44 protein-coding genes and 2 pseudogenes (1 of these 46 running past the window's edge) are annotated in these 56,840 nt (G+C 72.7%); 17 read left to right on the forward strand and 29 right to left on the reverse strand.

The window, feature by feature from the left end; genetic code table 11:
- Window positions 1–674 carry the 3' portion of an SDR family oxidoreductase gene (locus ACYUD3_RS09035; protein WP_470966427.1) on the forward strand. Its footprint begins 4,867 nt before the window's first position, so only the last 674 of its 5,541 coding nucleotides appear in the window; its start codon lies beyond the left edge, outside the window; its stop codon occupies window positions 672–674.
- A 134-nt stretch (window positions 675–808) separates the two neighbouring features.
- On the opposite strand, the gene ACYUD3_RS09040 is transcribed toward ACYUD3_RS09035, so the two are convergent.
- The gene (locus ACYUD3_RS09040) at window positions 809–1,633 is read right to left on the reverse strand and encodes an SDR family oxidoreductase (protein WP_470966429.1); all 825 of its coding nucleotides are present in this window, start codon (window positions 1,631–1,633) and stop codon (window positions 809–811) included.
- A 103-nt stretch (window positions 1,634–1,736) separates the two neighbouring features.
- Window positions 1,737–3,929 (reverse strand): MMPL family transporter, encoded by a 2,193-nt coding sequence (locus ACYUD3_RS09045; RefSeq protein WP_470966432.1) that lies wholly within the window; start codon window positions 3,927–3,929, stop codon window positions 1,737–1,739.
- 137 nt (window positions 3,930–4,066) lie between these two features.
- Between ACYUD3_RS09045 and ACYUD3_RS09050 the strand changes: the two genes are divergently transcribed.
- A complete protein-coding gene (locus ACYUD3_RS09050; protein WP_470966434.1) occupies window positions 4,067–4,924 on the forward strand; it encodes an acyl-CoA thioesterase in 858 nt (285 codons plus the stop codon).
- A gap of 3 nt (window positions 4,925–4,927) precedes the next feature.
- Here the strand turns inward: ACYUD3_RS09050 and ACYUD3_RS09055 are convergent, their stop codons facing one another.
- The 3 genes from ACYUD3_RS09055 to ACYUD3_RS09065 are packed head-to-tail and all read right to left on the reverse strand — an operon-like array spanning window position 4,928 to window position 11,002.
- On the reverse strand, window positions 4,928–5,692 hold the full coding sequence (locus ACYUD3_RS09055; RefSeq protein WP_470966436.1) for a 3-oxoacyl-ACP reductase family protein: 765 nt from the start codon (window positions 5,690–5,692) through the stop codon (window positions 4,928–4,930).
- Between the two features lie 16 nt (window positions 5,693–5,708).
- Window positions 5,709–7,157: a coproporphyrinogen-III oxidase family protein gene (locus ACYUD3_RS09060; RefSeq protein WP_470966439.1), complete on the reverse strand. Its 1,449-nt coding sequence runs from the start codon at window positions 7,155–7,157 to the stop codon at window positions 5,709–5,711.
- A 29-nt stretch (window positions 7,158–7,186) separates the two neighbouring features.
- Window positions 7,187–11,002 carry a type I polyketide synthase gene (locus ACYUD3_RS09065; RefSeq protein WP_470966441.1) on the reverse strand — a complete coding sequence of 1,272 codons (3,816 nt, stop codon included), beginning with the start codon at window positions 11,000–11,002 and terminating at the stop codon, window positions 7,187–7,189.
- A gap of 490 nt (window positions 11,003–11,492) precedes the next feature.
- Here ACYUD3_RS09065 and ACYUD3_RS09070 point away from each other — a divergent pair, with 490 nt between their 5' ends.
- Window positions 11,493–14,630, forward strand: a complete 3,138-nt coding sequence (locus ACYUD3_RS09070) for an amidohydrolase family protein (protein WP_470966444.1) — start codon at window positions 11,493–11,495, stop codon at window positions 14,628–14,630.
- A 4-nt stretch (window positions 14,631–14,634) separates the two neighbouring features.
- Here ACYUD3_RS09070 and ACYUD3_RS09075 read toward each other — a convergent pair whose 3' ends face one another.
- The 9 genes from ACYUD3_RS09075 to ACYUD3_RS09115 all read right to left on the reverse strand — a co-directional run bounded on the left by ACYUD3_RS09075 (window position 14,635) and on the right by ACYUD3_RS09115 (window position 23,116).
- Complete coding sequence (locus ACYUD3_RS09075; RefSeq protein ID WP_470966446.1) at window positions 14,635–15,051, reverse strand: hypothetical protein; 417 nt, start codon at window positions 15,049–15,051, stop codon at window positions 14,635–14,637.
- Between the two features lie 158 nt (window positions 15,052–15,209).
- Complete coding sequence (locus ACYUD3_RS09080) at window positions 15,210–15,761, reverse strand: Uma2 family endonuclease (protein ID WP_470966449.1); 552 nt, start codon at window positions 15,759–15,761, stop codon at window positions 15,210–15,212.
- A 103-nt stretch (window positions 15,762–15,864) separates the two neighbouring features.
- Window positions 15,865–16,542, reverse strand: coding sequence for a 4-carboxy-4-hydroxy-2-oxoadipate aldolase/oxaloacetate decarboxylase (locus ACYUD3_RS09085; protein WP_470966451.1), 678 nt, complete (start codon window positions 16,540–16,542; stop codon window positions 15,865–15,867).
- Entirely contained in the window at window positions 16,539–17,750 is a 1,212-nt protein-coding gene (locus ACYUD3_RS09090; RefSeq protein WP_470966453.1) for an aspartate transaminase, read from the reverse strand. The genes ACYUD3_RS09085 and ACYUD3_RS09090 overlap by 4 nt, the downstream gene beginning before the upstream one ends.
- 5 nt (window positions 17,751–17,755) lie before the next feature.
- Window positions 17,756–18,499 (reverse strand): SDR family oxidoreductase, encoded by a 744-nt coding sequence (locus tag ACYUD3_RS09095; RefSeq protein WP_470966456.1) that lies wholly within the window; start codon window positions 18,497–18,499, stop codon window positions 17,756–17,758.
- A gap of 25 nt (window positions 18,500–18,524) precedes the next feature.
- Window positions 18,525–19,835 (reverse strand): MFS transporter, encoded by a 1,311-nt coding sequence (locus ACYUD3_RS09100; protein WP_470966458.1) that lies wholly within the window; start codon window positions 19,833–19,835, stop codon window positions 18,525–18,527.
- Between the two features lie 140 nt (window positions 19,836–19,975).
- A complete protein-coding gene (locus ACYUD3_RS09105; protein WP_470966461.1) occupies window positions 19,976–20,971 on the reverse strand; it encodes a 5-oxoprolinase subunit C family protein in 996 nt (331 codons plus the stop codon).
- A complete protein-coding gene (locus ACYUD3_RS09110; protein ID WP_470966463.1) occupies window positions 20,964–22,343 on the reverse strand; it encodes a 5-oxoprolinase subunit B family protein in 1,380 nt (459 codons plus the stop codon). Before ACYUD3_RS09110 ends, ACYUD3_RS09105 begins: the two co-directional genes overlap by 8 nt.
- A complete protein-coding gene (locus ACYUD3_RS09115; RefSeq protein WP_470966466.1) occupies window positions 22,340–23,116 on the reverse strand; it encodes a LamB/YcsF family protein in 777 nt (258 codons plus the stop codon). Before ACYUD3_RS09115 ends, ACYUD3_RS09110 begins: the two co-directional genes overlap by 4 nt.
- Before the next feature lie 209 nt (window positions 23,117–23,325).
- Here ACYUD3_RS09115 and nac point away from each other — a divergent pair, with 209 nt between their 5' ends.
- The gene (gene nac / locus ACYUD3_RS09120) at window positions 23,326–24,252 is read left to right on the forward strand and encodes a nitrogen assimilation transcriptional regulator NAC (protein WP_470966468.1); all 927 of its coding nucleotides are present in this window, start codon (window positions 23,326–23,328) and stop codon (window positions 24,250–24,252) included.
- Between the two features lie 42 nt (window positions 24,253–24,294).
- Here the strand turns inward: nac and ACYUD3_RS09125 are convergent, their stop codons facing one another.
- Together ACYUD3_RS09125 and ACYUD3_RS09130 are read right to left on the reverse strand one after the other, a co-directional pair.
- Window positions 24,295–25,065, reverse strand: a complete 771-nt coding sequence (locus ACYUD3_RS09125) for an NADPH-dependent F420 reductase (protein WP_470966471.1) — start codon at window positions 25,063–25,065, stop codon at window positions 24,295–24,297.
- Window positions 25,066–25,397: 332 nt separating this feature from the next.
- Complete coding sequence (locus tag ACYUD3_RS09130) at window positions 25,398–26,513, reverse strand: FAD-dependent oxidoreductase (protein WP_470966474.1); 1,116 nt, start codon at window positions 26,511–26,513, stop codon at window positions 25,398–25,400.
- A gap of 223 nt (window positions 26,514–26,736) precedes the next feature.
- Here ACYUD3_RS09130 and glnT point away from each other — a divergent pair, with 223 nt between their 5' ends.
- The 6 genes from glnT (at window position 26,737) to ACYUD3_RS09160 (ending at window position 32,711) form a co-directional block, all read left to right on the forward strand.
- Window positions 26,737–28,044: a type III glutamate--ammonia ligase gene (gene glnT, locus ACYUD3_RS09135; RefSeq protein ID WP_470966476.1), complete on the forward strand. Its 1,308-nt coding sequence runs from the start codon at window positions 26,737–26,739 to the stop codon at window positions 28,042–28,044.
- A gap of 11 nt (window positions 28,045–28,055) precedes the next feature.
- The gene (locus ACYUD3_RS09140) at window positions 28,056–28,913 is read left to right on the forward strand and encodes a class II glutamine amidotransferase (RefSeq protein WP_470966479.1); all 858 of its coding nucleotides are present in this window, start codon (window positions 28,056–28,058) and stop codon (window positions 28,911–28,913) included.
- Complete coding sequence (locus ACYUD3_RS09145) at window positions 28,901–29,575, forward strand: glutamate synthase (RefSeq protein WP_470966482.1); 675 nt, start codon at window positions 28,901–28,903, stop codon at window positions 29,573–29,575. Before ACYUD3_RS09140 ends, ACYUD3_RS09145 begins: the two co-directional genes overlap by 13 nt.
- Before the next feature lie 14 nt (window positions 29,576–29,589).
- Complete coding sequence (locus ACYUD3_RS09150; RefSeq protein WP_470966484.1) at window positions 29,590–30,909, forward strand: FMN-binding glutamate synthase family protein; 1,320 nt, start codon at window positions 29,590–29,592, stop codon at window positions 30,907–30,909.
- The gene (locus tag ACYUD3_RS09155) at window positions 30,906–31,976 is read left to right on the forward strand and encodes an FAD-dependent oxidoreductase (protein ID WP_470966487.1); all 1,071 of its coding nucleotides are present in this window, start codon (window positions 30,906–30,908) and stop codon (window positions 31,974–31,976) included. Before ACYUD3_RS09150 ends, ACYUD3_RS09155 begins: the two co-directional genes overlap by 4 nt.
- 69 nt (window positions 31,977–32,045) lie before the next feature.
- Window positions 32,046–32,711, forward strand: coding sequence for a helix-turn-helix domain-containing protein (locus ACYUD3_RS09160; RefSeq protein ID WP_470966489.1), 666 nt, complete (start codon window positions 32,046–32,048; stop codon window positions 32,709–32,711).
- Here ACYUD3_RS09160 and ACYUD3_RS09165 read toward each other — a convergent pair.
- The 3 genes and pseudogenes from ACYUD3_RS09165 to ACYUD3_RS09175 form a co-directional block, all read right to left on the reverse strand.
- Complete coding sequence (locus ACYUD3_RS09165; protein WP_470966492.1) at window positions 32,665–34,068, reverse strand: MFS transporter; 1,404 nt, start codon at window positions 34,066–34,068, stop codon at window positions 32,665–32,667. The genes ACYUD3_RS09160 and ACYUD3_RS09165 overlap by 47 nt on opposite strands.
- Window positions 34,069–34,276: 208 nt before the next feature.
- Window positions 34,277–34,711: pseudogene (locus ACYUD3_RS09170) on the reverse strand (MarR family winged helix-turn-helix transcriptional regulator); the annotation flags it as partial.
- Window positions 34,712–34,760: 49 nt separating this feature from the next.
- Window positions 34,761–35,546, reverse strand: a complete 786-nt coding sequence (locus tag ACYUD3_RS09175; protein ID WP_470966494.1) for a TIM barrel protein — start codon at window positions 35,544–35,546, stop codon at window positions 34,761–34,763.
- A gap of 174 nt (window positions 35,547–35,720) precedes the next feature.
- On the opposite strand from ACYUD3_RS09175, the gene ACYUD3_RS09180 reads away from it, so the two are divergent.
- Window positions 35,721–36,965: a LacI family DNA-binding transcriptional regulator gene (locus ACYUD3_RS09180; protein WP_470966497.1), complete on the forward strand. Its 1,245-nt coding sequence runs from the start codon at window positions 35,721–35,723 to the stop codon at window positions 36,963–36,965.
- Here ACYUD3_RS09180 and ACYUD3_RS09185 read toward each other — a convergent pair.
- Window positions 36,931–37,329, reverse strand: a complete 399-nt coding sequence (locus tag ACYUD3_RS09185; RefSeq protein ID WP_470966500.1) for a VOC family protein — start codon at window positions 37,327–37,329, stop codon at window positions 36,931–36,933. The two genes, ACYUD3_RS09180 and ACYUD3_RS09185, sit on opposite strands and share 35 nt — an antisense overlap.
- Window positions 37,330–37,422: 93 nt before the next feature.
- Here ACYUD3_RS09185 and ACYUD3_RS09190 point away from each other — a divergent pair, with 93 nt between their 5' ends.
- The gene (locus ACYUD3_RS09190; RefSeq protein WP_470966502.1) at window positions 37,423–38,412 is read left to right on the forward strand and encodes a helix-turn-helix transcriptional regulator; all 990 of its coding nucleotides are present in this window, start codon (window positions 37,423–37,425) and stop codon (window positions 38,410–38,412) included.
- A 7-nt stretch (window positions 38,413–38,419) separates the two neighbouring features.
- On the opposite strand, the gene ACYUD3_RS09195 is transcribed toward ACYUD3_RS09190, so the two are convergent.
- Genes ACYUD3_RS09195 through ACYUD3_RS09205 form a run of 3 tightly spaced genes read right to left on the reverse strand, consistent with a single transcriptional unit; the run spans window position 38,420 to window position 44,038 of the window.
- The gene (locus ACYUD3_RS09195; RefSeq protein ID WP_470966504.1) at window positions 38,420–38,785 is read right to left on the reverse strand and encodes a hypothetical protein; all 366 of its coding nucleotides are present in this window, start codon (window positions 38,783–38,785) and stop codon (window positions 38,420–38,422) included.
- A 52-nt stretch (window positions 38,786–38,837) separates the two neighbouring features.
- On the reverse strand, window positions 38,838–40,232 hold the full coding sequence (locus ACYUD3_RS09200; RefSeq protein WP_470966506.1) for a M1 family metallopeptidase: 1,395 nt from the start codon (window positions 40,230–40,232) through the stop codon (window positions 38,838–38,840).
- A complete protein-coding gene (locus tag ACYUD3_RS09205; RefSeq protein ID WP_470966508.1) occupies window positions 40,229–44,038 on the reverse strand; it encodes a Pls/PosA family non-ribosomal peptide synthetase in 3,810 nt (1,269 codons plus the stop codon). The genes ACYUD3_RS09200 and ACYUD3_RS09205 overlap by 4 nt, the downstream gene beginning before the upstream one ends.
- A 315-nt stretch (window positions 44,039–44,353) precedes the next feature.
- On the opposite strand from ACYUD3_RS09205, the gene ACYUD3_RS09210 reads away from it, so the two are divergent.
- Entirely contained in the window at window positions 44,354–45,559 is a 1,206-nt protein-coding gene (locus ACYUD3_RS09210) for a cytochrome P450 family protein (protein WP_470966511.1), read from the forward strand.
- Here the strand turns inward: ACYUD3_RS09210 and ACYUD3_RS09215 are convergent.
- Window positions 45,556–46,512: a LysR family transcriptional regulator gene (locus ACYUD3_RS09215; protein WP_470966514.1), complete on the reverse strand. Its 957-nt coding sequence runs from the start codon at window positions 46,510–46,512 to the stop codon at window positions 45,556–45,558. The genes ACYUD3_RS09210 and ACYUD3_RS09215 overlap by 4 nt on opposite strands.
- Window positions 46,513–46,631: 119 nt before the next feature.
- Between ACYUD3_RS09215 and ACYUD3_RS09220 the strand changes: the two genes are divergently transcribed.
- Window positions 46,632–48,971: an FdhF/YdeP family oxidoreductase gene (locus ACYUD3_RS09220; protein ID WP_470967413.1), complete on the forward strand. Its 2,340-nt coding sequence runs from the start codon at window positions 46,632–46,634 to the stop codon at window positions 48,969–48,971.
- A 10-nt stretch (window positions 48,972–48,981) separates the two neighbouring features.
- Here ACYUD3_RS09220 and ACYUD3_RS09225 read toward each other — a convergent pair whose 3' ends face one another.
- The 3 genes from ACYUD3_RS09225 to ACYUD3_RS09235 all read right to left on the reverse strand — a co-directional run bounded on the left by ACYUD3_RS09225 (window position 48,982) and on the right by ACYUD3_RS09235 (window position 51,820).
- Window positions 48,982–49,611 carry a hypothetical protein gene (locus ACYUD3_RS09225; protein ID WP_470966516.1) on the reverse strand — a complete coding sequence of 210 codons (630 nt, stop codon included), beginning with the start codon at window positions 49,609–49,611 and terminating at the stop codon, window positions 48,982–48,984.
- A gap of 89 nt (window positions 49,612–49,700) precedes the next feature.
- On the reverse strand, window positions 49,701–50,354 hold the full coding sequence (locus tag ACYUD3_RS09230) for a response regulator (protein WP_470966518.1): 654 nt from the start codon (window positions 50,352–50,354) through the stop codon (window positions 49,701–49,703).
- A gap of 2 nt (window positions 50,355–50,356) precedes the next feature.
- Window positions 50,357–51,820 (reverse strand): sensor histidine kinase, encoded by a 1,464-nt coding sequence (locus ACYUD3_RS09235; RefSeq protein ID WP_470966521.1) that lies wholly within the window; start codon window positions 51,818–51,820, stop codon window positions 50,357–50,359.
- 191 nt (window positions 51,821–52,011) lie between these two features.
- Here ACYUD3_RS09235 and ACYUD3_RS09240 point away from each other — a divergent pair, with 191 nt between their 5' ends.
- Both ACYUD3_RS09240 and ACYUD3_RS09245 read left to right on the forward strand, forming a co-directional pair.
- Window positions 52,012–52,548, forward strand: a complete 537-nt coding sequence (locus ACYUD3_RS09240; protein ID WP_470966523.1) for a class I SAM-dependent methyltransferase — start codon at window positions 52,012–52,014, stop codon at window positions 52,546–52,548.
- Between the two features lie 170 nt (window positions 52,549–52,718).
- Window positions 52,719–53,765, forward strand: a pseudogene (locus ACYUD3_RS09245) (arabinofuranosidase catalytic domain-containing protein); the annotation flags it as partial.
- A 206-nt stretch (window positions 53,766–53,971) separates the two neighbouring features.
- Here the strand turns inward: ACYUD3_RS09245 and ACYUD3_RS09250 are convergent.
- Complete coding sequence (locus ACYUD3_RS09250; RefSeq protein WP_470966526.1) at window positions 53,972–54,844, reverse strand: LysR family transcriptional regulator; 873 nt, start codon at window positions 54,842–54,844, stop codon at window positions 53,972–53,974.
- Between the two features lie 87 nt (window positions 54,845–54,931).
- Here ACYUD3_RS09250 and ACYUD3_RS09255 point away from each other — a divergent pair, with 87 nt between their 5' ends.
- Window positions 54,932–55,768, forward strand: a complete 837-nt coding sequence (locus tag ACYUD3_RS09255) for a PhzF family phenazine biosynthesis isomerase (RefSeq protein ID WP_470966528.1) — start codon at window positions 54,932–54,934, stop codon at window positions 55,766–55,768.
- Here the strand turns inward: ACYUD3_RS09255 and ACYUD3_RS09260 are convergent.
- Complete coding sequence (locus ACYUD3_RS09260; protein ID WP_470966531.1) at window positions 55,761–56,678, reverse strand: nitrilase-related carbon-nitrogen hydrolase; 918 nt, start codon at window positions 56,676–56,678, stop codon at window positions 55,761–55,763. The genes ACYUD3_RS09255 and ACYUD3_RS09260 overlap by 8 nt on opposite strands.
- Window positions 56,679–56,840: the final 162 nt, after the last annotated feature.

Raw genomic sequence — 56,840 nt, forward strand, 5'->3', positions numbered from 1 at the left:
CGCCCGGGGAGGTGCCCGATGCCGTGACCGGCGTCCGCTTCCACCGTTTCATCCGCGTCCGCCCCGGGGGCCCCGTACGCCACCGCGTCCGGGCGACGCTGACCGCGCCGGGCCGGGTGCGGGTGGTCGTCACGTCCGACACGTACGCGAAGGACGGCAGCGTCCTGGCGCGGGATTCGCTGCACACGACGGCGGACGTCCACCTGTCGGCGCACCCGGAGCCGCCGCCGCTCCCGCCCGATCTCCCCTCGGAACCGGCCCTGGACCCCTACTTCGCCCCGACGAGCCCCATCCCCCTGACCGGCGCGTTCGTCAACACCACCGACCACACCGTCACCCCGGCGGGAGGCCGCAGCCGCTGGCTCCCCCGCACTCCCCCCGACCCCGAGTTCTACGGCCGCATGCACCTCCCGGCCCTCCTCATCGACGCCCTCGCCCGCACCCACGCCCTACGCCCACCCGGCACCCGCACCGCCCCGGTAAGCGCCCCGACAGCCCTGACCCGCCTGTCGATCCACCGCCAAGGCACCGACCTCACCCACCCAAAGGGCCTCCTCCTCACCGAACACCGCCCCACCGGCGTCTACACCGCCACGACGGCAGCGGGGGAGGTAGTGCTGTCGTTCGAGGGGCTGGAGGTGTACGAGGTGGGGACGGTCGACCTCGGCGCCTGACTCTTCCACCGCGGGCGGCTGCACGGGTCTACGGGGAGGCCGTCGAGCTGCCCGCCCCCGTCCACCGGCCACGAACGCCCGCCGCGCGCCCTCCAGACCTACGTCCCCGACCACGCGGCACCCCTCAGCCCCCCCTAACCGAACACCCCCCGGTTCTCCTCCGCCCACTCCCGATACGTCCGCCCCGACCCCCCGGTGAGCCGGGACACCGTGTCATGCACCTCCAGCAGCCCCTCGTTCACATCCCCGCCCGTCAGATCGAGCACGGCATCGGCGGTCGCGCCCCCGAGGAGGGGCGCCAACTCCCGGTACGCCTCCGCCCGTTCGATCTCCACGAACTCCAACTCCCGCCCCAGAGCCGCCCCGAGAGCTTCGGTCTGCTGTCGGGGGGTGATCCGTTCCGGGCCGGTCAGGGGGTACGTCCGTCCCTGGTGTCCCGGCCCGGTCAGCACCGCCCGCGCCACCGAGGCGATGTCGGCGGGGTGGATCGTCGGGAGCCCGATGTCGGCGTAGGGCGCGCGTACGACGCCCCGTTCGCGGATCGATCCCGACCACCACAGGGTGTTGGAGGCGAACTGGGTCGGCCTCAGCACCGTCCACTCCAGGCCGCTGTCCTTGACGAGTTCCTCGGCCGCCGCGCTGCTCACCGCGCCGGGGAGGTGCGGATGGGTCGCGACGGTGATCGTGGACACCAGGACGACCTGCTGGACGCCCGCCTCCCGGGCCGCCGCCAGCACCTCCGCCGTCATGCCCCCGCCGGACAGCAGGAACAGCGAACGCACGCCCGCCAGCGCGGACTTGACCGACTCCACCCGCGCGAGATCACCTTCCACGGCGTCGACTCCCGCCGGGAACGAGGCCCGCCCCAGATCCCGCGTCAGCGCCCGCACCGCTCCGCCGTCCAGCTGCCGCAACAGCGCCCGCCCGATGTTCCCGGTCGCACCGGTCACAAGGATCACGCGGATCCCCCCTTCTGCTCGCCGATCGCTCACGCGGTCACGCTAGAACCTCAACCCCTCTTGAGATCAAGTCCGCCACTCCCGGCGGCGCGCCGCACCCGGATCACGGCCGAGCCGCCCCCTCCCCTTGAGAAACCCCCTCCCCTCCAGACCCCCCCTCCCGCAACCCCACCCTCTCGTGCACCCTCCGCAACACCCCCGGCGCCCACCAATTCGCCCGCCCCGCAAGCCTCATGAACGACGGCACCAGCACCGCCCGCACCAGCGTCGCATCAAGCAGCACCGCCAAAGCAAGCCCAACTCCCAGCAGTTTCAGCAGAGTCACCCCGGAGATCGCGAACACGAACAGCACGACCGCCACCAACAGCGCCGCCGCGGTGATGATCCGCCCCGTCCGCTGCAACCCGTACGCCACCGACTCCCGATTGTCCCCGGTCAGCAGATACCGCTCCCGGATGCGCGACAACAGGAACACCTCGTAGTCCATGGACAGCCCGAAGGCCACGCAGAACGTGAGGATGGGGATCGTCGCGTCGAGCGTGCCGGTGTGCGGCGGGCTGCCCACGAGGAACGACAGATGCCCCTCCTGGAAGACGAACACCATCGCCCCGAACGTGGCGGTGAGACTGAGGGTGTTGAGGGCCAGCGCCTTGACCGGCATGAGGACGCTCCCGGTGAACAGGAACAGCAGGACCAGCGACGCCCCGACGACGATCCCGATGGCGGCCGGCGTCGCCCGCCCGATGGCCGCCGTGCTGTCCTTGACCTCGGCCGCCTGCCCGCCCACCGACACCCGCACCCCCTCCGGCGACGCGACCGCCCGCAGCCGCGACACCAGCCGGGTCCCCGCCCCGGAGTCCTGCTCGACCCCGGAGACGACCTGGAACAGCGCACGGTCACCGTTCACGAGCGCAGGGGAACCCGCCGCGACCCGGACCCCGTCCACGTAAGTCCCGCTCGCCGCCGTCACTTTGCTCACCCCGGCCACCTCCGACAGCGCGAGCGCGTACGGCCCGGCCCGGCCCCCCTCGGCCACCACCGGCAGCGTCCGCAGCACATCGTCGTCGAACCGTTCCCTCAACAGCTGTGTGGCGCGGTGGACTTGGGAGTCGGCGGGCAGGGAGCGGTCGTCGAACAGGCCCGGGCTGACCCGGCTGAACGGGGACGCGAGAACCGCCAGCAGCAGGACGACCCCGCCGCCGTAGAGGAGGGGCCGGCGCATCACGGCCGTCGCGAAACGGTACCAACGGCCCTCCTCCAAGGCCGACTTGCCGCTCCCCCGCAGCCGGGCGAACACGTCGTACCGGTTGACCCGGTGCCCCAGGACCGCCAGCAGCGCGGGCAGGACGAAGACCGCGCCGGCCGCCGCGGAGAGGACGACCACGATGCCGCCGTAGGCGAAGGAGCGCAGGAAGAACTGGGGGAAGACGAGGAGGGCGACCAGGGACAGGGCGACGGTGAGGCCGGAGAAGGCGACGGTCCGGCCGGCCGTGCGGACCGTGGGGCCCAGCGCCTCGCGGACGCTCACGCCCTCGCGCAACTCCTCCCGAAAACGGGCCAGGATGAAGAGGCTGTAGTCGATACCGAGCCCAAGTCCCAGCGCTGTGGTCGAGTTCATCGAGTACACCGACACCGAGACCACGCCCGCGAGGGCGTTGAGGACGGCCCGGCTCACCAGGATCGACAGCAGGCCGATGACCAGCGGGAGGGTCGCGGCGACCGCCCCGCCGAAGATCAGCAGGAGCAGGACGAGGGTGACGGGCGTGGAGATCGCCTCGGCCAACAGCAGGTCGTGCGTGGTGCGTTGGCCGACCTCCACCTGTACCTGCGCGGGTCCGGCGGCCATCACCGTCAGCCCGTCCGCGTGCGCCCGCAGCGCGGGGACCAGCTTCTGCGCCGTCCGCGCCTGCTGGTCCTCGCCGCCGCGCAGCGAGAGCGTGATCAGCCCCCAACGGCCGTCCCGGGAGCGGAGGTTGGGCGGGTGCCCGGCGGTCCAGTACGAGGTCGCGGCCAGCACCCCCGGCGAGCCGGCCGCCCGCCGGGTCAGCGCGACGCCTTGCGAACTCAGCGTGTCGACCGGTCCCGCGCCGCTCACCACCAGGACCAAGTCGCCCCCGGCGGCCGGGAAATGCTCGGCGACCAGACGTGCCGCGCGCGACGACTCCGAGCCCGGGTCGGCGAACCCGCCGTGCATGAGCCGGTGTTCCACGCCGAGACCGCCGAGTGCGGCCAGGACGAGGACGACGGCGCTCGCCCACAGCACGGCGACCCGTCGTCTGTACAGGACCTCGGGCATGACGGGACCTCCCGGTCCTGCGGTGCGGTCGGGCGCACGGCCATGATGCACCCGCCCCGCGCCGCCGCGGACCTGTTCGATTGAGCGCGGGCCCCGGGGCGGCGATACTGGCCGTCCCTGAGCGGAGTGGTGGCTGCATGGACCTGCTGAAGCTGCTGGACCTCGACGCCCTGGCCGACGACCGCTTCCTGGGCGCCCCACCGCCCGAGCCGTCGTCCCCCGTGTACGGCGGCCACCTCGCCGCCCAGGCGCTGGCCGCCGCCGGGCGCAGCGTCCGCGCCGAGCTGTTCCCGCACTCCGCGCACTGTTTCTTCGTCCGGCCCGCGCGGCCGGGCGCGCCCTTCACCTATGAGGTGGACCGGGTGCGGGACAGCGCCGCCTTCGCGACCCGGCGGGTGCGGGCGCTCCAGGACGGGCGCGAGGTGTTCGCGCTGACCGCGTCCTTCCACCGCGCCGAGCCGGGGCTCGACCATCAGGACCCGATGCCGGACGTGCCGGGCCCGCAGGGGCTCGCGGGGTACGAGGAGCGGTTGAGCGAGGCGTTCGGCGCGGTGGTCGAGCCGCTGGGCAAGCCGTACGAGCTGCGGTTCGCGGGGCCGCTCAGCTTCGAGGTGGCGAAGGACCGCTCGCTCGCGTCGGCGCGGACGGCGGTGTGGGTCCGAGTCAAGGCCGAACTCCCCCGGGCCGAAGCCGAACTCCCCGAGAACGCACGGCTGTTGCACGCCTGCCTGCTCATATACGTATGTGACGTCACGATGCTGGACACCGTCCTGGTCCGGCACGGTGTGTCCTGGTTCGACGCGAGCGGCTGGAGCGTCGACTACACGGTGTGGCTGCATCGTCCCTTCCGTGCGGACGACTGGCTGCTGTGCGCCCTGGAGACGCCGGCGGCCTCCGAGGGGCGGGGGCTGGTCCTGGGCCAAGTCTTCACCAGCGGTGGTGAGTTGGTGGCGAGCCTGGCCCAGGAGGGGCTGATCAGAATCCGCAGGGCATAGGGCTCACAGCACCAGCCCCCCGGAGATCTCGATGGTCTGCCCCGTGATGTACCGCGCCCGCTCGGACGCGAGGAAACAGACCAGATGCGCGACATCCTCGGCGGTGCCGAACTCATGCCCCGGAATGAGGGACTTGAGGAACTCGGCCCGCTCCGGCGAGATCGCGTCCGTCATGTCCGTCTCGACGAGCCCCGGGGCGACGGCGTTGACGGTGACGCCCCGGGAGCCGACCTCCTTGGCGAGCGCCTTGGTGAAGCCGACGATCCCGGCTTTGGCGGCCGAGTAGGCGGTCTGGCCGGGGGTCCCGTGCAGCCCCGCCGAGGAGGTGATGTTGACGATGGCGCCGCCGCGCTGCTTGACCAGCGGGAGCAGCAGGGGTCTGGTCACCGTGTACATGCTGTCGAGGTCGGTGCCGATGACGTCGCGCCACTGCTCGTGCGTCATACGGGCGAAGAGGGTGTCGCGGGTGATGCCGGCGTTGTTGACGAGCACGTCGAACCGGCCGAGCCGGCCTAGCGCCGCGGTGGCGAACCGCCGCGCCTCGGCCGGGTCGGCGACGTCGACGTACAGCGGCGTACAAGTCCGCCCGGGATGCGCCGAGTTCAGCTCGTCGGCGAGATCGCGGGCGCGTTTCTCCTCGCTGCGGTAGCCGAGGACGACGTCCGCGCCCTGGGCGACAGCCAGCCGTACGACGGCCGCGCCGATGCCCCGGGAGCCGCCGGTGACGATCATCCCGCGGCCCGCCAAAGGCAGGCCCCCGGAATCCACGCCCCCAAGGCCCTCCTCAGCCACTGCCCACCCCTGGCGTCGGCAGCGCCACCCCCCGCCGTGCGTCCTTCTTGCGCCGCGCCGCCTCCTCCCGCAGCTCCCGGTAGCGCTCCTCGGCGAGCAGCGCGGAGAACATGGGGGCGTAGAAGGCGCCGTCGCCCACGAGTTGTATGCGTTCGGGGGTGAGGTCGGCGTAGCCGCGTGCGGCGAGGGCGTCCCAGATGGTCGCGTACTTCTCGTACACGTCGAGGCCGAACGCGGCCCGGTACTGGGCGAGGTCGACCTGGGTGCTGATGAGGCTGCGGAAGAGCAGCATCGTCAGCCAGTCGTCGGGGGTGTGCCGGTAGCCGCGTTCGACGGGGAAGCGGCCGGCGTCGACGTCCGCCTTGTACTGGGCGAGGTTGCGCTGGTTGATGAACGACCAGGAACGGCCGGGCGCGAGGGCGGGGTTGCCGAAGAAGGTGATGGCCGCGTAGCCGAGGCCGAGGGTGTCCATGTGCTCGAAGCGCGGGACGTAGCCCTCGCGGAAGTCGCGGGTCACCGGGTCGCCGGGGCGGCGGAAGTTGTACGTGGACAACTGCTCGTAGCCGCGGTCGAGGAGGAAGTCCCGGCCGGCCCGGTACATCTCCAAGTTGGCGAGGGTGCTGGGGAGTTCGTGGAAGCGGTTGAGGGCGAAGTCGGTGGGGCCGCCGACGTTGAGTTCGTAGTGGGTGATGTCGTAGACGTCCCAGGAGACGAGGGTCTCCAGGTCCTCCAGCATGGTGTCGACGGTCTGCTGGGGCCAGCCGAAGATGATGTCGACGTTGGCGGCGAGGCCCAACTCCCTTGCCCACTCCAGGCTTTGGATGACGTGTTTGGTGGTCTGCTTGCGTCCGCTGAGGCTGTTGAGGTGTTCGTTGACCTGCTGGACGCCCATGCTGATGCGGTTCATCCCGGAGTCGCGGATGGCCTCCATCTTCTCCCGGGTGAACAGTTGCGGGATGCCTTCGAGGGTGAGGTCGGCCTGCGGGGAGATCTCGCTGAAGAGGCCGCGGGCCATGTCCATCAGGCGGTGGTAGACGGGCGCCTTGTACAGGTTGGAGGTGCCGCCGCCGAAGTAGGCCCCGGCGAGGACGGCGCCCTCCATCTGCTCGCGGTACATCTCGGCTTCGCGTTCGACGTAGCCGTAGTAGTTCTCCAGCGCGGCGTTGCCCTGGAACTCCTCGACGGGGAACAGGCAGTAGCCGCATTTGCCGGGGTCGGTCTTGATGCAGTACGGGACGCCGACGTACAGGAAGACGGGTGACTTGCCGAATGTCGCGCTGAGTTGGCGGCGGTCCTCGCCGATCTCGTCGAGGGGGACGGTGCGTTCGTCCCAGAACCTCGGTGACGGAAAGCCGTGCTGGATCTTGTTGACCTGGCGTTCGGCCAGATGGCTGTCCAGGTAGTCGTTGACGTAGTCGGTGCTCAACACGGTCGTTGGCACTTCCCCTCTGGGGTCTGCCGGTCGGGGTCTCAGGCGGCCGGGTCGTCGGCCAGGATCACGCGCTGGAGGAGGTAGTCGGCGAGTTCCTCGATGCTCTGGTACTCCAGGGCCTCCATCGCCTTGAAGCGGAAGTCGAGCTTCTCCTGGATGCGGCGCTGGAGTTCGGTGATGGACAGCGAGTCCAGGCCGATCTCCAGCAGGGCCAGGGAGGGGTCGAGGCTGTGGACGTCGATCTCCAGCTCGGTCGACATCCGGCCCAGGGTCTCGGTGATCTCGTCCGCGAGCCAGCCGACGACGAGCCGCCGCTGTTCGGACGCGGCCTTGCCCGCGACGCGTTCGCGCAGTTCACGCCTGGTCTCGCCGGAGTCACGGGAGTCGGCGGGCGCGGGCACCCCGGTGGTGTCGGTGAGGGAGCCGACGCGGCGGAACTCGACGTCGGTGAGGTCGGCGAGGACGGTCCCGGTGTCGTCGAGCACCCGCAGCTGCGCGGTCAGCGCCGTCCCGGAGTCGTTGGGCCGCAGCCGGACGTGCCCCCACACCTGTCCGGGCAGCGGTCCGCGCAGCACCATCCGGCCGATGCCGACGGGTACGTACGTGCCGCGCCCGGCGCCGCCCTGTGCCGCCGCCGCGGTCAGGTGGAGGCAGCCGTCGAGCATGGTCGCCAACTGGTGTTCGTGGCCCACCCGTCGGGCGCCGTCGGGGGCGGCGGTGATCCGGCCGAGGGCCTGTCCGCCGCTGTCGTCGAGCCAGAGTTCGCGGACGGTGGAGAAGCTGGCGCCGTACTCCATGCCGTCCTCGCGCAGCAGCCCGTAGAGCCGCCCGGCGGTGAGGGTGTCCGTGAGGCCGGCGCGCAGTTCGTGCGGGGGGTTCCCGGAGCGGAGTTGCTGGTGGACGGGTCCGATGGTGCCCTGGCAGTTGCGGCCGTCGCCCTCTCCGACGGTGAACCGGTAGCGTCCGCCGTCCTCCTCCAGGCCGACGCGGACGCTGCTGGCCCGGGCGGGCGCGAGGATCAGCGGGCGGACGAAGGAGACGTCGGTCAGCTCGACCGGCTCCCCCGCGTTGCCGTTGACCGACGCGTAGGAGTTCAGGGCGAGTTCGAGGTATCCGGTGGCCGGGAAGACGGTCGAGCCGAGGATGCGGTGGTCCACCCAGGGGGTGACGGGCCGCACCTCATGCTGGTGGACGGTCCGGACGGGGGCGGCCTCGACCGGGGTCTCCGCCTCTTGGTCCACCCAGTAACGGTCTTTGCGGAAGGGGTAGTTGGGCGCCGAGGAGGTACGGCGACGGCGTGGCCCCCGGTACAGCGCGGGCAGGTCGATGCCGACGCCCTCCGTGAAGAGGGTCCCCGCCGCCGCGAGCAGGTTGCGCACGTCACGCCGGTCGCGCGCGAGCGTCGGGACCACGGCCGCGCCGGTCGCCTCCTGGAGGTGGGCGCGCAGGACGGGGTGGGGGCCGATCTCGACGACGACGGTGCGGCCCCGGTCGGCGACGGCGCGCAGGGCGTCGTACAACTGGACCGGTTTGCGGGCCTGTTGGGCGAAGTACTCGGGGCCCTCGGCGCCGGTGAGGAGGTCGGCGGTGACCGTGGAGATAACCGGGATCTTCGGGGCGTCGGGGCGCAACTGGGCCGCCGCCTTGGCGAGTTCGGGGAGGACGGGGTCCATCAGGGGGGAGTGGAAGGCGTGGGAGGTGTGGAGGCGGGTGGCGCGGACGCGGCTGTCCTGGGCGAGGCGGATCACCTCGTCCATCGCCTCGGCGCGCCCCGAGACCACCACCGCGCGCGGTCCGTTGACGGCCGCGATGGAGAGATCGGCCTCTTTGCCGCTGAGCCAGCCGCGCACCGTCTCCGCGTCGGTGCCGACCGCCAGCATCACGCCGTCGCGCGGGAGTTCGCCCATCAGCCGGCCGCGCAGCGCGGTGAACCGGACGGCGTCCTCCAGCGGCAGCAGCCCCCCGGCACAGGCGGCGACGAGCTCACCGACACTGTGCCCGGCCATCGCCTCGGGTACGACGCCCCAGGAGCGCAGGAGCTGTGCGATGCCGAACTCGACGGCGAACAGGGCTGGTTGGGCGTTCCTCGTGTCGTCCAGGGTCTCTGCGGACTCCTCTTCCAGGAGGAGACGGCGCAACGGGACCTCGTCGCCGAGGAGTTCGGCGCAGCGGTCGACGGCTGCGGCGAACACCGGTTCGTGGGCGTACAGTTCGCGGGCCATGCCCGGGTACTGGGAGCCCTGTCCCGCGAAGACGAACGCGACCTTGGCCGGTTTGGCGGGGTGGCCGCTGGTCGTGGACGGGGGGTTGCGGCGGGTCCGCCACAGCCTCAAGTCGCCTGCCATCTCTATGCCGTTGCGTCCGGTGACGGCGAGGCGGTGACGGTGGGCGGCGCGGCCCGCGGCGGCCGTATAGACGGCCTGGGGCAGGGTGGTGCGGTCGGTGCGGGCGAGGTGGTCGGCCCAGCGGTCCGCCAACTCATCCAGGCTTTCGGGGGACTTGGCGGAGAGGACGAGGAGTTCGGCGGGGCGCGGTGTCGCCTTGGCCGACGCGCCCTGCGGGGCCTCGCGCAGGATCGCGTGGGCGTTGGTGCCGCTGTAGCCGTAGGAGTTGACGGCGGCCAGGCGTGGCGTGTCCCCGCGCGGCCAGGGCAGGGGTTCGTCGGGGATCTCGACGGCGGCGCCGGTGAGGTCGATGCGCGGGTTGAGGCGGTCGAGGTGGATGCTGGGGTAGATGGTCTCGTGGTGCAGGGAGAGGGCGGCCTTGACCAGGCCGAGGAGTCCCGCGGCGGATTCGGTGTGGCCGAAGTTGCTCTTCGCCGACCCTACGTACAGGGGGTGTCCGGGGTCGCGGCGGCCGTACGCGTTGGCGATCGCCGTCATCTCGATGGGGTCGCCGACCGGGGTGCCGGTGCCGTGCGCCTCGACGTAGCCGACCTGGGCGGGGTCGGTGCCGGTGCGGGTGAGGGCGGCGCGCATGACCGCTTCCTGGGTGCGGCTGTCGGGGGTGGTGAGGGCGGGGGTGCGGCCGTCGTGGTTGATCGCGGTGCCGACGACGCTGGCGAGGATGGGGTCGCCGCGCTCGACCGCGAGGTCCTGCCGGCGCAGGAACGCGGCCACGCAGCCCTCGCTGCGGACGTAGCCGTCGGCCCCCGCGTCGAAGGCGCGGCACTGGCCGCTCGCCGAGAAGAGGCCCAACTTACAGAAGGCGATGTGGACTTGGGGGTTGAGGATGAGGTTGACGCCGGCCACGATCGCCTGGTCGCACTCGCCCAGGAGGATGGACTGGCGGGCCAGGTGCAGGGCGACCAGGGAGCCGGAGCAGGCGGTGTCGACGGTGAAGACGGGGCCCCTGAGGTCGAGGAAGTGGGCGATGCGGCCGGCGCTGATGCTCATGGCGTCGCTCATCGCGTCGTAGCCCGAAATGCCGTGCATCCCCAGGGCGTTGTGCTTGAGGATGAAGTAGCTGTTGCTGTTCATCAGCGCCAGGAAGACGCCGGTGTCGCTGCCCTTGAGGTCGTCGGCGCTCTGCCCCGCGTTCTCCAGGGCGTGCCAGACGGTCTGCAACAGCAGCCTCTGCTGCGGGTCCATACGGACGGCTTCGGCGTCGGAGATCCCGAAGAAGGCGGCGTCGAAGCGGTCGACGTCGTCGACGAAGCCGCCGTGCCGGGTGTAGGTCTTGCCCGGGGCCAGCGGATCGGGGTCGTAGTAGGCGTCCACGTCCCACCGGCTGCCGGGGATCTCCTCGACGCAGTCGCGGCCCTCCCGCAGCACGGTGTGTATGTCGTCCAACCCATGCACTCGTCCGGGGAGTGTGCATCCGACCCCCACTAAGGCGATGGGCTCAGCTTTCATGCCGATTGCTCCTTCGGCGAATTCTCGGGGGCAGGCCGGATGGGGCGCTCCCCCGACGCGGTGCACAGCCCAGGGCGCTCGGGGCGTGCCGGGCTTGGGTGCTGGAATCCTGCGCTACCCGGTCTATGCGCGGGGGGCGGACCGGGGCAAGGCGGTACTCGCATGACAGAACGGACCCACGAAATGTGCGCCGGGGGCGCGTGCAAACCAAAACGCGCCCCTTGTCACGGCCTGGCTCGGTTCCGGTTCCGCGCGGTCGCCGAACCCGCTCGGCGACGGGCGCTGGTCAACTTCGCGACGTCCGCGCCGAGTCCGGTGCGGGAGCACTCCGCTCGCGGCGGGACCATGGGGTACACCGCACGGCGTAGAAGGCCGTCGTGCAAGGTCCGCGTCGGAATTTTCCGGGCGCTGCCGTCGGGAAAGCGCCGCAGTGAACGGCTGGTCGTACTCAACTCGGTTCACAGGAAGGCGATGTGGGCACACCGGCGGCATGGAGCTCTCCCGTCGCACCCTGATGAGAACCGGAGCCGGACTCGCCGCGACGGGCGGGGGTGTGCTGCCCTCGCGGGCGTCCGCCGCGAGCGGTGTCCCCGTGACCGTCACCGAGGCGACCAACGCCTGCGCGGCGCTCGCGCCGGACGGCCGCTCGGTCGTCGTCGACCTGCTGCACCGGCTGTGGCGGCTGCCCGTGACCGGCGGCGAGGCGGTCGCGCTGACCGGCCCGCAGGACGAGGCCGCGCTGCCGGACTTCGCCCCGGACGGCCGCCGCATCGCCTACCAGGCCTACGACGGCGGCAACTTCCACGTCTGGCTGATGAACGCCGACGGCACCGGCCGCCGCCGGCTCACCTCGGGCCCCGCCGACCACCGCGAGCCGCGCTTCTCCCCCGACGGCACCCGCGTCGCGTGCAGCGCGGAGAGCGGCGGGCGGTACGCGATCCACGTCGTCGACGTCGGAAGCGGCCGGACGACCCTGTGGACGTCCGGCAACTCCCAGGAGGGCCAGCCCTGTTGGCGCCCCGACGGCTCCGCGCTCGTCTTCACCAGCGGGACGGCGGACGCGCACCGCAGCGTCGTCCAGGTGACGGCGGACGGGACGCGTACGACGCTCGCGGAGGTGACCGAGGGGCGGGTGGCCGGACCGTCGGTGGGGCCGGACGGGCGGCTGGCATACGTCCATCTCACGCCGCTGGCAACGGAGTTGGTGGTCGACGGGAGGGTCGTCTCCGACGCGGGCGAGGATGTGTTTCCGTTCGCGGCGCGGTGGGTGGGGCCTGATGAGGTGCTGTATACGGCGGACGGGGGGATACGGCGGCGGACGATCGCTGGTGGGGCTGCGCGGGAAATACCGTTCCACGCCCGCATCACCCTCCCCCGAGCAACCGAACGCCCCGCCCCCGCAAGGGACTTCGACGACACCGCCGCCCGTCCCGTACGCGGCATCCTCGCCCCCGCCCTCTCCCCCGACGGCTCCACCGTCGCCTTCGGCGCCCTCGGTGATCTCTGGCTGATGCGGCGCGGGCACGCCCCACGGGCGGTCGTGTCCGACGGCCACCGCAACACCGACCCCGCCTGGCTGCCCGACGCCACCGCGCTGATCCATGTCAGCGACCGGGGCGGGGAGATCGCGCTGTGGCGGTACGACATGGCCGGCGGCGCGCGGACCCGCCTCACCGACCCGGCGCTGGAGGCGGCGGCCCCCGCCGTCTCACCGGACGGCCGTACCGTCGCCTTCGTCTCCGCGGCCGCGACCCTCTACACCCTCGACCTCCCAACAGGCGCCGTCCGCAAGGTGATCGGCCCCCTGAACGCCCCCGGCCGGCCGACGTTCACCGCCGACGGCCGCAAGCTCGCCGCCGCCGTCCTCGTCCCGGTCACCCCCCGGTTCCGCGAGGGCCGCAATCAGATCCTCACCGTCGATCTCGGCAGCGGCGAGGCCCACTACGGCGAGCCGCTGCCCGGGGGTTCGCTGGCCAACCGGATCGACGCGGGGCCGGTGCACTCGCCGGACGGTTCCAGGACCGCGTACATCGCCAACGGCACCCTGCACACAAGCGAGTTGGACGCCCAAGGCCGGATCACCGGACCCGCGCGGCAGGTCAACTCCGAGACCGCCGACGCGCCCAGCTGGGGCGGGGGTGCGCTGCTGTACCTCTCCGACGGGGTCCTGCGGCTGGCATCGGAACGCCGGAGAGCAACAGCCGTACCCTTACAGCTCACTTGGCGCCCCGCGCGCCCCACGGGCCGTACGGTCATCCAGGCCGGCGCCCTCTGGGACGGCACCGGGCCTCAACTCCGGCGTGACGTCGACGTGTTGCTGGAGGGTGAGCGCATCGCGGCCGTCACCGCGCGCGGCGCGCGGGCCGTGCGGCCGGGGGACGAGGTGGTCGACGCGCGGGAGCTGACCGTGCTGCCCGGGCTGATCGCCGTGCACGAGCACGGGCCCTGGGCCCGGGGTGAACTCCTGCGGCTGTGGCTGTCGTTCGGGGTCACCGCGCTGCGCTCGCCCGGTACCGCGCACTACGCGGCGGTCGAGGCGAAGGAGGCGGTGGCGGCGGGGCGGCGGCCGGGGCCGCGGATCTTCGCGGCCGGTGATCTGGTCGACGGCTCGCGGGTGTACTACTCGTCCGCGCGTCCTGTCACCGACGAGGAGCAGTTGCGCCGGGAGGTGGCGAAGGCGCGGGCGCTGGGGCACGACATGCTCAAGTCGTATGTGCGGCTGCCGTATTCGCTCCAGCGGGCGGCCGTGCGGGCAGCGCATCGCGCGGGGCTGCGGTCGTCGTCGCACTACCTCGCGGGCCCGCTCGCGATGGGCGCCGACGGCGTGGAGCACCTGGGCGGGACGAGCCGGTACGGGACGCGGCCCAAGGAGACGCATCTGGGCCGCAGTTACCAGGACGTGACGGCGCTGCTGGCCGCGTCGGGGGTGTCGTTCACGCCGACGTTCGGGCTGAGCGGGCTGGGGCTCGCGGCCGTGCGGGCGGCGCTGTACCGGTACGCGGGGTGGGCGCTGGGCGACGCCCGGCTGACGGCGCTGCTGACGGCGGCGGAGTACGCGCAGCTGCGGGCCGGCGTCGAGTCGGCGCTGGCGGTGGAGCCGGCCGCCGAGCTGGCGTTCACGGCGCGGCACGGGGAGACGGTGCGGCGGCTGGTCGCGCTGGGGGCGCATGTGGCGGTGGGGACGGACAGTCCGCTGGTGCCGCCGGCGGTGTACTACCACCTGAACCTCCAGACGATGGTCCGCCACGGCGTCACCCCGTACCAGGCGCTGCGGTCGGCGACGGTGGAGGGCGCGCGCACCTTGGGCCTGTCGGACCGGCTGGGGACGGTGGAGGCGGGCAAGCTGGCGGATCTGGTGCTGGTGGAGGGGGATCCGACGGCCGACATCAAGGCTGCGGCGGCGGTGCGGCGGGTGGTGAGCGGCGGGGTGGTGCGGACGGTCGAGGAGCTGACCGGGGCCGGGGGCATGGCATCGGCCGGGGCCGGGGCCGGAGACATGACATCGGCTGGTGACATGACCGCGGCGACCGTGCCACGGAACACGGTCGCCGCGGAGGTGCCTCAGGGCCCGGCGCGGGCCGCTTTCTGGTGGCACCGGGAGGAGCACGCCGGGCACTCCTGCTGCTGAGCGGTCAGCGCACGCGGACCGTCACCACGTCCGACGCCCGCCACCACACGGGGTGGCGGTCGCGCAGGCTGCGCATCTCGTACGCGACCGCGCGGAACTGGATCGCGCCCCGGTACTTGGTCCGTACGCTCGCCGCCGCGCGCGACTCGCCGTACCCGCGCTCGACGGGCCTGCCGCAGGAGACCTGGCGCCAGGCGCGCTTGCCGGTGCGGTCCTGGACGCAGATCTTCAGGTAGGGCGCCGCGTCGTCGTCCCCGTGCGCGGTGACCTTGAAGGTCTTGCCGACGACGGCCGTGCGCGGCGCCGAGATCGACAGGTCCCCCTTGGCGTACGCGGGCACCGCCGCGAACACCAGCGAGCCCACCCCCAGCGCACCGGCCACCGCGACGGCCCGTACGCGTGCTCTTTTCGTCCTGGTCATGGACTTCCCCTTCTGTTCCTGATCCGACGGAACCACAAGAAACCCCCCTAAGGTGCCCCTTGTCCCGCCAATCATCCAGATGAGCTGTCCGCGTCAGGGGTTGCCCCCAGTGACCGGCCTTGACCTTTCTTACCCTTTCCTGACCGAGCGCCGCTCACTCACACGTCAGACGTGCCCGCCGCCTGAAGCAACGCGTCCAGATCGAGGGTGAAGACCCGTCCGTCAGCCAGCTCGATCGGAAGCTTCCCAGTGCCGTACTTCCGAATGTGTGCGGCGATATAGCCGGCTCCTTCAGGCTGTGTGTGGACGATGACCTCTCGGGCGTAGGGGTCCACCACCAGGTAGACAGGAATGCCGTAACGGCCGTACTTGGCGGTGCAGTCGTCATAGTCCTTGCGCGCGGAGGAGGTCGAGACCACCTCCGCGATCAACAGGACGTCCTCGAAGCTGTACCGCTTGCCCTGCATCTGCGCGTCCTCCCTGAGGATCGCGAGATCGGGGGCGGAAAATTCGTCGGCCGGGAAATCGAGATAAACGTCCGACGCGGTCTTCGCGTGGAGCCCGAGCGACACGATCGTGCCGTACTGCATCACCTTGATCGTGCTGGAATGCTCGAAGCTCTGCGGGGTCATGATCACCTTCCCGTCGGCACCGAAGAGGACCGCGTATCCTTCAGGAAACTCGGTGCGCATGATCGAATCGACGCTCATCAGTGGCTCCTTCCTGTCACTCCTCCCAGAATATAGCCGCCGGGCAGGCGAGCAGCATGGCTCGATCACAGATGGGACCCCATGTGATCAGGGACGATGCCGCTCACTCAGTATCGATCACCAGCCCCTTGGCCGCGAGCAGCGGACCCAGGCCGCAGATCTCGCCGACCGTGCTGCCCGCCCGGTACGCCTCGATGTAGCGGGCCTCCGTCTCGACCCGTTCGCGGGACAGTTCTGTCACCTCGGCTACGGATTCGCGGCGGACGACGACCACACCGTCGGCGTCCGCGCGGATCACGTCGCCGGGGTGGATCAGCTGGCCGCCGACCGTGACGGGCTCGCACATCGGGCCGACCGTCTCCTTGACCGTGCCCTTGACACAGACGCTGAGGGAGAAGACGGGGAAGCCGAGGGCGCGCAGGTCGGCCGTGTCGCGGACCCCGGTGTCGGTGACCAGGCCCGCCAGGCCCTTCGAGCGGCAGGCGTTGGCGAGGACGTCACCGAAGGAGCCGGCCTCGGTGTAGGCGCCGGCGGAGACGACGACGACGTCGCCGGGGCGGGCGTAGTGGATGGCGGTCTGGAGCATGAGGTTGTCACGCGGCGCGCACTGGACGGTGAAGGCGGGCCCGCAGGCGGACATGCCGTGGTCGACCGGCTTGATCGCGGAGTCCAGGGCGCCCAGCCTGCCCTGCGCCTCATGGATCGTCGCGGACGAGTAGACACCGAGGCGGTCCACCAACTCCTGTTCCGGACGGGGGAACTTGGTGCTGACGCGGATCATTTCGGCCCTTCGGTCAGGAGCGTGCAGGCGGCGGCGACACGCGCGCACGCCTCGGTGAGGGTGTCGGTGGAGGTGGCGAAGGAGATCCGGACGTAGCCGGGGGCGCCGTACGCGGAGCCGTGGATGACCGCGACCTGCCGGCTGTCCAGCAGATAGCGCGCGAAGTCCTCGTCGCCGCACAGCTGTTGGCCGTCCGGCGTGAACTTGCCCAGCACGCCTTGGCAGTTGACCAGGACGTAGAAGCCGCCGCTCGGCGGGGTGCAGCTCAACTCGCCGGTCTCGTTGAGGAGTTTGACGACCGTGTCGCGCCGGGCCCGGTACACCTCGACCATCTCCCGCACACACTCCTGCGGTCCCGTGAGCGCGGCGGCGGCCGCTGCCTGGCTCACCGAGGACGGGCAGGAGGAGAGCTGCGACTGGAGGGTGTTGACGGCGGCGACGAGGTCGGCGGGTCCCACTCCGTAGCCGATGCGCCAGCCGGTCATGGCGTACGTCTTGGAGACGCCGTTGGTGAGGAACACCCGGTCGGCGAGGCGGGGTTCGACGGCCGCGAGCGAGGGGTGCGTGCCGGCGTCGTACCAGATCTCGTCGTAGATCTCGTCGGTGAGGACGCCCACGTCCGGATGGTCGAGCAACACCTCGGCCAGTGACCGGAGTTCGGCTGTGGTGTAGGCCGCGCCCGTGGGGTTTCCCGGGGTGTTGAGGATCAGCCAGCGGGTGCGTTCGGTGAGGGCTTCGCGCAGGCGGGCCGGGGTCAGCTTGAAGCCGTCCGCCTCGGGGCAGTCGACGATCACGGGGGTGCCGTCGTTGGCGCGGACCATGTCCGGGTACGACACCCAGTACGGGGCCGGGATCACCACCTCGTCGCCCTCGTCCAAAGTCGCCGTCAGGGCGAGGAAGATGACCTGCTTGGCGCCGCCGCCGACCGTCAACTGAGCGTCGCCGTACTCCAGTCCGTGCCGCTCGCGCAGCCGGCCGGTGATCGCCGCGCGCAGGGCCGGGGTGCCGTTGACGGAGGTGTACTTAGTCTCGCCGGACTCGATCGCGCGGATCGCGGCGGCCTTCACGTGCGCGGGGGTGTCGAAGTCGGGTTCGCCGACCGTCAGGTCGTAGATGCGCAGTCCCTGGCTCCTGAGTTCGCGCACCCGTTGCGCCGCCGCGACGCTCGGCGAGGGGTTGACGCGGCGCACGCGCGCTGCCGTCCGCATGCCCATCAGCCTTCCCTGCGCTCGAAGTTGAGGCCGCCGGGGACCTGGAGGGTGGGGAGGATCTCGACATGGCCGATGTTGACGTGGCGGGGCGCGTCGACGGCGAACTCAATGGCGTCGGCGATGTCTTCGGGCTTCAGGGACTCGTACCCGTCGTAGTACTCGCGCTGCGCGGCCTCCATGTCGCCGAGGAGCCGGCCGAAGATCTCCGTCTCGACGCGGCCGGGGCAGATCTCGGTGACCCGCACGCGCCGCCCGTAGCCGTCGACGCGCAGCTGCCGCGAGAGCGTGTGCACGGCCGCCTTGGTGGCGTGGTAGATCGTGTTGCCGCCGAAGTTGTAGACGGCGGCGATGGAGCTGATGTTGACGATGTGGCCCCGGTCGCGCTCGACCATGCCGGGCATGAGGAGCCGTACGAGGTGCAGGACGGCCTGGATGTTGACGGCGACCTGCTCGTCGACGGCGAACTCGTCGGCGTTGAGGATGTTGCCGATCCGTGAGACGCCCGCGTTGTTGACGAGGACGTCGACCTCCAGCCCCTCCAGGACGGCCGTCAGCGCGTCGGTGTCGGTGATGTCGACGGGGTGCGGGGTGCAGCCGGTGGCGTCGGCGAGGGCTTCGAGGCGCCGGGCATCCCGGGCGAGCGCGTGGACGTGCAGGCCGCGCTTGGCGAGCCGTTCGACGGTGACCGCCCCGATGCCGGTGGAGGCTCCGGTGACGAGCGCCGTGCGGTAGTCGGAGATGGGCATGGTGCTCCTTGGACAGTGGGGGTTTTCAGGCGTCGCGCAGCGGCAGGTGCGCGCGGTCCTTGACACGGGAGACGGCGACGAGGGTGCCCAGCGCGGTGAGGACGGCGTAGTAGGCCGGCATGTGGACGTCACCGGTGCGGTCGATGAGGTAGGTCATGAGCAGCGGCGCCGTACCGCCGAACAGCGCGGCGGAGACGTTGTAGCCGAGCCCGTAGGCGGAGTAGCGGACCTTCGTCGGGAACAGCTCGACGAGCAGGATGTGGATCACCCCGGTGTGCCCGGCGAACACGACCGCCATCAGACACGCCCCGAGCACGGCGAGGAAGACGTTCCCGGTGCCGATCAGCAGATAGCAGGGGATGCCTACGACGGCCATGGTGAGCGCCGCGCCCGCGATGACCTTCTTGCGGCCGACCCGGTCGGAGAGCCGGCCCATGTAGGGGATGGCCAGGCAGATCGCGACCAGGCTTGAGGCGGTGACCAGGAGTCCCTGGACCTTGCTGAAGTCCAGCTCGCTGCTCATGAAGGTCGGCATGTAGGTGAACAGGACGTAGTAGCCGGAGCCGTTCATCAGCGGGATGAACAGGGCCAGCAGCATCGCGCGCCGGTGCTCGGCGGACGCGAACGCCTCCTTGAGCGGGTTGTGGGACAGGCCGCCCTCTTCTTTGAGCCGGGTGAAGTTGGGGGTGTCGCTGATCTGCTTCCGGATGTAGATACCGGTGATCCCGAGCGGCACGGCGAGCAGGAAGGGGATGCGCCAGCCCCAGGACTCCATGCGTTCGGCGCCGAGTCCGCTGGTCATCGCGGCGGCGATCAGCGTGCCGGTGAGCAGCGAGAGGAACGACGCGATCTGCGCGTAGCTGGTGTAGAGCCCGCGCTTGCCCTCGGGGGCGTGCTCGGCGAGGAAGCTCATCGCGCCGGACGCCTCGCCGCCGACGGAGAAGCCCTGCGCGACCCGCAGCAGGATCAGCAGCGCGGGCGCGGCGACACCGATCGCGGCGTACGTCGGCAGCATGCCGATCGCGGCGGTCGCGACGCTGATCAGCATGATGACGAAGACCAGCATCCGCTGGCGGCCGATGCGGTCGCCGAGGTGGCCGCAGATGATCCCGCCGAGCGGCCGGAAGAAGAACGAGACGGCGTAGCCGAGGAAGACGAGCTGTACGGCGTGGTCGGAGCCGGGGAAGAAGACGGTCGCGAGGGTGCCGGCCATGAAGCCGAAGATGCCGTTGTCGTACAGCTCGGCGAAGATGCCGACGCAGCCCGCGAGGGTGATCTTCCGGGCGGTTCTCGGATCGACGGTGTTGGGGACCGGTTGGGCGGCCACGGTGCTCATGGCGTCTCCTGACGTGCGCGAGGCGGGAGGCTCGGTGCGGGCGGGCCAGGGGGAGGGTGTGCGGGGGCGTCTACGGGGGTGTGGAGGGGCTTCGGCGGGCGTGTGGAGGGGCTTCCGCCCGGATCTGCGAGGTCCCGGGTCTACGGGTTCTCCGGGAGCTCCGGGCTCCCCGGCGGAATCCCGAGCGCGGTGAAGGCGGTGCGGACCCGGGTCGTGAGGGCGTCGATGGCCGTGCGGCGGGCGCGATGCGCGGCGACCGCCTCGGTGCGGGTGCGGCGGCGGAAGCGGACGGCCTGGCCGGGGCGGGCCTGGCCGAGGAGGTCGAGTCCGGTGGCGGTGACGACGGCGAGGACGGGGTAGCCGGCCGTGACGCCGCGCCCTCGGTGCAGCACGAGGAGTTCGTCCCCGGTGGGCACTTCGACGGCGCCGACGGGAACGCCGCGGGAGAGGACTTCGTTGGAGGAGGTACGGCGGGGCAGCGGGCCGTGCGGGGACAGCCGCAGGCCGATGTGGTTGCTGCGGGGCGTGATGGTGAAGGGGGTGTCGTACAGGCGGGAGGCGGTGGCGCCGAAGTCGGCCAGGTCGGGGCCGTCGGTGGTGTCGACGGTCCAGGTGGTGCCGGGAAGGTGCGCGGCAGGCGCGCGCAGGCGGAAGAGGGGGTGGTCGAGGGGCGGGCAGGACGTGCGGAGGGTGAGTACGTCGCCGGGGCGCAGGGTGCGGCCGAAGCCGAGGACGGTGTCGGGGGCGCAGCTGCCCTGGAGCCGGTCGGCCTCGAAGGAGCCGAGGATCGCGAGGTAGACGCGCAGGCCGAGGTGGATGCCGGTGACGCGGAGGGTCTCTCCGGCGCGCACGGACACCGGTTCCCACTGCGGGCGGGGCGCGCCGTCGACGGTGACGTGGGCGGGGGCTCCGGTGACGGCGACGAGGACGTCGCCGGACGCCGTGCACGCGAATTCGAGCGCCGTCAGCTCCAGCAGCGGGGCGCGCTCGGCGTTGCCGCACAGGACGTTGGCGACGCGGGCGGAGTGCTGGTCGAGGGCGCCGCTCGCGGGGAGCCCGTAACGGGAGCGGCCGGGCCGGCCGAGGTCTTGGACGGTGGTGAGGCCGGGGGTGCGGATGGTGAGGGTGTCAGCCATGGGGGGCCTTGGGGGCGGGGGTGAGGGCGGGGGCAGGGGGTGCGCCGGCCGGGCGGGCTTCGCTGTTCAGGTGAGCGGCGGTGTTCAGTCGGGCGGGGCTGCTCTCGTGGGCGATGCCGTTCACTCGGGCGGCGCTGCTCTCGTGGGCGGTGCTGCTCTCGTGGGCGGTGCCGTTCACTCGGTCCGAGCCGTCCGCGCAGAGCGTGCCGTCCGCCCGGTCCGCGCCGTCCGCCCAGGACATGCCGTCCGCCCGGTCCGCGCCGCTCGCCCAGGACACGCCGTCCACGCACTCCCCCAGCGACCGCCCCGCGTACTCGTCCCACTGGTCCGGTGTGATCGGGACGTAGCGGAAGGTGTCCCCGGGGCGGTAGGGCGTGAGGGGGTCGGCGTGGAGGTCGAGGACGCGTACCGGGGTGCGGCCGAGGAGGGGCCAGCCGCCGGGCGAGGGCATCGGGCAGATCACCGCCTGCCGGCCCGCGACGGCGACGGCGCCGGGCTCGACCCGGACGCGCGGCGAGGCCAGCCGGGGCACCGGCGCCGGGAACGGCGGCCCGTCCGTCATCGGCGCGCCGGCGGGGGCGCCGAGGCAGCGGACGGTGAGGTCGGTGCCGGAGTGGATCGCGATCACCTCCCCCTCGGTCAGCCCGAGTTGCGCGGCGACCTCGGGGAGGTCGGGGCCGAACTCGCCGCCGTAGACGACGGGGACGACGAACCGGCGGGCCGGTGGCGCGGGGTCGCCGCCGAGCCGGCCGGCCTCGCGCCGCAGGACGCTGCGGACGGTGGCGTGGTCGGTGACGGCACAGTCGAACTCGACGAGGAGGGCGTCGTAGGTGGGGACGAGCCCGTGCACACCGGGGAGCCGGACGGCGTCGAGGGCGGCGGCGAGGGTGTGGACGAACCGCCAGGCGGGGTCGGGGGCGAGGCCGAGGGGTTTGGCGACGAGGGCGGAGTCGCCGCAGTCGGAGAGGGTGAGGGTGAAGCCGGCCTCAGTGAGGGGAGCGTCGGCCTGGGCGTTGCCCGCCCCGGCGGCGGAGCCGTCCGTCACGGCGTCGCCGGCCCCAGAGGCGTCCGTCACGGCGTCGCCGGCCCCGGTGAGGGGAGCGTCGGCCTGGGCGTTGCCGGCCCCGGCGGCGGAGGCCTCCGTCACGGCGTCGCCGGCCCCAGAGGCGTCCGTCACGGCGTCGACGGCCCCGGTGAGGGGAGCGTCGGTCTGAGCGTTGCCGGCCCCGGCGGCGGAGGCCTCCGTCACGGCATTGCCAGTCCCGGCCCCGGAGCCGTCCGTCACGGCGTCGCCGACCCCGACTCCGGAGACGTCCCTCACGGCCCCGGCCCCGCAGGCATCCCCGCCCGCCCCGTTCGACTCGTACCTCATACGCCGCTCAGCACATCGTCGAGACACCCGAACTCCACGCCCGCCGCCAGCAGTTGCTCCCTGATCCGGCGGGCCAGGGACAGCGCCCCCGGGGTGTCGCCGTGCAGCAGGACCGTGTCGCAGGCGATCGGGACGTCGGTGCCGTCGACGCTCGCGATCACCCCCTCGGTGACCATCCGCAAGGTGCGCCGGGCGATCTCCTCCGGATCGTGGAGGACGGCCCCTGGTTCGCCGCGCGGGACGAGGGTGCCGTCGGCGCGGTAGGCGCGGTCGGCGATGCCCACGACGCCCACGCGCAGCCCGCGTTCCCGGGCGGCGTCGGCGAGTTCGCCGTCCTGGGCGAGGACGATGAGGGTGTCGTCGAGCGCGGCGACCGCGTCCGTGACGGCGCGGGCGTAGTCGGCGCGGACGGCGACGAGGTTGCCGAGCCTGCCGTGCGGGGCGACATGCCGGACCCGGGTGCCGTGGGCGGCGGCGAACGCCTGGAGCGCGCCGACCTGGTAGAGGACGTCGGTGCGGACCTCGTCCGGGGTGAGGTCCATCGCGCGGCGCCCGAAGCCGGCCAGGTCGGGGAAGCTGGGGTGGGCGCCGACGGCGACGCCCTGGGCGACGCAGGCGCGGACGGTGGCGTCCATGATGCGGGGGTCGCCGGCGTGGAAGCCGCAGGCGATGTTCGCGGAGGTCAGCAGCGCGAGGAGGGCTTCGTCGTCGCCCATGCGATAGGCGCCGAATCCCTCGCCGAGATCGGCCACGAGATCGACCGTACGGGTCATGACGCCTCCAAAAAGGGAAGGGGGGAACGACGACGCCTTGCGGGGAGCGGGGGGAATTCCCCACAACGTAGTGCGCGGCTCATCGGGCGACCAATACGCGTTCACTGTGGCGTTATCGCGGACCGTTATGACGGGCCTCACACCCGCCGGCGCCCGTGCTTCGGGGCGGCTCCCTACGATGAGGCTCCGCTCGACCGGAAGGCCCGCGTATGGACACCAGACGCCTGTACTCGTTCATCAAGATCGTCGACGCGGGCAGCATCACGCGCGCGGCGGACATCCTGCATATCGCGCAGCCCGCGCTGAGCCAGCAACTGTCGGCGCTGGAGGCGCAGTTCGGGCAGCAGCTGCTGATCCGCAGCAAGCGCGGGGTGGCGCCGACGGAGGCGGGGCGGGCGCTGTACCGGCACGCCCAGCTGATCCTGCGGCAGGTGGACCTCGCGCACGCCGCCGTGGACATCTCGGGCCGGGCGCCCGCCGGGAGCGTCTCGGTGGGGCTCGCGCCGTACAGCATGGGCGCGGCGCTCGCGCTGCCGCTGCTGCGCGGGGTGCGGGAGCGCTACCCGGAGATCCTGCTGCACATCAACGAGAACTTCGGCGGGGTGATCAGCGAGGCGATCATGACCGGCCGGATGGATCTGGCGCTGCTGTACGGGGGCGGTCCGCTGCGGGGCGTGCAGTTCGCGCCGGTGCGCTCGGAGGATCTGTTCCTGATCGGCGGGGAGGCGGCCGACGTCCGGCCCGGCGAGGACACGGGGGCGGGATCAGACGCCGTCCGCCTCGCCGACGTCGCGGGCGTCCCCCTCCTCCTCCCCAGCCGTATCCACACCGTCCGCCAGGTCGTGGACTCCGCTTTCCAGCAGCTCTCGCTCAGGCCGAACGTGGTGGGTGAGGTGGAGTCGGCGCTGACGCTCGTCAACGCGGTCGACGCGGGGCTCGGCGCGACCGTCCTGCCGTGGTCCGCCGCCCGCGCGATCCTCGACACCCGCGCCCTGTCCGCGCGCCGCATCACGGATCCGGTGATCCCGGTCAAGCTGTCCCTGGCGACGTCGGACAGCCAGCCCCTGTCCGAACCGGCGCTGGCCGTGCACGACGTGTTCCTGGAGCTGGTCACGGAGTTCGACGGATCGACCTGAAGCGCGCCGCCCAACTCCCTTGAAAGCGGCCGGAGTCGCCGCTCACTTCTTCCCGGTCACCGCCGCGAGGATGTTCTCCATGTCGACGCCGGCCGGACCCCGTACCGCCGTCGTGACCAGTTCGCGGATACGGGCGGCCGGGGCGGTGACGCCGTCCGCCCGGGTGAAGACCCACTCCATGATCTGCTCGGCCGCCAGCCCCTCCGGAGCGGTGCCCAGGTAGGGCAGGGTGTAGGCGGGGGTGCCGGGTTCGAAGCGCCAACTGTCCGCCAGTACACCGGTGTCGACGGTGTCCCAGCCGAGCGTGTCCATCAGCGCGGCCACCTCCGCCCGCGCGGCCGGGTCGTCGCCCGCGAGGGGCAGGGCGCTGCGGTCGGGGTCACCCTTCGGCCGGGCCAGCGTGAGGAGTTGGCGGAAGCCGATGTTGTTCATGATCTTGACGACCCGCGCTCCGGCCAGCTCCCGTTGCAGCAGGCCGCTGCTGGTCAGCTCCCCGGAGTCCAGCTCGGCGAACCGGCCGTCGCGCTCGGGGTAGTAGTTCATCGTGTCGATGACGGTCTTGCCCGCCAACTCCGCGACGGGCAGCGTGCGGTGGGCGCGGAAGGGGACGATCGCGGCGACGACGTCCCCGCTGCGGGCGGCCTCGGCGGGGGTGGCCGCCCTTGCGCGCGGGCCGAGTTCGGCGACGAGGCCGGCGAGGGCCTCGGGGCCGCGCGAGTTGCTGACGACCACGTCGATCCCGGCGGCCACCGCCAGCCGGGCGAACGTACCGCCGATCATTCCCGCACCGATGATGCCGAGGGTCTGGGGCATGGGGGGGCTCCGTTCGTAGAGGCGGCCGCGTAACCGGGGAGTGCCCCCGCATCCTCACACGGTAAGCGGGGACATGGTCCGCTTGTTTCGGCCAGATCGCGCCGGGGCCGACCGGACCCCCTAGGGCCTGTCCGGCGGATCAGGCTGGAGGAAATAGACGGTATCTGCCCAGCTCACGCGAGCGGGGTCTGGTGCGTGCAGCTGCAAGGCGGAGGAGGGCGTCGACGCGGAGCGTCGGCAACCGACGACAACGCCGCAGATGCGCGTGCCAGGGCCCGCGACCCCAGCAAGATCCGCCGGACAGGCCCTAGGCCGCCCAGCCCCCAGCCCTGTCACTCCTCGAACATCTCCAGCAGCCGCCGCGCCGTCGCCCCCTCCCCCGAGAGGAGTTCGCGCACCTCCATGCCCTCGTGCGCGACGTCGGCGCTGCGCGGGAACATGGTCTGCTCGTAGGCGGTGAGGGCGGCCTCGACGTCGTCCGGGTGGGCCGCGAGGGCGTGGGCGAGGTCGGCGGCGTCGAGCATCGCGAGGTTGGCGCCCTCGCCGTTGGGGGGTGTGAGGTGGGCGGCGTCGCCGAGGAGGGTGACGCCGGGGACGCGGTCCCAGCGGTGGGCGGGCGGCAGGGTGTACAGGGCGCGCAGCACGGGGACGGTGTCACTGTCGGTGATGAGGGCGGTCAACTCCGGTGCCCAGCCGTCGAATTCGGCGGCGACACGGGCGGCGGCAGCGGCCTGGTCGGTGAAGTCGAGCCGGGCGAACCACTCCTGAGGGCGCGTCAGGGAGATGTACCCGTGCACGGTGTCGCCGTACTCGCGGTGGATGAACATGTCCTGGCCGGAGCCGGGTACGACCGTCGAGCCCTGGCCGATCGCCTTCGCGGTCGCGGGGTGGCGGGTCTCGCTGTCGTGGAGGTAGACGTCGAGGTAGGAGGTGCCGGAGTACTCGGGCACGGCCGCCGAGAGCAGCGGGCGGACCTTGGACCAGGCGCCGTCGGCGCCGACCAGGACGTCGCTGGTCACGGTGGCGCCGTCGGCGAACGTCACCTCGTGCCGGCCGGCGCCGAGCGCGCGGACGCCGGTGACCTTGCGGCCCCAGCGGACGGTGCCCTCGGGGAGCGATTCGAGGAGGACGCGGCGCAGTTCGCCCCGGTGCACCTCGGGCCGGCCGCCCGTGCCGTCGTCGACCTTGTCCAGGAGGACGGTCCCGTCCGGTTCGAGGACCCGCATCGCCTCCCGTCCGGCCAGGATGACGGACCGGAACTCCTCCATCAACCCGGCGGCTTCCAGGGCGAGTTGGCCGTTGTAGTCATGGATGTCGAGCAGCCCGCCCTGCGCCCGGGAGTCGGGGGACGGCTCGGCCTCGTAGACGGTGGCGGCGATGCCGTGGACGTGCAGGACGCGGGCGAGGGTGAGGCCGCCGAGGCCGGCGCCGATGATCGTGACGTTCATGAGGGCTTCCCTTCGAGAGGTGAACGACTCCACCTTCGAGGACCTCGCCGACACCTCGCCGACAACGCGCCACCGGCGCCGACAGCACACCTACAGCCCGCCCGCACCCCCGGCCGGGCCGCCTTACGGAGAGCTTCCCGCGCCGAAATCCCCCCGAAACGCATGCCAGGTTCACTGATGGGCAACGATGATTCATGTCAGTGAACCCCTCTCGGGAGACCCCATGACGACCGATCTGGCCGAACTGGTCCGGGCCGACGGCATCGAGTTCGTCCTCGCCGTCTTCGTCGACCTGACCGGCAAGCCGTGCGCGAAGCTCGTCCCGGCCCAGGCCGTGGAGGAGCTGCGTGACGAGGGGGTGGGGTTCGCCGGGTACGCGGCCGGGGCCCTCGGCCAGCAGCCCGGCGACCCGGACGTGATCGCCCGCCCCGACGCCGCCTCGTACACCCCGATCCCCTTCGTCAAGCCGGGCCTGGCTCTCGTGCACTGCGATCCGCACGTGGAGGGGGCGCCCTGGCCGTACGCGCCGCGGGTGATCCTGCGCGGACTGCTGGAGCGGGCCGCCGCGCGCGGGCTCTCGCTGTCGGTGGGCGCGGAGGTGGAGTACTTCCTGGTCCGGCGCGACGAGCAGGGCACGCTGCACGTGGCCGACCCGCGCGACACGGCGGCCCAACCCTGTTACGACGCACGCGGGCTGACCCGGATGTACGACCACCTGACGGCCGTGTCGACGGCGATGAACAGCCTGGGCTGGGGCAACTACGCCAACGACCACGAGGACGGCAACGGGCAGTTCGAGCAGAACTTCAGGCACGCGGACGCCCTGACGACCGCCGACCGGGTCGTCACCCTGCGCTATCTGATCTCGGTGCTGGCCGAACAGCGGGGCATGACCGCGACGTTCATGCCGAAGCCGTTCACCGACCGCACCGGTACGGGCATGCACCTGCACATGTCGCTGTGGCGCGGCGCGGAGCCCGCCTTCCCGGACGCCGGTGACGCGCGCGGCCTGGGCCTGTCCCCGCTCGCGTACTCGTTCGTCGCCGGCCTCGTCGAACACGCCCGCGCCCTCCAGGCGGTGATCGCGCCGACGGTCAACTCCTACAAGCGCACGGGAGCCGTCTCCACCCGCTCGGGCGCCACCTGGTCGCCGCGCGTGGCGAGTTACGGCGGCAACGACCGCACGCACTTCGTCCGCGTCCCCGACGGCAACCGCGTCGAGCTGCGCGGCGGGGACGGCGCCGCCAACCCCTACCTCGCCGCTGCCGCCGCGCTGGCCGCCGGGCTCGACGGCATCGAACGCGGCCTGGACCCGGGCGAACCGGGCGCCGCCGGCAAGGGCCCGCAGCTGCCGCCGACGCTGCTGCACGCGGTGGACGCGCTCCAGGAGGACGACGTCATCAGCGGCGCCCTCGACGCGGCGGGCCCGGGCGTCAGCCAGTATTTCGCCGACCTGAAGCGCGCGGAGTTCTTCGACTGGCACGGCACGGTCGGCCCCTGGGAGCTGGACCGCTATCTGACCGCGTTCTGAAGGGACTTGAGATGTGCGGAATCGTAGGACTCCACCTGCGCGAGCCCTCTTTGGAGCCGAGGCTGGGCGAACTCCTGACGGCGATGCTGGGCCAAGTCACCGAACGCGGCCCGGACTCGGCGGGCGTGGCGGTCTACGGCGACCCGGTCTTGTCCCCGCCCGCCACAACTGCCGTGTCCTTGCTGGGCACTTCACCGGCCGAAGTCAAAGATGCCCTGCCGGACGCTTTCGTGTACGACGCCGACGCGACGACGGTCGTGCACGCCCCGCTCGCCGACGTGCGGGCCGCCCTCCCGCACGCCCGGGTGATCGGCTCCGGCGAGGGCTTCGCCGTCCTCAAGGGCACCGGAAACCCGGTGGAGTTGGCGGACCGCTTCGGGCTGGCCGGGATGACCGGCTGGCAAGGCGTCGGGCACACCCGGATGGCGACGGAGTCGGCGGTCACCCCGGAGGGCGCGCACCCTTTCTCCGTCGGTCCGGGCCAATGCCTCGTGCACAACGGCTCGTTCTCCAATCACGCGACGATCCGGCGTGAACTGCGCGCGCAGGGCGTGGAGTTCGACAGCGAGAACGACTCGGAGGTCGGCGCCCGCTTCATCGCGCACCAGCTGGAGCGGGGCGCGGACCTGGAGAAGGCGCTGCGGCTGCTGTGCGAACGCTTCGACGGTTTCTACACGTTGCTGGTGTCGACGGGTGACTCGTTCGCGGTGGTGCGGGACGCGATCGCGTGCAAGCCGGCGCTGGTCGCCGAGACGCCCGAGTGGGTGGCGATGGCCTCCGAGTACCGGGCGCTGGACGTCCTGCCGGGCATCGCGAACGCCCGCATCTTCGAACCCGAGCCGGAAGAGGTGTACATATGGCGACGCTGATCGACCTGTCCGAGACCCGGGTGCGGGAGCTGAACCAGGCACTGCACGCGCCGGACCCGGCCGCCTGGCGGGTGCTGAACCCGCGCGGCGCGCACGCGGTGGCCTGCGGGCTGTACGCCGCGCACACGGTCGACGTGGAGGGCCATGTCGGCTACTACTGCGCCGGGATGAACCAGCGGGCGACGGTCACCGTGCACGGCAACGCGGGCACGGGCGTGGCCGAGAACATGATGTCGGGGACGGTCCGGGTGCGCGGCAGCGCCTCCCAGTCGGCGGGGGCGACCGCGCACGGCGGGCTGCTGGTGATCGACGGCGACGCGTCCGCGCGCTGCGGGATCTCGATGAAGGGCGTGGACATCGTCGTCGGCGGGAACGTCGGCCACATGAGCGCGTTCATGGGCCAGGCGGGCCGGCTCGTGGTGTGCGGGGACGCGGGCGACGCGCTCGGCGACTCCCTCTACGAGGCGCGGCTGTATGTGCGCGGCACGGTCAAGTCCCTGGGCGCGGACTGCGTGGAGAAGGAGATGCGCCCCGAACACCTCGCGGAACTAGCCGAGTTGCTGAAGGCGGCCGAACGGGACGAGGACCCCGGGGAGTTCAGGCGATACGGCTCGGCCCGCGAGCTGTATCACTTCAAGACCGGCAACACGGCGTCGTACTGAGGGAGTTGCAGCACATGGAACCCGCGTCCCACGGACTGCGTGAGTCGGCGACCTTCGACCGTGCCACCATCCACGCCATCCAGCGCGCCGCCGAGACCGGTGTGTACGACATCCGGGGCTGGGGCGCCAAGCGTCAACTGCCCCATTTCGACGACCTGTTGTTTCTCGGCGCGTCCATGTCCCGCTATCCGCTGGAGGGTTACCGCGAGCGCTGTGACACGGACGTCGTGCTCGGCACCCGGCACGCGAAGCACCCGCTGCGGCTCGCGACCCCGGTGACGATCGCCGGGATGAGCTTCGGCGCGCTGTCGGCGCAGGCCAAGGAGGCGCTGGGCCGGGGCGCGAGCGAGGCCGGCACGTCCACGACGACCGGCGACGGCGGGATGACCCCGGAGGAGCGCGGCCACTCCAAGCACCTCGTGTACCAGTACCTCCCGTCCCGCTACGGCATGAACCCCGACGACCTGCGTGCCGCCGACGCCATCGAAGTGGTCCTCGGCCAGGGCGCCAAACCGGGCGGCGGCGGCATGTTGCTGGGGCAGAAGATCACCGAACGGGTCGCCGGGATGCGGACGTTGCCCGTCGGCGTCGACCAGCGCAGCGCCTGCCGCCACCCGGACTGGACGGGCCCCGACGACCTCGCCATCAAGATCCTCGAACTGCGCGAGATCACCGACTGGGAGAAGCCGGTCTATGTGAAGGTCGGCGCGACCCGGACGTACTACGACGTCAAGCTCGCCGTGCACGCGGGCGCGGACGTCGTCGTCGTGGACGGTATGCAGGGCGGCACGGCGGCCACGCAGGACGTGTTCATCGAGCACGTCGGCATCCCGACGCTGGCCGCGCTCCCCCAAGCGGTGCGCGCGCTGCGGGAGTTGGGGGTGCACCGGGAGGTCCAGCTGATCGTCTCCGGCGGTATCCGCTCGGGCGCCGACATGGCGAAGGCCCTCGCCCTGGGCGCGGACGCGGTCGCGATCGGCACGGCCGCGCTGATCGCCCTCGGCGACAACCACCCCAGGTACGACGCCGAGTACCGCCGACTCGGGTCGGCGGCAGGCTACTTCGACGACTACCAGGACGGCCGTGACCCGGCGGGCATCTCGACGCAGGACGAGGAACTGGCGGCCCGGCTCGACCCGGTCGCGGGCGGCCGGCGGCTCGCCAACTTCCTGCGGGTGATGACGATGGAGGCCCAGACCATCGCCCGCGCCTGCGGCAAGAGCCACGTCCACCACCTGGAGCCGGAGGACCTGGTCGCGCTGACCATCGAGTCCGCCGCGATGGCCCGCGTCCCGCTCGCCGGCACGGAGTGGATCCCCGGGGCGGGCCGGTGATCGCCGTCGTCGGCGCCGGCCTGATGGGCGCGGCCACCGCCTGGCAGCTGGCCCGGCGCGGCCACGAGGTGACCCTGATCGAGGCGTACGACATCGGTCACCGGCACGGCAGTTCGCACGGCAGCTCCCGCATCTTCCGCCGCGCGTACGCCGATCCGCTGTACGTCGGGCTGACCGGGCGGGCGTACGAGGAGTGGCGGGAGCTGGAGCGCGACAGCGGGACACCGCTGCTGCGGCTCACCGGGGGCCTGGACGTGGGTTCGGGCCGGGACCCGGAGCGGCTGGCGGGCCTGCTGGGGGCGGCCGGGGTCCCGTACGAGATCCTCAACTCGGCTGAGGCGCAGGGGCGTTGGCCGTTCATCCGGTTCTCCGGTCCGGTGCTGTATCACTCCGGGGCCGGGGTGGTGGACGCGGACGCGGCGGTCGCGGCCTGTGTGCGGCGGGCCCGGGAGCTGGGGGCGGCCGTGGTGACGGGGACGCGGGTGACGGGGGTCGCCGACGGGGTCGTACGGACCGGCGACGGGCGGGAGTTCGGTGCCGGGACCGTCGTGCTGGCGGCCGGGGCCTGGCTGCCCGATTTCCAACTGCCTTTCGAACTGCCCCCGTTGCGGGTCACGCAGCAGCAGGTCTTTCACTTCCGGCAGCGGGATCCGGGGGCGCGGTGGCCGGTGCTGGTGTCCAAGGACGCCGAGACGCAGGTGTTCGCGCTGCCTTCGGGGAGTGACGGCGGGGAGTTCCCTGCGGTGAAGGTGGCCGAGCACGACCGGGGGACGGTGACGACGGCCGGTGGGCGGACGGGGGTCGTGGACGCCGGTTCGCGGGAGCGGGTCGGCGCGTTGGTGGCGGAGCGGTTCCCGGGGCTCGATCCGGTGCCGGTGGCGGAGACGACGTGTCTTTACACCACGACGCCGGACGAGGACTTCGTCCTGGACCGGCGCGAGGGGGTGGTGATCGTGTCGCCGTGCTCGGGGCACGGGGCGAAGTTCGCGCCGCTGATCGGGGGGATGGCGGCGGATCTGGCGGTGGGCGAGGGGGAGGCGCCCGCGCGGTTCAGGCTGCGGAGGTGAGCGGGAGCGGAGGCGTACAGCACCGGCACGCGCCTTCTCCTCGTACGCCCCATGTGCAAAATGACCCCCATGACCACTGACACCGGACCGACCGACCCGCATGCCGCAGCCGCCGCGCTCCCCGACCGCGAGGTCGACCCCGGTGCGGCGGCGCAGGCGCTGGAGCTGGAGGTCGTCATCGGCCGGCAGGTCAGGGAGTACCGCACGGCGGCCGGCCTCTCCATCGCCGAGATGGCGTCCCGCGTGGGCCTCTCCAAAGCGATGCTGTCGAAGATCGAGAACGCCCAGACGTCGTGCAGCCTGACGACGCTGGGCCGGCTGGCCAACGGCCTGGGCATCCCGGTGACGGCCCTGTTCCGGGGCCTGGACGCGGACCGCGAGGCGGTGTACGTCCCGGCGGGCCACGGCGCGCGGATCGTCCGCCGGGGCAGCCGCGTCGGCCATCTCTACGAGCTGCTGGGCGCCCTGCGCGGCCCGCACAAGCGCATGGAGGCGGTCCTGGTCACCCTCACCGAGCAGAGCGAGGTCTTCCCCCTCTTCCAGCACCCCGGCACCGAGCTGCTCTACATGCTGGAGGGCGAGATGGCGTACGGCCACGGCGACTCCGTGTACACCCTGCGCCCGGGCGACGCCCTCCAGCTCGACGGCGAAGGCCCGCACGGGCCACAGGAGTTGGTGTCCTTGCCGATCAGGTTCCTGTCGGTGACGGCGTTCGGGGACCACGCGCCGCGGTGAGGCTGCGGTCCAGCGCCGTCATGACCAGGTACAGGACGCCCGCGCCGAGCATGAACCACGCCAGGTGATGCATCCCGGAGGTACCGGCGCGCTGCCCGAACGACGCGGCGGTGGCCGCCGACGCGACCATCGAGCCCAGGTAGGAGAAGGTGCGCAGCAGCCCGGCGGAGGAGCCCATCCGTTCCGGGTCGGCCTGCTGGTACACCGAGTTCTGCAAGCCGAGATTATTGGCGCCCTGGGGAATGCCGAACAGGACGGCCAGGAGCAGCAGCATCCACACCGGGCTCGCCGAGGTGAGCGTCAGCATCAGGGAACAGGCGGCGAGTTGGCCGACCGCCCCGACCAGCAGCTTCCCCCGGATCGCGGAACTGCGCCCCACGAGGACCGAGACGCCGATCCCCACCACGAACATGGGTATCTGTACGAGCCCGGCGCGCAGCGGCGTCAGCCCGTACCCCTCCTCCGTCCACTGCGTGAACCCGTAGAGGAACGCGTACGCCACGACGTACGCGACCAGCGCGCGGGCGTACGTCGCCAGCAGCGGGGTGTTCCCGGCCAGGACCCTGAGGTCTATGAACGGGGTCCGGGCCCGCAACTCCCGTACGGCGAAGGCGGATCCGGCGGCGAGGGTCAGCAGGGGCAGGTACCAGAGGCCGAGGTGGGGGTTCATCAGGAACAGCAGCAGGGAGACCAGCATGGCCGCGAACAGGGCCATCCCGGGCAGGTCCAGCTGACCCAGGCCCCGGGCCGTCGTAGGCGGCGCTTTCGGCAGGCGCAGGGCGCCGAGGGTCACCGCCAGGGCGGCCAGCGGGAGGTTCAGCGCGAACGTCGCCCGCCAGCCGCCGGCGCCGATCAGGAGGCCGCCGAGGAGGGGGCCGACGACGGCGACGGTCTGGTTGGCGACCGCCAGCGCCGTCAGGACACCCGCCGGGCTGTCCCGCCCGGTACGGCCGGACTCGGCGCGCAGCAGCGCCATCGCGGCGGGGTATCCGGCACAGGTGCCGAAGCCGAGCAGGACCCGGGCGCCGATGAGGGTCCCGAAGTTCGGCGCGAACATACCGACGGCGCCGGCGACGCCCACCAGGCTGGTGCTGATCAGGAAGAGGCGGCGGGGCCCGAAGAGGTCGATGAGCCGGCCGACGACCGGCTGGCCGAGGGCGGTCGCGACATACAGCGCCGAGACGAGCCACGCCGTCTGCGCGGGCGAGGCCCCGAACGCGGCACCGATGGGGATGAGGGCCACGGCGATGACGGTGGAGTTGACGGGGTTGAGCACCGAGCCGAGGAGCATCGGGGGGATGAGGCGACGGTCGAAACCGGTACCGGGGGCGTGGGTGACGGTGGCGGGCTCAGCCATGATCGGGGGCCGCCTGCTCGGCATCGGGCGATATGACCGACGGCTCGGCTGCGGCCGGGGCGGGCTCTCCGACCTGCGCGGACGGTGCCGCCGAGTGTCCGGCCGCTTCGTCCCACGCGGACGGTGTCGCCGGGCGCTCGGCCGCTCCGTCCCACGCGGACGCCGCCCCAGCACGGCCCGCCTCCCTGTCAGGCTTGGCCGGCCCCACCAGCCTCTCCAGCACCCCCATAGCCGCGATCACCGTCCGCCGCTCCTCCTCCGAGCACCTCAGCTCCAGTTCCCCCGCCAGCCACTCCCCCCGCGCCTGCCGGCCCTCCTCCGCGTGGCGGCGGCCCTCCGGCGTGAGCGCGACCAGTGTGCGGCGGCCGTCGCCGGGGTCGCGGCGTTTTCCGACCAGGCCCCGGGCGGCGAGCGCGGTGACGGTCGCCGCCATCGACTGGTGCCGCACCCCTTCCGCCGCCGCGAGTTCGCTCACCGCGAGCCCTTCGCCGTCGAGCAGCCGGGTCAGCACCGAGAGCTGCGGCAGGCTGACGTCCTCGCCGCTGCCGACGGCCCGCATCCGCCGCCGCAGCCGTCTGACGACGGCCCGCACCTCCTGGGAGGCCTGGACGGCGGACGGCGAGGGCTCGCGATGCTCGGTCATGCCTCCACCGTAGGAGCACCCGAACTTTTTGTACAGGTTACCTGCGCAGTTAACCTGCGAATGCCGCCCGGAACCTCTCCAGCGCCCGCTCGCTCTCCCCGCCCTGCGCCCACGCCTCCAGCGCGACCGTCCCCTCGTACCCGAGCGCGGCCAACTCCCGTGCGATCGCCGGGTAGTTGATCTCCCCCGTCCCCGGCTCGCACCGCCCCGGCACATCGGCGACCTGGATCTCCCCGATCAGCCCGGCCCCGTGCGCCCGCCGGACCAGCTCGATGAGGTTCCCCTCGCCGATCTGCGCGTGATAGAGGTCCAGGTTCATCCGCAGCCCGGGCCGGTCCACGGCCGCCACCAGCGCGAACGTGTCGGCGGCGGTCGCGAACGGGACGCCGGGGTGGTCGACGGCCGTGTTGAGGTTCTCCAGCGTGAAGACGACCCCCGCCCGCTCCCCCAGCTCGGCGAGGCGGGTGAGGGTGCGGTGGGCGGCGAGCCACATCTCACCGGTCGCGGGGCCGGCGACGGGTACGACGGGCAGGCCCTCGCCGTCGAGACCGGTGCCGTGCAGATTGAGCCGGGGGCAGCCCAGCTGCTCGGCGGCCTTCACCGACTCCTCGGCGGTGCGCAGGAGTTCGGCCGCGCCCTCCGGATCGGTGAGGCTGCCGCGCAGATAGCCGGTCATCGACACGAACTCGGCGGGCGTGCGGGCCAGCGCGTCGAGGTCGTGCCGGGACCAGTCCCAGATCTCCACCTGGAAACCGGCGTCGTGCAGCCGCCGGGCGCGTTCGTCGACGGGCAGGTCACGGAAGACCATCTCGGCGCAGACCGCCAGCGTGTACATGTCCGCTCTCCTTCGAGCCACTAAAACGTTACAGACGCGGGAGCAGTACGCCAGCCGTCCGGGGCGGCTGTCAAGGGCCGGGAGCTATAACGTTGCAGGCGCGGGAGGGATACGATCCCGGCGGCGGGGCCGCCCGGCCCCGTACCCTCGGAACTTCCCCCGGAGAGGACGGCAGTGGCGAGCACCCGACGACCGACCCTGGCCCATGTCGCCGCGCGGGCCGGTGTGTCCGTCACGCTGGTCTCCCTCGTGCTGCGCGGCGCGAAGGGCGCGAGCGCGGCGACCCGCAAGCGGGTCCTGGAGGCCGCCGAGGAGATCGGCTACCGCCCCGACACCCGTGCCCGCCTGCTGCGCAGCAACCGTTCACGGCTGCTGGGCGTGCAGTTCGGGCTGGGCCAGCCCTTCCACACGGATCTGGTGGAGCGGCTGTACGCGGTGGCCGAACCGGCGGGCTATCAGCTGGCGTTGAGCGCGGTCACGCCGCTGCGGGGCGAGCGGCAGGCGGTGGAGGCGCTGCTGGCCGACCGCTGCGAGGCGCTGATCCTGCTCGGCCCGCAGACACCGGCCGCCCGCCTGGCGGCCCTCGCGGCGCAGCTGCCGGTGGTGTCGGTGGCCCGGCGGCTGCGGCCGGTCCCGCCGGGCGTCGACGTGGTGCGCACGGCCGACGAGGAGGGGGCCGGGCAGGCCGTGGAGCACCTGGTGGCGCTGGGGCACCGGGAGATCGTCCACATCGACGGCGGCCGGGCACCGGGCGCGGCCGACCGCAGACGGGGGTACCGCGCCGCGATGGAGCGCCATGGTCTGGGCGAGCGGGCGCGGGTGCTGCCGGGCGGGCTGACGGAGGAGGACGGGGGGCGGGCGGCTCGGGCGCTGTTGGCGGAGGTCCGGGGGGCGTCCTGGCCGACGGAGGTGACGGAGGCAGGGGCGCGGGCCGACTGGACGCCACCCGCCGACGCCTCCTGGCCGACGGAGGTGACGGAGGCGACGGAGGCAGCGGCGCGGGCCGACCGAACGCCGCCCGCCGACACGTCCCGCCCGGCAACAGCCCTGCGCGACACGCCCCCGACGACCGCCGCCCTGAGCACCCCGCCCCCGCCAACAGCCCTACTCGCCTTCAACGACCGCTGCGCGACCGGCGTCCTGGACACCCTCCTGCGCGCAGGCATCTCCGTCCCCGGCGACCTCTCGGTGGTCGGCTTCGATGACACCCGGCTGGCCCGGCTCGCGCACATCGACCTCACGACCGTCGCCCAGGACATCCCCCGCCTCGCCGAACTCGCCGTCGGCCGCGCGCTCGCCCGGCTCGACGAAGGGGGCGAGGCGCAGCCGGAGAGTGTGGTCGCGCCGAGACTGGTGGTGCGGGGGACGACGGGGCGCCCCGGCGTCAGCGGGCGAACTTCTGAACAGCCGCCGGGGTGACGGGGGTGAAGAAGTTGACGAGGTTGCCGTCGGGGTCGCGCAGCAGCAGCGACCGGTTGCCCCAGGGCATCGTCGTGGGCCCGGCGACGACGTCGGTGACGAAGCCGGCCAGGTCCCGGTGGACGCGGTCCACGTCGTCGACGAGGAACTCGGTGATCACGCTGTGGTTGTCCGCCGGGCGGGCGGAGCCCGGGGCGAACAGCGGGACGGTGCGGGTGCCGGCGATCGCGAGGGTGGCACCGGCGGTCCTGAGCTCGGCGAAGTCCTCGGTGGCCCACTCCGCCCGCGCCCCCGTGGCCCGCTCGTAGAACGCGACGAGGCGTGCGACGTCGCCGGTGATGATGCGGACCGAGACGAACTCCATGGGGATCTCCTTGGCTGTGCTGAAGGCGTGCACCGCGCAGGCTAGGAGAGATAGCGGACAGAATCGGTCCTGTATCGGCGTTAGGTTGGGGACATGTCCCGACCCACCGCCCGCGTGCTGACCCTCCTGGAACTGCTCCAGTCGGGCGGCACCCGCACGGTCGCCGAACTGGCCGCCCGGCTCGGCGTAGAGGGGCGCACCGTACGGCGGTACGTGGAGCAGCTGATCGACCTGGATGTGCCCGTGGAGTCGGTGCGGGGCCGCTACGGCGGGTACCGGCTCGCCCCCGGCCACCGGCTGCCGCCGCTCATGCTCGGCGACGACGAGGCGCTGGCCGTCCTCCTCGGCCTGGCCGCCGGCCGCCGGTCGGGGCTGACGACGGCGCAGCGCACGGCGAACGAGACGGCGGCGGCGAAGATCCGCCGGGTGCTGCCCCGGCACCTCGCCCACCGGCTCGACGCCCTCGCGGAGACCCTCTCCTTCACGGACGAGCCCGGCGAGCCCGCCGCCCCGGACGCCGGGGTCCTGCTCACCGTCGCCGACGCGGTGCGCCACCGCCGGCCGGTGTCGATCCGCTACACCGGCCACGACGGGCAAAGCGGCGAGCGCACGCTGCACGCGTACGGGATCGTCGCGCACGCGGGCCGGTGGTACGTCACGGGCAGGGACGCCGGGATCGGCGCGGACCGGACCTTCCGGCTCGACCGCGTCGCGGACGCGCGGGCCCTGCCCGGCTCGTTCGAGGCGCCCGAGGGGCCCGGTCCGGCGGAGCGCGTGCTGTCGGGGTTCGCCACCGCCGGGTACCGGCACGAGGTGACCTTGCGGATCCAGGGGACGGCCGGGCAGATCCGCGCCCGCCTCCCGGCCAGCGTCGCGAGCCTGGCGGAGTGCGAGCCCGGGGCGGACGAGGACCCGGCGGCCGGGCGCTGGCTGCGCGTCGAGCTGCGGGCGGAGCGGCTGGACTGGCTGCCTGCGGTGCTCGCCTCGCTCGACCTGCCGTTCGTGATCGAACGCCCCGCCGAGCTGCGCGACCTCGTCATCGCCCTCGCCGGCCGGCTGGCCGCCCGCGCCCGCCGGACCTGACCACGGGTCAGAGCCCCGCTATCCGGCACGGCACCACCAGGTCCTGCGTCAGGTTGTAGGCGGCGCACACCCGGTGGTACCCGTCGGCGATGACCAGCGGCACCCCCCGCACCAGCAGCACCGGCGACAGCCTGTGCCCCGCGAGGACCTTCTGGATGTCGCGGCTGACGTCGATGTTGTCGGGCCCGAGGAGGGGCAACTGCGAGGCCCGCATGAGGTCCTTGGCCTTCTTGACCTCGGTCGGCGCCGCTTTCAGGGCGGCGACGACGCGGGTGACCTCGGCGGGCTTGAGGAGCAGCCCGAGGTAGTCGGCCGCCGCCGGATAGTCGTGCTCCTGCGGGTCCTTGAGCCAGAGTTTCGTCCAGTCGTCCATGGTCCGCCCCCTTATGTCTGCTACGGGGATGCCCGCGCCGGGCGGCGGGTACTCAGGTCCGCTCCGGCAGCTCGGGCAAATGTTTGTCATAGAGCCAGCTGCGCAGCAGGGGTTCGGTCCTGGCGGGGGCGGAGCGGCCGACGTGGGCGAGGAAGGCGGCGGTGTCGGCGCTGCCCGCCCGGTGGGTGTGGTGCCAGTCCCTGAGCATGGCGAAGAAGGCGTCGTCGCCCATGGTGAGGCGCAGGGCGTGCAGGGTGCAGGCGCCCCGGGTGTAGACGCGGTCGTCGAAGATGCGGTCGGGGCCGGGGTCGGCGAGCCGAAGTCCCTTGGGGCGCAAGGAGAGTTGGCGCCAGGCGGCGCGGGCGATGGTGTCGGCGGAGTCCTCGCCGAGGTGTTCCGACCAGAGCCATTCGCCGTAGGTGGCGAACCCTTCGTTGAGCCAGATGTCGCGCCAGTCGCGGAGGCTGACGCTGTTGCCGTACCACTGGTGGACGAGTTCGTGGGCGACCAGCGTCTCCCAAGTCCGCCGGCCGTCGATGTGGTTGCGGCCGAAGACGGACGCGGTCTGGTTCTCCACCGGCTGGTCGAGGTCGGCGTCGACGACGACCGCGCCGTACGTCTCGAAGGGGTAGGGGCCGAACCAGCTGGTGAAGGCCTCGAACATCTCCGGCTGGCGGGCGAGGTCGTGGCGGGCGTGGTCGGCGAGGTGGGCGGGGTAGGCGTTGCGGCCGGTGACGCGGCGGCCGGTGACGCTGTCGCGGGCCTCCCAGGTGTCGTGCGCGAAGCGGCCGGTGTAGACGGCGGCGAGGTAGGGGGCCATGGGGCCGGGGTGGTGGTAGGTCCAGCGGTCGCCGGTGCGGTCGGTCAACGTGCCGTTGGCCAGGGCGTGATGGCCGGGGGGCACCGTCACGCGGAAGGTGAACTCGGCCTTGTCGTCGGGGCGGTCGTTGCAGGGGAACCAGGAAGGGGCGCCCAGGGGCTGGGCGGCGACCATGGTGCCTTCGTGGGCGTCGCCCGTGCGGTCCCAGCCGATCTGCCCGAACGGGGTGCGCAGCGGCCGGGGCCGGCCGCCGTAGCCGATGTCCAGGGTGAATTCGCCGCCCGCCGGGACGGGTCGCGGTACGGGCAGCAGGAGTTGGCCTCGGCTGCGGCCGGGGCGGACGGCGGTGCCGTCGACGTACGCCTCGTGCGCGGTGAGTCCGGAGAGGTTCAACCGGACCTGGTTCAGGGTGCGTTCGGCGATCGCGCGGATGTGGGCGTGGCCGTCGAGGGTGCCGGCGCCGGGGTCGTAGGCGAGGTCGAGGTCGTAGGAGAGGGTGCGGTGGTCGTGGCTGCCGTGGGCGGCGAAGTAGCGGCGGGACTGGCCGGGGACGCGGTCGGCGGCGAGCGCGGCGAGCGGGGTGAGGAGGGCGCCGCGCACGAGGGCGCGGCGGCTGTACCAGCTCATGCGCGGGCCCCGGCGATGGGGTTGCCGGCCCAGCGGGTGCCGTCGGGGACGGACTCGCCGCGCATGACGAGGGAGGCGGCGCCGACGGAGGTTCCGGCGCCGATGACGGTGGCGGGCAGGGCGATGCTGTGCGGGCCGAGGGAGGCGCCGGCGGCGAGCTGAACGGTGTCCATGCGCATGATCCGGTCGTGGAAGAGGTGGGTCTGCAAGACGCAGCCCCGGTTGACGCTGGCGCCGTCGCCGATGCTGACCAGGTCGGTCTCCGGCAGCCAGTACGTGTCGAGCCACACCCCGCGCCCGATCCGCGCCCCGAGGCTGCGCAGCCACCAGTTGAGCACGGGCGTCCCGAGGTGCGCGCTCATGCCCCAGGGTACGGCGAGCATCTCGTAGAAGGTGTCGAAGAGTTCGTTGCGCCAGACGAAGGAGGACCACAACGGCCGTTCCTGCACCTTGAATTGACCCACGAGCAGCCATTTGGCGGCGGTGGTGATCAGGCAGGCGGCGAGGGTGGCGACGGGCAGCAGGACGACGCCGGTGAGCGCGGCCAGCGGCAACTGGCCGACGTCCAGGGCGCGTTGCTGGGCGAGGAGCAGCAACTCCGCGATGAGCGTGCCGATGACGAGCGGGACGAGCCGGCAGAGTTCGACGGCGGCGCGGGCCCTGACCAGTTTGCGGGGCGGGGCGAACGTCCTTGCCTGGTCGCCGGTTTCGGCCACCCGGGGCAGCTGCATCGCGGGCCGTCCGATCCAGGACGTGCCCGGCGCGCCGTGCGCGGGCGCGTCGGAGAGCACCCCGATCAGCCCGTGGTCCGGTACGTCGTGGCCGGCGATCCCGGAGTTCCCGAGGAAGGCCCGCTCGCCGATGCGGACGGCGCTCAACTTCATCCAGCCGTCGCGCAGTTCGTAGGGGGCGACGAGGGTGTCGTCGGCGAGGAAGGCGCCGTCGGCGACCTCCAGGAGGGAGGGCAGCGGCAGGACGGTGGAGATCTCGGCGTTCTTGCCGACGCGGGCGCCGAGCAGGCGCAGCCAGTGCGGGGTGGCGAGGCTGGCGTAGAGCGGGAAGTAGCCGGCGCGGGCGCCGTCGAGGATGCGGGTGACGAGCCAGGCCCGCCAGGCGACTCCGCCGTCGGCGCGGTGCAGCCCGGGGGTGATGCCGCGGCCGAGGGCGCGGACGACGCCCGCGGTGAGCAGGGCTCCGGACAGGTAGGTGAGGACCGCCAACAGGGGGGCGGCGAGCAGGAGATGGGCCGCCGCTCCGGAGAGGGTGGGGGTGCCGCGGACCAGCAGCCAGGTGACGGCGAGCGCGGGGGCCGCAGCGACCAGGGAGAGCAGGGGGAGGGCGGTGAGGGAGAGGGCGTAGGCGAGGTGCCAGGGGCGCCAGAGGGTCGGGGCGTGGTGGCGGGCGGGGCGGGTGAGGCGGGCGGCGGGGCCTGCGGGGCGGGCCGGGGAGCCGGTCCAGGTCTCGCCGTCGGGGATGCGGCCGTCGAGGCAGCCGCCGGCGGTGAGTTCGGCGCCGGCGCCGAGGACGGCGCCCGGCAGGAGGGTGGTGCGGTGGCCGACGCGGGCGCCGGGGCCGACGGTGACCGGGCCGACGTGCAGGGTGTCGCCGTCGAGCCACCAGCCGGCGATGTCCGCCTCGGGTTCGACACTGCTGCCGTCGCCGAGGTCGGCGAGGCCGGTCACCGGGGGCAGGGCGTGCAGCTGGACGTCGTGGCCGGTGCGGCAGCCGAGGAGGCGGGCGTAGCGGGCGGCCCAGGGGGTGCCGGTGAGGGAGGGCACGCCGAAGGCGGCGACGGCGCGTTCGGCGCTCCACAGGCGCAGGTGGACGGCGCCGCCGCGCGGATGGGCGCCCGGTGTGATCGACCCGGCGAGCGCGCGGGCGAGCCCGGCGCCGATCAGGCAGCGCAGGGGCGCGCTGAACAGCAGCAGCCAGCCGGCGAGGATCAGCCACCAGGAGGTGTGCGGCGCCCAGGAGTGCGGGGCGACCCAGCCGAGAACGTTGTCGGCGATAGCGAGTCCGACGAGCCCGCGCAGTCCGGTGATGCCGTAGCCGACGAGGGAGACGAGGAACTGGACGACGCCCGCGCTTGCGGGGACCGGCCGGGCGGGGCGTACCTCGCGGGTGGCGCCGGCGAGGGAGTCGAGGTGGGCGGCCATGTCCTGGAGGACGGGGTTGCGGTACAGGTCGGCGACCGACAGCCCCGGGTGGTCGGCGCGCAGCAGGGACGCCATCCGGGCGGCGGTCAGGCTGGTCCCGCCGAGCTGGACGAAGTCGCTGTGCGGGCCGGGGCGCAGACCGAGCAACTGCTCCCAGACCTCGGCGAGTCGCGCGGCGGTCCCGTGCAGCGGAGGCGCGGCGCTGTCGCCGGTCAGCGGGACCGGCCAGGGCAGCGCCTTGCGGTCGGCCTTGCCGGATGCCTTCGTCGGGATGTCGGTGACTTCGGCGAGGACGGGGACCAGGGGTGCGGGCAGGGCGCGGCTGAGCAGTTCCCTCGCCTTGTCGGCGCGGAACGGCGGGAGGCCGGGGTCGGGGACGACGTATCCGACGAGGACCTGGGTGCCGGAGGCGGTGGTCTGGACGGCCGCCGCCGCGCCGCGCACTCCGGGCAGGGTGAGCAGCGCGGCGTCGATCTCGCCGAGTTCGACGCGCCGCCCGCCGAGTTTGACCTGGTCGTCGGCGCGGCCGAGGAAGACCAGGCCCTCGGTGTCGGCGCGCACGAGGTCGCCGGAGCGGTAGGCGCGCGGGGCGGCGAGGGCGGGGCAGGGGCGGAAGCGGTCGGCGTCCTTGACGGGGTCGAGGTAGCGGGCGGTGCCGGCGCCCGCGATGACGAGTTCGCCCTCCTCTCCGTAGGGGACGGGCTCGCCCGACTCGTCGACGACCGCCAGCTCCCAGCCGGCGAGCGGGAGTCCGATGCGGACGGGCTGCCCGGGTTCGAGGAGGGCGGCGCAGGCGACGACGGTCGTCTCGGTGGGGCCGTAGGTGTTCCACATCTCGCGGCCGGGGCGGGCGAAGCGGTCGACGAGTCCGGGCGGGCACGCCTCGCCGCCCAGGATCAGCAGCCGTACGCGGCGCAGCGCGTCCTCGGGCCACATGGCGAGGAGGGTGGGGACCGTGGAGACGGCGGTGACGGCGCGCGCCTCGAGCCAGGGGCCGAGTTCGTGTCCGGCGCGCACGAGGGCGCGTTCGGCCGGGACGAGGCAGGCGCCGGAGCGCCAGGCCAGCCACATCTCCTCGCAGGAGGCGTCGAAGGCGACGGAGAGCCCGGCGAGGACGCGGTCGCCGGGGGCGAGGGGGCGTTCGCGCAGGAAGAGGCCGGCTTCGGCGTCGACGAAGGCGGCGGCGGAGCGGTGGCTGACGGCGACACCTTTGGGGGCGCCGGTGGAGCCGGAGGTGAAGATGATCCAGGCGTCGTCCTCGGGCGTGGCCGCGCGCCCCGCGCCGGTGGCCGGGACGAGTTCGGTGCCGCGCGGTCTGTCGCCGAGCACATGGCAGACAGCGGCCTCGCGGAAGACAGTGACGGCCCGGTCCTCGGGGTCGTCGGCGTCGACGGGGACGTAGGCGGCGCCGCTCTGGAGGACGGCGAGGATCGACAGGTACAGGTCGGCCGTGCCGGAGGCGACGCGGACGCCGACGCGGTCGCCGGGGCCGATGCCGTGCCGGGCGAGCCGCTGGGCGCGGCCCTGGGTCTCGGTCCACAGGTCGCGGTAGGTAAGAACGCGGCTGCCGGTGTCGAGGGCGGGGGCCTCGGGGTGGCGGGCGGCGGTGGCGCGCAGGACGTCGAGGAGGGTGCGTGGGGGCGGGGCCACCGCCGAACAGAAGAGTGCCCTGCTTCCGGGGAAGCCAGGGAACGGGAATGACGCATCGAGTGCGGTCGAGGTCAAGGTCGTGCCTCTGTTTTTTCGTGCCGACGGGCTTCACCGAGCCCTTTACGGCAAGTCAGAATGCTTTACCCCGTCATGCGTTCACCAACTCGGTGCAATTAATCCACGACCCGCCCATGGGAGGAAAAAGAGGAACCGTAGAAGCTTATTTCCTTCTTACTGACATCGCTATTACGTTCTTAATTAAAACAAGGGTATGAATACTTCGAGAGTTCCACGCCCATGCCGAGGAGGCATCACATGTCCCAGCAGCAGCCCCCGTTCGTCCTCGACGCCACCGGCGCGGCCCGCGACGCGGAGCACCGCGCCTTACGTGCCCGCGGCGCCGCCACCCGGGTGGACATCCTCGGCCTGGAGGTCTGGTCCGTCTCCGATCCCGCGCTGCTCAAGGAGCTGCTGACCAGCCCTGACGTCTCCAAGGACGCGAGCGCGCACTGGCCGGGCTTCGCACAGGCGGTCCGCAGCTGGCCGCTGGCCCTGTGGATCGCGGTCGACAACATGTTCACCGCGTACGGCGCCGACCACCGCCGGCTGCGCCAGATGGTCGCCCCCGCGTTCACCGCGCACCGCGTCAAGGCGCTCGCCCCCGTCATCGGGAAGATGGTCGCCCATCTCCTCGACGCGCTCCCCGCCGAGGGCCCGGTGGATCTGCGCGCGCACCTCGCCTATCCGCTGCCCATCGCGGTCGTCGGCCACCTTCTGGGCGTACCGCCGCAACAGCGGGACGACTTCCGCGAGATCGTCGACAACGTCTTCGACACCACCTTCACCGCAGAAGAGGCCCAGGCCAACACCGCCCTGCTCTACGAGAAGCTCGGGAATGTACTGCGCGCCAAACGCGAGAAACCCGGCGACGACCTCACCTCCCAGCTGATCGCGGCCCGCGACGAGGGCGGCACCGGCTTCACCGAGGACGAACTGCTCGGCACGATGGTGCTGATGCTCAGCGCCGGCTACGAGACCACCGTCAACGTCATCGACCAGGCCATCACCCTCCTCCTCACCCACCCCGATCAGCTCGCCCTGGTCCGCTCGGGCGAGCGGTCCTGGAAGGACGTCGTCGAGGAGACCCTCCGCCTCGAACCCGCCGTCACCCACCTCCCGCTGCGCTACGCCCTCACCGACATCCCCCTCCCCGACGGCCGCACGATCGCCCAGGGCGAGGCCATCCTCGCCTCCTACGGCGCCGCCAACCGCCACCCCGATCTGCACGAGGACGCCGACACCTTCGACGTCACCCGCGCGAACAAGGAGCACCTGGCCTTCGGCTACGGCGTCCACTTCTGCCTGGGCGCCCCGCTCGCCCGGGTCGAGGTCACCGAAGCGCTCAGCCAGCTGTTCACGCGCTTTCCGGACATCCGTCTTGCCGTGCCCAACGAGCGGCTGCGGCCCCTTGGTTCCCTGATCAGCAATGGGCATCAGGAACTTCCGGTGCTGCTGCGCTAGGCGGGCTCTCCGGGGAGGCCGCTCGGAGGGTGCTCCGGCTGCTCGGGCGGCTCCCCCGGCAGCCGCTCCAGCGCCGCCGCGACCCCGGCCCGCCCCGCGGCCTCCAGCAGGGCCTGCGCGATCACGGGCACGGGTTCGCGGGCCGGCAGCACCAGGCCCATCAGCTCCGAGCGCGCCGGCCGCACCAGGGGCACCGCGTGCATCCCGGCGGGCACCCCGAAGACGTGCAGCCAGGCGTGCGGCACGACGCTCGCCCACTGGCCGGCCCGGACCTGCGCGAACAAGGAGGCGACGGAGTCGGTCTCGACCCTGGGGGTCACCGAGGTCCCCGCCGCCTCGAACGCCGCCTCCAGGACCTGCCGCCCCTGCATCCCCGGGTGCAGCAGGCACAGCGGGTACTGGGCGGCCTCCGCCCAGGACACCTCCGCCGGGGCGACGTCCCGGGTCAGCAGCACGTACCGCTCCCGGTACAGCGGCACGAACGTGAACTCCCGGCCCACGACGGTGCTGTGGTAGGTCACGGCCGCGTCCAGCTCGTACGCGCCGAGCCGCTCGACGATGTCGGAACTGCGGAGATCGGCGAAGACCTGGACGGTCGCCAGCGGGTTGGCCGCGCAGAACGGCTGGGTCAGCAGGGCGACGGCCGTGGCCGCCGTAGGGACGGTCCCGACCCGCAGCCGGCCGGACAGCCCGCCGCGCAGAGCCTCGATCTCACCGCGCAGCGCGTCGCGGTCGGCGAGGATGCGCCGCGCCCAGACGACGACCCGCTCACCCTCAGGGGTGAATCCCTCGAACCGGCGGCCCCGGCGCACCAGCGGGATGCCCAGGTCGTCCTCCAGCTTGCGGATGCCCTCGGACAGGGTCGGCTGGGAGACGAAGCAGGCCTGGGCGGCCTTCGCGAAATGACGCGCGCGGGCGAGGGAGACGAGGTACTCGAGTTGACGGAGCAGCACGCTCCCCATGATCCCCGTCTTTGATCGGCGTGACCTTTCAAGTGATCGGAACTTCCGGTTTGACCTCGCGCGTTGTACGGGGTGACAGTGGCCGGTGGTCCACAGGAGAGGGCGTGACGATGCGGGACTTCGAGAAGGCCGATGTGGAGGACCTGTCGGTCTCGTCGCCCAAGACATGGGCGACGGGCGCCCCGGCGGTGGCCCACGCCCTCAAGTACGCGCTGGGCCAGACCTCCCCCCGGCGCACCGCGCTCACCCTCCTCGGCATCAACCAGACCAAGGGCTTCGACTGCCCCGGCTGCGCCTGGCCCGAGCCGGGGCCGGGCCAGCGGCACCTGAACGAGTACTGCGAGAACGGCGCCAAGCACATCAGTGACGAGGCGACGTCCCGCCGGATCACCGCGGAGTTCTTCCGCGAGCACTCGGTGGCGGAGCTGGGCGCACGCACCGACTACTGGCTCAACCAGCAGGGCCGGCTCACCGAACCGATGGTCCTGCGCGAGGGCGCCACCCATTACGAGCCGATCGGCTGGGACGAGGCCCTGGACCTCCTCGCCGAGGAGCTGCGCGCGCTGGACGACCCGAACGAGGCCCTTTTCTACGTCTCCGGCCGGCTCGCCAACGAGCCCGCCTTCCTCCTCCAGCTGTTCGCCCGCGCCTTCGGCACGAACAACCTGCCCGACTGCTCCAACATGTGCCACGAGTCGAGCGGTTCGGCCCTCAACGAGACCCTGGGCGTCGGCAAGGGCAGCGTCAGCCTGGACGACCTCTACGCCTGCGACCTCGTGTTCGTCGTGGGGCAGAACCCGGGGACGAACCACCCCCGGATGCTGTCCGCGCTGGAGGAGACCAAGCGGCGCGGCGGCCAGGTCGTCGCCGTCAACCCGCTGCCCGAGGCCGGGCTGCTGCGCTTCAAGCACCCGCAGAAGGCGCGCGGCGTCATCGGCCGGGGCACCGAGATCGCGGACCAGTTCCTCCAGATCCGCCCCGGCGGCGACCTCGCCCTCTTCCAGGCCCTGAACCTCCTCCTCCTGGAAGCGGAGGACAAGGAGCCGGGCACGGTCCTGGACCGCGCGTTCATCGACGCCCACACCAGCGGGTACGACGCCTTCGCCGCGAACATCCGCGAGACGTCCTGGGACGCCGTCCTGGAGGCGACGGGGCTGACCCGCGCGGAGATCGAGCAGGTCCACGAGCGGGTGCTGGCCAGCCGCAGCGTCATCGTCTGCTGGGCGATGGGCCTCACCCAGCACAAGCACGGCGTGCCCACCATCCGTGAGGTCGTCAACTTCCTTCTGCTGCGCGGCAACCTCGGCCGCCCCGGCGCCGGCGTGTGCCCGGTGCGCGGGCACAGCAACGTCCAGGGCGACCGCACGATGGGCATCTGGGAGCGGGTCCCCCAGCCGTTCCTCGACCGGCTCGGCAAGGAGTTCTCCTTCACCCCGCCCACCGCCCACGGCCTGGACTCGGTGGACGCCATCCGCGCGATGCGCGACGGCAAGGGCAAGGTCTTCCTCGGCGTCGCCGGCAACTTCGTGCGCGCCACCCCCGACAGCGACGTCACCGAGCGCGCCCTGCGCAACTGCCGTCTCACCGTGCAGATCTCGACCAAGCTGAACCGCTCCCACGCGGTCTGCGGCACCCGCGCGCTGATCCTGCCGACCCTCGGCCGCAGCGACCGCGACGTCCAGGCGGGCGGCGAGCAGTTCATGACCGTCGAGGACTCCATGAGCGAGGTCCACGCCACCCGGGGCCGCCTCGCCCCGGCCTCCCCGCACCTGCTCAGCGAGATCTCCATCATCACCCGCCTGGCCCGCAAGGTCCTGGGCGACCGGCCGGCCATCCCCTGGGCCGACTTCGAGTCCGACTACGACCTCGTCCGCGACCGCATCTCCCGGGTCGTCGAGGGCTTCCAGGACTTCAACGCGCGCGTACGCCAGCCCGGCGGCTTCCGGCTGCCCAACCCCGTCAACTCGATGACGTTCCGCACCGCCACGGGCAAGGCCAACTTCACGGCCAACGACTTCACGATGCTCCAGGCCCCCGAGGGCCACCTGGTCCTCCAGACCCTGCGCTCCCACGACCAGTGGAACACCATCCCCTACGCCATGGACGACCGCTACCGCGGCATCAAGGGCGCCCGCCGCGTCGTCATGGTCAACCCGGCCGACCTCAAGGCACAGGGCCTCGCGGACGGCGACCTGGTCGACCTGACAAGCATCTGGTCCGACGGGACGGAACGCCGCGCGGAGGCGTTCCGAGTGGTGGGCTACCCGACCCCGGAGGGCTCGGCCGCCGCGTACTACCCGGAGACGAACGTCCTGGTACCGCTGGACAGCGTGGCCGACATCAGCAATACGCCGACATCGAAGTGCGTGATCGTGCGCTTGGAGAAGGCCGCGGAGGGAGCCGCTTCGGAGAGGGCGTTGGAGGAAGCCGCCGGGTCCGCACAGGCGTGAGCCGCCGGTCTCAGATCCGCAGCGCCCTGGCCACCCGCCCGGCCAGGGCGTCCTCCGTCAGCGGGACGTCGACCCCGATGGTCCGCAGCTGAAGCCGCGCGGTCTCCTCGCCGAGGCGGTCCGTGAACATACGGTCCCGTTCGGCGAGATTGCGGGCGGCCCGCTCAGGATCGCCGGTCCGCCACACGAACCCCTCCCCCGGCGCCGACCGCCCCTCTACCGCGGCCCGCCGGAACTCGGGGGTCGGCAGCAGCCACACGGCCTGCTCAGGAGCCGCCAGCAAGGGCTTCACCAGCCGCGGGAGCAGCCGGAAGCCCTCGACGACGATCCTGCGGTCCCGGGGCAGCCTCAGCAGATCCTCGACGATCAACCCGAAGCCCTCGCCCCGGAACCAGTGGAACGTCTCCAGCATGACCTGCGGGGAGCGGGTCACCCAGCGTTCGTCCATGGTCATCGCCATGAACTCATGGAGATACGGGGCCTCTTCGGGGGTGGTACGGGCGGCGTGGTCGTGCATGGTGTCGTCGGTCGCGTACAGGTGCCAGCCGTGGGCGGCGGCCAGCCGGCGGGCGATCGTCGACTTGGCCGCGCCGCTTCCGCCGCCGATCCAGCGGACGTGGGAGAGGAGTTCGGGGGTCATGTGATCCGGCGCCTGGGGTGGTGGGGGTGGGTCTGCCAGGCTACCGGCGGCGGGCGCCGTGACCCTCGCTCCAGGGCCGCCCCCCTGATTCACTCCCCGGCCCGCAGCAACCCGCTCTCGTACGCGAAGATCACCGCGTGCACGCGGTCCCGGAGGCCGAGTTTGGTCAGGAGTCGGCCCAGGTGGGTCTTCACGGTGGTCTCGCCGAGGAACAGGCGCGCCGCGACCTCCTGATTGGTCAGGCCCCGGCCGACCAGCGCGAGCACTTCCCGTTCGCGGGCGGTCAGGCGGTCGAGGTGTTCCTGGTGGACGGCGGCGGGGGCCGGCCGTACGTGGCGGTCGACCATGCGGCGTACGACCGAGGGTGCCATCGCCAGCTCGCCGCGCAGGACCGCGCGTACGGCCACCAGGATCTCCTCGCCGAGGGCGTCCTTGACCAGGAATCCGCAGGCCCCGGCGCGCAGGGCGCCGTACGCGTACTCGTCGAGGTCGAAGGTCGTGACCACCAGGACCTTCGGCGCCGCCGGTGCCGTGCACAGGGCGCGGGTCGCGGCGAGGCCGTCGAGGCCGGGCATGCGGATGTCCATCAGGACGAGGTCCGGGCGGAGTTCGGCGCTGCGGGCCACGGCCTCGGCACCGTCGGAGGTCTCGCCCACGACCGTCAGGTCGGGCTGGCTGTCGATGACCATGCGCAGGCCCATCCGGATGAGCTGCTGGTCGTCGCAGAGGAGGATGCGAGCCATGGTCAACCGGCCTGTCGGGCAAGGGAGTTTGCCGGCTCCGGGCTCGCCGCTCCGGCTGCGGGAAGGACGGCCCGCACCCGCCAGCCGCCGGACGCGGATCCGGACGCGCCGGACGCGCCGACGCCACCGCCACCGCCACCGCCACCGCCACCGCCACCGCCACCAGGCATAGGTCCCGCCTCAGCCGCCCCGCCCGGCACAGATCCCGCCTCACCTGCCCCGCCGGACGCAGACCCGACCTCGCCGGCACCGACGCCAGCACCGCCGGGCATGGATCCCGACTCAGCCGCCCCGCCCGGCACAAGTCCCGCCCCAACCAACCCGCCGGCCACACCCCCCGCCCCCACCACCCCACCGACCAAAGGCCCCGCCTCAACAATCCCCCCATACCGCGCCACCCGCTCCCGCATCCCCGCGAGCCCCCTCCCCCCGGACACCCCCCAACTCTCCCCACCCACACCCCCGTTGTTCTCCACGCACACCTCGACCCTGTCCTCCCGCAACTCGACCCGCACCTTCGCCCGCGCCCCCGGCGCCGCATGCCGGGACACGTTCGTCAGCGCCTCCTGCACGATCCGGTACGCCTCCTCGATCAGCACGTCCGCCAAGTCCCCCTGTTCGCCCCGCAGTTCGAGCACCGCCTGACTGCGCGCGGCCAGCCGGGCGAGGTCGTCCGGCGTCCGGGGCGGCGGAGCATCGGCGCGCAACACGTCGAGCAGCCGCCCCAGTTCACCGAGCGCCTCCCGCCCGGCCGCCCCGATCACCGGCAACGCCCGTGCGGGGGCCGCGGGATCGGCGGCGGAGGCGAGGCGCGCGCCCTCCGCGGTGAGGACCATCGCCGTCACTCCGTGCGCCAGGACGTCATGGATCTCCCGGGCGATCCGCGCCCGCTCCTCGGCGACAGCCGTGCGCGCCAGCAACAGCCTGGTGGACTCGGCGAGTTCGGCGCGGCGGGCGTACTCGGCGAGATACGCGCGCCGGGCGCGGACGTACGCGCCGCACACCCACGACCCGGCGAGCCAGCAGAGCACGGCCACCGGGGTCCACCACAGGACCCGGCCGCGGGCGGCGGAGTCGGCCAGCCAGTCCGGGAGCCACAGGGCCACGCAGCACCCGGCGCACGCCAGCAGAGCGGCGGCCTCGCGGCGCAGCCCGCGCACGACGAGCGTATACAGCACGGCAGCCAACGCGATGGCCCCGCGCCCGGGTTCAGGCCCCCACACGTGCCACAGGTACTGCGCCCAGAACGCGGCCGTGACCACGCAGGCGGCGGGCACCGGCCACCGTCTGCGCACCAGCAGGGGCAGCACGAAGGCGGCGTACACCACGGCCTGCACCCACACCGGCCGCCGCCCCGGCTGCTCGCCGACGGCGGGCGGTACGGCGACGAGGACGACCAGGGCGGCGTCGGTGAGCCAGGGGTGCCGCAGCCGCCAGCGGGCCAGCGTCTCGATCAGGCGAAGCACCGGCTCACGGTACGACTCGGGGCAACGTCCTTGCGTCACCCTGGAGTTGGCCTTCCCCTCCTCCTCGGGTCGGCCCCCGCGTCCTCCCGCAGGACTACGGGCGCGGCCCCCGGACATGACGCCGGGCCACACCCGGGCCGCCGAGCCTGGGCGCCGTGTCCCTCACCTCACACTTTCTCAGGCATCCCCTCATGACCGGCGCCGTGGCGCCGAGTTCACGGCGGCTCGCGCGGGCCATGACCGACGGGCTCGGTCTCGACAGGGCCCGGCTGGTGGTCGAACTCGGTCCGGGCACCGGCGTGTTCACGGACGCGATCCTGCAACAGCTGGCGCCGGACGCCAGGTTGATCGCCGTGGAGCTCAACTCCACGCTCGCCGCCCGGCTTTCCGCGACCCGGGACGACAAGCGGCTGACGGTGGTCCAGGGCCCGGCGTCCGGCCTGGCCCAGATGGCCGGCGGCTCGGTCGACGCGGTGGTCTCCGGGCTCCCGTGGACGGTGATGCCGGCCCGGGAGCGCCAACTCACCCTGGACGCCGTGGCGGAGAGCCTCGCCCCGGACGGCGGCTTCGCCACGTTCGCCTATGTGCACGCCGCCTGGACCCCGCCCGCCCGTCGGCTCACCGCCGAACTCCGGTCCCGTTTCGGCTCGTTGACCCGCTCCCCGGTCGTCTGGCCCAACCTCCCCCCGGCGTTCGTCCACCGCGCGCGCCGGGCAACTCGGCCGTAAAGAGCCGTTCTTACCAGGTTCACAAAGAGCGATCCCGTGACGGGCATTGACGGTTGCGGCCGGATTCCTATCATCCGGAGTGTCCGAGAACCCGAAGTCCGTTCGGGATACCGGACGAGCGCACGCGAGAGGCACCTCCCGATTCCCCCACCGACCAAGGGAGTTCACCCATGCGTACCCGCGTCACAAAGCACTCCGCCCTCCTCGCCGGCACCGCGCTCGGCGTGGCCCTGCTCACCGGCACGGCCCCCGGCGCGAGCGCCGCCGCCTCCCTGCCCTGCGACCTGTACGCGGCGGGCGGCACCCCCTGCGTGGCCGCGCACAGCACGACCCGCGCCCTGTACGGCTCCTACAACGGCCCGCTCTACCAGGTGCGCCGCGCCTCGGACAACGCCACCCGGGACATCGGCGTCGTCAGCGCGGGAGGCGTCGCCAACGCGGCGGCACAGGACTCGTTCTGCTCCGGCACGACCTGCGTCATCACCGTCGTCTACGACCAGTCGGGCCGGGGCAACCGCCTCACGCAGGCCCCTCCCGGCGGCTTCAACGGCCCGGCGGCCGGCGGCTACGACAACCTCGCGAACGCCACGGCGGCCCCGACGACGCTGTCCGGCAAGAAGGCGTACGGCGTGTACGTCGCCCCTGGCACCGGCTACCGGAACAACAGCACCAACGGCATCGCCACCGGCGACCAGGCGGAGGGCATCTATGCCGTCCTCGACGGCACGCACTCCAACGGCGGCTGCTGCTTCGACTACGGCAACGCCGAGACCAACAGCCGCGACAACGGCAACGGCACGATGGAGGCCGTCTACTTCGGCACCATCAAGGTCTGGGGCTACGGCTCGGGCAACGGCCCCTGGATCATGGCCGATCTGGAGAACGGCCTGTTCTCCGGCGTCAACCAGCACTACAACGCGGGCGACCCGTCGATCAGCAACCGCTATCTGACGGCCGTCGTCAAGGGCGGCGCCAACCACTGGGCGATCCGCGGCGGCAACGCGCAGTCCGGCGCGCTGTCCACCTTCTACGACGGGGTCCGCCCCAACGTCTCGGGCTACAACCCGATGAAGAAGGAAGGCGCGATCATCCTCGGCATCGGCGGCGACAACAGCAACGGCTCCGCCGGGACCTTCTACGAGGGCGTCATGACGTCCGGCTACCCCTCGGACGCGACCGAGAACGCGGTACAGGCGAGCATCACGGCGGCCGGGTACGGGAAGTAGCGCGAACGATCAGGCCGGCGCACGAAAAAGCGCCGGCCCCCCTTTCGACACCGCCGGCCACCACTTCGGCCCTGCCACCCACCCTTTCAGCCCGCCGGCCACCACTTCGGCACCGCCGCCCACCCTTCAGCCCCGCCGGCCCCCCTCCAGCCCCGCCAGCCACCCCTCCAACCTCACCTCCCGCCCTTGAACCCCCCTCACCCAGAGAAATGCCGCGCAAGCTCCCCCATGAACGTCCCCGCCGCCGGAGCAACCCAGCGTCGGCGGTGGCGGGCGAGGCGTACGGGGACGTCGGCGAACCGCGGGCCCCTGACCCGGACCAGCCGGCCGTCGCGCAGGTGTTCCGTGACGGTCGTGACCGGCAGCAGGGTCAGGCCGAGGCCCGCGGCGGCGCAGGAGCGGGCCGCGTCGACGCTGCCGAACCGGGTCAGCCGGGGGCGGGCGCCGGGCGTGGCGAGCAGCCGAGCCTCGAGGCCGTCGCTGTAGCAGCAGCCCCGCTCCAGCAGGAAGAAGTCCTCGCCGGCGACGTCCGCCCAGGTCACCGCGCGGCCGGCGAGCGGGTGGCGAGGGCCGCAGACGAGGGCGAGGGGTTCGCGGGCGACCGGTTCGGCCGTGACGTCGGGGGCGTCGGCGTCGTCCCCGAGCAGCAGCGCGAGGTCCAGCCGCCCGGAGCGCAGGCCCTCGACGGACTCCGCCGTGCCGGCCGCGTACAGGTGCACGTCGATGCCGGGGTGCCCGGCGCGCAGGGCGGCGATCACTTGGGGCAGCCGGGTCGAGCAGAGCGACTCGGGGCTGCCGACGACGACCCGCCCGCCCCCGCTGTCGTCGCCGGCGGCCTTCAGCCGGGCCACGGCGTCGAGGACGTCCTCGGCGCGTTCCAGGAGGCGACGGCCGGAGTCGGTGAGGAGGGCGCCGGTGGGGAGGCGGTCGAAGAGGCGGGTGCCCAGCTCGCGTTCGAGGGTGCGGATGTGCACGGTGACCGTCGACTGGGCCAGGTGCAGTTCGGCGGCGGCGGTGAAGCCGCCGGTTCTGGCGAGGGTGGTGAAGGTGTGCAGCAGCCGGGTGTCCATGGAGGGGGAGGTTATGCGATATCCCGATCGACGGGATCGCTGATCATCGTTGGACTCGATGGTGGGCGGGGTGACAGCGTGGCGCCCATGGACACTTTGCGCTACGCGGCCTTCACCTCCGACCCGGCGGGCGGCAACCCCGCCGGTGTCGTCCTCGACGCCTCCGGTCTCGACGCGGCGGGGATGCTCGCCGTCGCCGCCGAGGTCGGCTACTCCGAGACCGCGTTCGTGACCGCCCGCGACGACGCGGCCCGCCGGTTCGGGGTGCGCTACTTCAGCCCGCGCGCCGAGGTCGCCTTCTGCGGGCACGCGACGATCGCCCTCTCGGTCGCCCTCGCCGAGCGGCTCGGCCCGGGGGACCTCGTCCTCGACACCCCGGCGGGCGAGATCCCCGTGGCCACGGAGGCGGACGGCGACGGCGCGGTCCTCGCCACCCTCACCAGCGTCCCGGCCCGGGCCCGCCCCGCCACCGGCGAGGAACTGGCCGCGGCGCTCGGCGCGCTGCGCTGGGCCGCCGCCGACCTCGACCCGGCGCTGCCGCCGTACGTGGCGTTCGCGGGCGTCGACCACCTGATCCTGGCCGCCGCCTCCCGGGCCCGGCTCGCGGATCTGGACTACGACTTCGACGGCCTCGGCGCGGTGATGCGCCGGTACGGCTGGACCACCGTCCACCTCGTGTGGCGCGAGTCCCCCGTGCACTTCCACGCCCGCGACCCCTTCCCGGTCGGCGGCGTCGTCGAGGACCCGGCGACCGGGGCGGCGGCAGCGGCGTTCGGCGGCTATCTGCGCGAGCTGGGCCTCGTCACGGCCCCGGCCACGGTCACGATCCGGCAGGGGGAGGACATGGGGCGCCCCAGTGACCTGCTGCTGGAGGTGGGGGCGGAGCGGACGCGGGTCACCGGGCGGGCGGTTCCGATCAGCTGAGCGGCGGCCGGTGAGCCGTCTCGTCGACGTGCAGGGTGAAGACGTCCGGGCGCGCGTAGTGGCCGACGGCGTCGAAGTCGAAGCGGGCGCGGGTCAGGTCGTCCAGGTCGAGGACGGCGGTCAGGATGCCCTCGCGGTCGCGCAGCGGTCCGGCGAGGACCTCGCCGAGGGGGGAGACGATGACGGAGCCGCCGTTGATGAGGACGGCCTCGGGGTCGCTGCCCCGGAGGTCGGCGGGGAGCCCGGCGCCGCGCAGGAACTGGCCGGCGGCGAGGACGAAGCAGCGTCCCTCCAGGGCGACATGACGCATCGTCGCCTGCCACGCGTCCCGGTCGTCGACGGTCGGCGCGCACCACAGCTCGACCCCCTTCGCGTACATCGCCGTACGCAGCAGCGGCATGTAGTTCTCCCAGCAGATCGCGGCGCCGAGGCGGGCGGTGCCGGTGTCGACGACCGTGAGGGTCGAGCCGTCGCCCTGGCCCCAGAGGTAGCGTTCGGCGGCGGTCGGCATCAGCTTGCGGTGCAGGCCGAGGTAGCCGGCGGGCCCGAAGTACAGGGCGACGCAGTAGAGGGTGGCGCCCTGCCGTTCGACGGCGCCGACGACCGCGTGGCAGCCGAGTTCACGGGTGAGCGCCGCCAGCGCGCCGACCTCGGGCCCGTCGGGTACGTCGATGGCAGCGGCGTGATACCGCCGGAACAGCTCCCGCCCCTCAGCCGTACGGCTCCCGACGGTGACCCCGAAGTCGAACCCCTTGGGGTAGCCGCCGAGGAACGCCTCGGGCAGGACGACGACCTCGGCGCCCCGCCCGGCGGCCTCGTGGATCAGCTCCTCGGCGCGGGCCAGGGCGGCGGGGGTGTCGAAGAGGGGGGCGGCGGCCTGGACGACGGCCGCGGTGAGGGTGCGGTTCATGGCGCGAGGGTAGGCCGGACGCTCCTCACGCTGGCAAAACACCGGCAAAATGACCAGGTCAAGAAGGTATCTGGACGTGCCAGGCAGCCCTTTCCGGACTTTCCTCCCGGGCTTCCCCGCGATCGGTCCGAACCGGCTCCGGCGAGCCTAGGCTTCTACACG

The sequence above is a fragment of the Streptomyces sp. AMJ-169 genome, assembly GCF_055597585.1.

What these genes read in the sequence shown, in the direction of transcription:
- ACYUD3_RS09045 (WP_470966432.1), bottom strand. Translation starts at nt 3,929, where the DNA reads ATGCCCGAGGTCCTGTACAGACGACGGGTCGCCGTGCTGTGGGCGAGC.
- ACYUD3_RS09050 (WP_470966434.1), top strand. Translation starts at nt 4,067, where the DNA reads ATGGACCTGCTGAAGCTGCTGGACCTCGACGCCCTGGCCGACGACCGC.
- ACYUD3_RS09065 (WP_470966441.1), bottom strand. Translation starts at nt 11,002, where the DNA reads ATGAAAGCTGAGCCCATCGCCTTAGTGGGGGTCGGATGCACACTCCCC.
- ACYUD3_RS09070 (WP_470966444.1), top strand. Translation starts at nt 11,493, where the DNA reads ATGGAGCTCTCCCGTCGCACCCTGATGAGAACCGGAGCCGGACTCGCC.
- ACYUD3_RS09075 (WP_470966446.1), bottom strand. Translation starts at nt 15,051, where the DNA reads ATGACCAGGACGAAAAGAGCACGCGTACGGGCCGTCGCGGTGGCCGGT.
- ACYUD3_RS09080 (WP_470966449.1), bottom strand. Translation starts at nt 15,761, where the DNA reads ATGAGCGTCGATTCGATCATGCGCACCGAGTTTCCTGAAGGATACGCG.
- ACYUD3_RS09085 (WP_470966451.1), bottom strand. Translation starts at nt 16,542, where the DNA reads ATGATCCGCGTCAGCACCAAGTTCCCCCGTCCGGAACAGGAGTTGGTG.
- ACYUD3_RS09090 (WP_470966453.1), bottom strand. Translation starts at nt 17,750, where the DNA reads ATGCGGACGGCAGCGCGCGTGCGCCGCGTCAACCCCTCGCCGAGCGTC.
- ACYUD3_RS09095 (WP_470966456.1), bottom strand. Translation starts at nt 18,499, where the DNA reads ATGCCCATCTCCGACTACCGCACGGCGCTCGTCACCGGAGCCTCCACC.
- ACYUD3_RS09100 (WP_470966458.1), bottom strand. Translation starts at nt 19,835, where the DNA reads ATGAGCACCGTGGCCGCCCAACCGGTCCCCAACACCGTCGATCCGAGA.
- ACYUD3_RS09105 (WP_470966461.1), bottom strand. Translation starts at nt 20,971, where the DNA reads ATGGCTGACACCCTCACCATCCGCACCCCCGGCCTCACCACCGTCCAA.
- ACYUD3_RS09110 (WP_470966463.1), bottom strand. Translation starts at nt 22,343, where the DNA reads ATGAGGTACGAGTCGAACGGGGCGGGCGGGGATGCCTGCGGGGCCGGG.
- ACYUD3_RS09115 (WP_470966466.1), bottom strand. Translation starts at nt 23,116, where the DNA reads ATGACCCGTACGGTCGATCTCGTGGCCGATCTCGGCGAGGGATTCGGC.
- nac (WP_470966468.1), top strand. Translation starts at nt 23,326, where the DNA reads ATGGACACCAGACGCCTGTACTCGTTCATCAAGATCGTCGACGCGGGC.
- ACYUD3_RS09125 (WP_470966471.1), bottom strand. Translation starts at nt 25,065, where the DNA reads ATGCCCCAGACCCTCGGCATCATCGGTGCGGGAATGATCGGCGGTACG.
- ACYUD3_RS09130 (WP_470966474.1), bottom strand. Translation starts at nt 26,513, where the DNA reads ATGAACGTCACGATCATCGGCGCCGGCCTCGGCGGCCTCACCCTCGCC.
- glnT (WP_470966476.1), top strand. Translation starts at nt 26,737, where the DNA reads ATGACGACCGATCTGGCCGAACTGGTCCGGGCCGACGGCATCGAGTTC.
- ACYUD3_RS09140 (WP_470966479.1), top strand. Translation starts at nt 28,056, where the DNA reads ATGTGCGGAATCGTAGGACTCCACCTGCGCGAGCCCTCTTTGGAGCCG.
- ACYUD3_RS09145 (WP_470966482.1), top strand. Translation starts at nt 28,901, where the DNA reads ATGGCGACGCTGATCGACCTGTCCGAGACCCGGGTGCGGGAGCTGAAC.
- ACYUD3_RS09150 (WP_470966484.1), top strand. Translation starts at nt 29,590, where the DNA reads ATGGAACCCGCGTCCCACGGACTGCGTGAGTCGGCGACCTTCGACCGT.
- ACYUD3_RS09160 (WP_470966489.1), top strand. Translation starts at nt 32,046, where the DNA reads ATGACCACTGACACCGGACCGACCGACCCGCATGCCGCAGCCGCCGCG.
- ACYUD3_RS09165 (WP_470966492.1), bottom strand. Translation starts at nt 34,068, where the DNA reads ATGGCTGAGCCCGCCACCGTCACCCACGCCCCCGGTACCGGTTTCGAC.
- ACYUD3_RS09175 (WP_470966494.1), bottom strand. Translation starts at nt 35,546, where the DNA reads ATGTACACGCTGGCGGTCTGCGCCGAGATGGTCTTCCGTGACCTGCCC.
- ACYUD3_RS09185 (WP_470966500.1), bottom strand. Translation starts at nt 37,329, where the DNA reads ATGGAGTTCGTCTCGGTCCGCATCATCACCGGCGACGTCGCACGCCTC.
- ACYUD3_RS09190 (WP_470966502.1), top strand. Translation starts at nt 37,423, where the DNA reads ATGTCCCGACCCACCGCCCGCGTGCTGACCCTCCTGGAACTGCTCCAG.
- ACYUD3_RS09195 (WP_470966504.1), bottom strand. Translation starts at nt 38,785, where the DNA reads ATGGACGACTGGACGAAACTCTGGCTCAAGGACCCGCAGGAGCACGAC.
- ACYUD3_RS09200 (WP_470966506.1), bottom strand. Translation starts at nt 40,232, where the DNA reads ATGAGCTGGTACAGCCGCCGCGCCCTCGTGCGCGGCGCCCTCCTCACC.
- ACYUD3_RS09210 (WP_470966511.1), top strand. Translation starts at nt 44,354, where the DNA reads ATGTCCCAGCAGCAGCCCCCGTTCGTCCTCGACGCCACCGGCGCGGCC.
- ACYUD3_RS09220 (WP_470967413.1), top strand. Translation starts at nt 46,632, where the DNA reads ATGCGGGACTTCGAGAAGGCCGATGTGGAGGACCTGTCGGTCTCGTCG.
- ACYUD3_RS09225 (WP_470966516.1), bottom strand. Translation starts at nt 49,611, where the DNA reads ATGACCCCCGAACTCCTCTCCCACGTCCGCTGGATCGGCGGCGGAAGC.
- ACYUD3_RS09230 (WP_470966518.1), bottom strand. Translation starts at nt 50,354, where the DNA reads ATGGCTCGCATCCTCCTCTGCGACGACCAGCAGCTCATCCGGATGGGC.
- ACYUD3_RS09240 (WP_470966523.1), top strand. Translation starts at nt 52,012, where the DNA reads ATGACCGGCGCCGTGGCGCCGAGTTCACGGCGGCTCGCGCGGGCCATG.
- ACYUD3_RS09250 (WP_470966526.1), bottom strand. Translation starts at nt 54,844, where the DNA reads ATGGACACCCGGCTGCTGCACACCTTCACCACCCTCGCCAGAACCGGC.
- ACYUD3_RS09255 (WP_470966528.1), top strand. Translation starts at nt 54,932, where the DNA reads ATGGACACTTTGCGCTACGCGGCCTTCACCTCCGACCCGGCGGGCGGC.
- ACYUD3_RS09260 (WP_470966531.1), bottom strand. Translation starts at nt 56,678, where the DNA reads ATGAACCGCACCCTCACCGCGGCCGTCGTCCAGGCCGCCGCCCCCCTC.